The 56,274-nt window shown below is 64.5% G+C and carries 53 protein-coding genes and 1 tRNA gene (2 of these 54 running past the window's edge); 35 read left to right on the forward strand and 19 right to left on the reverse strand.

The features are described from left to right. The 4 genes from galU to GUV69_RS21405 form a co-directional block, all read left to right on the forward strand. Positions 1 to 490, forward strand: partial view of a UTP--glucose-1-phosphate uridylyltransferase GalU gene (gene galU, locus GUV69_RS21390; RefSeq protein WP_164198710.1) — the 3' portion only. Its footprint begins 416 nt before the window's first position; the window shows 490 of its 906 coding nt (coding positions 417–906); its start codon lies off the left edge, out of view; its stop codon occupies positions 488 to 490. A gap of 5 nt (positions 491 to 495) precedes the next feature. Further along, complete coding sequence (locus tag GUV69_RS21395; protein ID WP_164198711.1) at positions 496 to 1,113, forward strand: GNAT family N-acetyltransferase; 618 nt, start codon at positions 496 to 498, stop codon at positions 1,111 to 1,113. A 132-nt stretch (positions 1,114 to 1,245) separates the two neighbouring features. Continuing rightward, entirely contained in the window at positions 1,246 to 2,145 is a 900-nt protein-coding gene (locus GUV69_RS21400; RefSeq protein ID WP_164206855.1) for a hypothetical protein, read from the forward strand. An 82-nt stretch (positions 2,146 to 2,227) separates the two neighbouring features. Next, positions 2,228 to 2,300, forward strand: a tRNA-Ala gene (locus GUV69_RS21405). Positions 2,301 to 2,412: 112 nt separating this feature from the next. On the opposite strand, the gene GUV69_RS21410 is transcribed toward GUV69_RS21405, so the two are convergent. From GUV69_RS21410 to GUV69_RS21420, 3 genes are all read right to left on the reverse strand, one after another. After that, on the reverse strand, positions 2,413 to 3,123 hold the full coding sequence (locus GUV69_RS21410) for a DUF4397 domain-containing protein (protein WP_164198712.1): 711 nt from the start codon (positions 3,121 to 3,123) through the stop codon (positions 2,413 to 2,415). Positions 3,124 to 3,271: 148 nt separating this feature from the next. Next, positions 3,272 to 3,658: an Hpt domain-containing protein gene (locus GUV69_RS21415; RefSeq protein WP_164198713.1), complete on the reverse strand. Its 387-nt coding sequence runs from the start codon at positions 3,656 to 3,658 to the stop codon at positions 3,272 to 3,274. A 214-nt stretch (positions 3,659 to 3,872) separates the two neighbouring features. Then, positions 3,873 to 5,120 (reverse strand): NAD(P)/FAD-dependent oxidoreductase, encoded by a 1,248-nt coding sequence (locus tag GUV69_RS21420; protein ID WP_164198714.1) that lies wholly within the window; start codon positions 5,118 to 5,120, stop codon positions 3,873 to 3,875. Between the two features lie 170 nt (positions 5,121 to 5,290). Between GUV69_RS21420 and GUV69_RS21425 the strand changes: the two genes are divergently transcribed. From GUV69_RS21425 to GUV69_RS21440, 4 genes are all read left to right on the forward strand, one after another. Next, a complete protein-coding gene (locus tag GUV69_RS21425; RefSeq protein ID WP_244292575.1) occupies positions 5,291 to 5,749 on the forward strand; it encodes an Lrp/AsnC family transcriptional regulator in 459 nt (152 codons plus the stop codon). Positions 5,750 to 5,827: 78 nt separating this feature from the next. Further along, positions 5,828 to 6,664, forward strand: coding sequence for an alpha/beta fold hydrolase (locus GUV69_RS21430; protein WP_164198716.1), 837 nt, complete (start codon positions 5,828 to 5,830; stop codon positions 6,662 to 6,664). Positions 6,665 to 6,812: 148 nt separating this feature from the next. Beyond that, positions 6,813 to 7,301 (forward strand): DUF805 domain-containing protein, encoded by a 489-nt coding sequence (locus GUV69_RS21435; RefSeq protein ID WP_191079406.1) that lies wholly within the window; start codon positions 6,813 to 6,815, stop codon positions 7,299 to 7,301. Positions 7,302 to 7,502: 201 nt separating this feature from the next. Beyond that, positions 7,503 to 9,098, forward strand: coding sequence for an ABC-F family ATP-binding cassette domain-containing protein (locus GUV69_RS21440; RefSeq protein WP_164198717.1), 1,596 nt, complete (start codon positions 7,503 to 7,505; stop codon positions 9,096 to 9,098). A 19-nt stretch (positions 9,099 to 9,117) separates the two neighbouring features. On the opposite strand, the gene corA is transcribed toward GUV69_RS21440, so the two are convergent. Genes corA through GUV69_RS21455 form a run of 3 tightly spaced genes read right to left on the reverse strand, consistent with a single transcriptional unit; the run spans position 9,118 to position 11,035 of the window. Then, complete coding sequence (corA, locus tag GUV69_RS21445; RefSeq protein WP_164198718.1) at positions 9,118 to 10,113, reverse strand: magnesium/cobalt transporter CorA; 996 nt, start codon at positions 10,111 to 10,113, stop codon at positions 9,118 to 9,120. A 1-nt stretch (position 10,114) separates the two neighbouring features. Further along, complete coding sequence (locus GUV69_RS21450; protein ID WP_164198719.1) at positions 10,115 to 10,540, reverse strand: DUF1761 domain-containing protein; 426 nt, start codon at positions 10,538 to 10,540, stop codon at positions 10,115 to 10,117. Positions 10,541 to 10,549: 9 nt separating this feature from the next. Beyond that, the gene (locus tag GUV69_RS21455) at positions 10,550 to 11,035 is read right to left on the reverse strand and encodes an Lrp/AsnC family transcriptional regulator (RefSeq protein WP_164198720.1); all 486 of its coding nucleotides are present in this window, start codon (positions 11,033 to 11,035) and stop codon (positions 10,550 to 10,552) included. Between the two features lie 171 nt (positions 11,036 to 11,206). Between GUV69_RS21455 and GUV69_RS21460 the strand changes: the two genes are divergently transcribed. Beyond that, positions 11,207 to 12,451 carry an MFS transporter gene (locus GUV69_RS21460; protein WP_164198721.1) on the forward strand — a complete coding sequence of 415 codons (1,245 nt, stop codon included), beginning with the start codon at positions 11,207 to 11,209 and terminating at the stop codon, positions 12,449 to 12,451. A 24-nt stretch (positions 12,452 to 12,475) separates the two neighbouring features. Here the strand turns inward: GUV69_RS21460 and GUV69_RS21465 are convergent, their stop codons facing one another. Together GUV69_RS21465 and GUV69_RS21470 are read right to left on the reverse strand one after the other, a co-directional pair. Beyond that, positions 12,476 to 12,979, reverse strand: a complete 504-nt coding sequence (locus GUV69_RS21465) for an Lrp/AsnC family transcriptional regulator (protein ID WP_164198722.1) — start codon at positions 12,977 to 12,979, stop codon at positions 12,476 to 12,478. Between the two features lie 167 nt (positions 12,980 to 13,146). Further along, positions 13,147 to 14,403 (reverse strand): MFS transporter, encoded by a 1,257-nt coding sequence (locus tag GUV69_RS21470; RefSeq protein WP_164198723.1) that lies wholly within the window; start codon positions 14,401 to 14,403, stop codon positions 13,147 to 13,149. Positions 14,404 to 14,507: 104 nt separating this feature from the next. Here GUV69_RS21470 and GUV69_RS21475 point away from each other — a divergent pair, with 104 nt between their 5' ends. Both GUV69_RS21475 and GUV69_RS21480 read left to right on the forward strand, forming a co-directional pair. Further along, a complete protein-coding gene (locus tag GUV69_RS21475) occupies positions 14,508 to 15,530 on the forward strand; it encodes a LysR substrate-binding domain-containing protein (RefSeq protein ID WP_164198724.1) in 1,023 nt (340 codons plus the stop codon). 4 nt (positions 15,531 to 15,534) lie between these two features. After that, a complete protein-coding gene (locus tag GUV69_RS21480) occupies positions 15,535 to 16,509 on the forward strand; it encodes an N-acetylglucosamine kinase (RefSeq protein WP_208786560.1) in 975 nt (324 codons plus the stop codon). Positions 16,510 to 16,575: 66 nt separating this feature from the next. On the opposite strand, the gene GUV69_RS21485 is transcribed toward GUV69_RS21480, so the two are convergent. Continuing rightward, complete coding sequence (locus tag GUV69_RS21485; protein WP_164198725.1) at positions 16,576 to 17,604, reverse strand: pirin family protein; 1,029 nt, start codon at positions 17,602 to 17,604, stop codon at positions 16,576 to 16,578. A 262-nt stretch (positions 17,605 to 17,866) separates the two neighbouring features. On the opposite strand from GUV69_RS21485, the gene GUV69_RS21490 reads away from it, so the two are divergent. From GUV69_RS21490 to GUV69_RS21515, 6 genes are all read left to right on the forward strand, one after another. Next, positions 17,867 to 18,955, forward strand: a complete 1,089-nt coding sequence (locus GUV69_RS21490; protein ID WP_164198726.1) for an ABC transporter ATP-binding protein — start codon at positions 17,867 to 17,869, stop codon at positions 18,953 to 18,955. Continuing rightward, on the forward strand, positions 18,955 to 19,665 hold the full coding sequence (locus GUV69_RS21495) for an ABC transporter permease (RefSeq protein ID WP_164198727.1): 711 nt from the start codon (positions 18,955 to 18,957) through the stop codon (positions 19,663 to 19,665). The genes GUV69_RS21490 and GUV69_RS21495 overlap by 1 nt, the downstream gene beginning before the upstream one ends. After that, a complete protein-coding gene (locus GUV69_RS21500; protein ID WP_164198728.1) occupies positions 19,662 to 20,408 on the forward strand; it encodes an ABC transporter permease in 747 nt (248 codons plus the stop codon). Before GUV69_RS21495 ends, GUV69_RS21500 begins: the two co-directional genes overlap by 4 nt. Continuing rightward, complete coding sequence (locus GUV69_RS21505) at positions 20,405 to 21,364, forward strand: ABC transporter substrate-binding protein (protein WP_164198729.1); 960 nt, start codon at positions 20,405 to 20,407, stop codon at positions 21,362 to 21,364. Before GUV69_RS21500 ends, GUV69_RS21505 begins: the two co-directional genes overlap by 4 nt. A 133-nt stretch (positions 21,365 to 21,497) precedes the next feature. Then, positions 21,498 to 22,718 carry a pyridoxal phosphate-dependent aminotransferase gene (locus tag GUV69_RS21510; RefSeq protein ID WP_164198730.1) on the forward strand — a complete coding sequence of 407 codons (1,221 nt, stop codon included), beginning with the start codon at positions 21,498 to 21,500 and terminating at the stop codon, positions 22,716 to 22,718. Positions 22,719 to 22,767: 49 nt separating this feature from the next. After that, positions 22,768 to 23,622: a polyphosphate kinase 2 family protein gene (locus GUV69_RS21515; RefSeq protein WP_164198731.1), complete on the forward strand. Its 855-nt coding sequence runs from the start codon at positions 22,768 to 22,770 to the stop codon at positions 23,620 to 23,622. Between the two features lie 92 nt (positions 23,623 to 23,714). Here the strand turns inward: GUV69_RS21515 and GUV69_RS21520 are convergent, their stop codons facing one another. Together GUV69_RS21520 and xseA are read right to left on the reverse strand one after the other, a co-directional pair. Further along, entirely contained in the window at positions 23,715 to 23,933 is a 219-nt protein-coding gene (locus GUV69_RS21520; RefSeq protein ID WP_164198732.1) for an exodeoxyribonuclease VII small subunit, read from the reverse strand. Next, the gene (gene xseA, locus GUV69_RS21525) at positions 23,914 to 25,239 is read right to left on the reverse strand and encodes an exodeoxyribonuclease VII large subunit (RefSeq protein ID WP_164198733.1); all 1,326 of its coding nucleotides are present in this window, start codon (positions 25,237 to 25,239) and stop codon (positions 23,914 to 23,916) included. The genes GUV69_RS21520 and xseA overlap by 20 nt, the downstream gene beginning before the upstream one ends. Positions 25,240 to 25,459: 220 nt before the next feature. Between xseA and GUV69_RS21530 the strand changes: the two genes are divergently transcribed. Next, positions 25,460 to 26,311, forward strand: coding sequence for a hypothetical protein (locus tag GUV69_RS21530; protein ID WP_164198734.1), 852 nt, complete (start codon positions 25,460 to 25,462; stop codon positions 26,309 to 26,311). A 9-nt stretch (positions 26,312 to 26,320) separates the two neighbouring features. Next, positions 26,321 to 27,400 carry a 4-hydroxy-3-methylbut-2-enyl diphosphate reductase gene (locus GUV69_RS21535; protein ID WP_164198735.1) on the forward strand — a complete coding sequence of 360 codons (1,080 nt, stop codon included), beginning with the start codon at positions 26,321 to 26,323 and terminating at the stop codon, positions 27,398 to 27,400. Positions 27,401 to 27,414: 14 nt separating this feature from the next. Here the strand turns inward: GUV69_RS21535 and GUV69_RS21540 are convergent, their stop codons facing one another. Beyond that, positions 27,415 to 28,647, reverse strand: coding sequence for a DNA recombination protein RmuC (locus tag GUV69_RS21540; protein WP_164198736.1), 1,233 nt, complete (start codon positions 28,645 to 28,647; stop codon positions 27,415 to 27,417). 152 nt (positions 28,648 to 28,799) lie between these two features. On the opposite strand from GUV69_RS21540, the gene ychF reads away from it, so the two are divergent. Together ychF and GUV69_RS21550 are read left to right on the forward strand one after the other, a co-directional pair. Next, positions 28,800 to 29,885 (forward strand): redox-regulated ATPase YchF, encoded by a 1,086-nt coding sequence (gene ychF / locus GUV69_RS21545; protein WP_164198737.1) that lies wholly within the window; start codon positions 28,800 to 28,802, stop codon positions 29,883 to 29,885. A 172-nt stretch (positions 29,886 to 30,057) separates the two neighbouring features. Next, positions 30,058 to 30,711 (forward strand): SDR family NAD(P)-dependent oxidoreductase, encoded by a 654-nt coding sequence (locus GUV69_RS21550; RefSeq protein ID WP_164198738.1) that lies wholly within the window; start codon positions 30,058 to 30,060, stop codon positions 30,709 to 30,711. A 261-nt stretch (positions 30,712 to 30,972) separates the two neighbouring features. Here the strand turns inward: GUV69_RS21550 and GUV69_RS21555 are convergent, their stop codons facing one another. Then, a complete protein-coding gene (locus GUV69_RS21555) occupies positions 30,973 to 32,013 on the reverse strand; it encodes an LLM class flavin-dependent oxidoreductase (RefSeq protein WP_164198739.1) in 1,041 nt (346 codons plus the stop codon). Between the two features lie 176 nt (positions 32,014 to 32,189). Here GUV69_RS21555 and GUV69_RS21560 point away from each other — a divergent pair, with 176 nt between their 5' ends. From GUV69_RS21560 to GUV69_RS21580, 5 genes are all read left to right on the forward strand, one after another. Further along, a complete protein-coding gene (locus GUV69_RS21560; protein WP_164198740.1) occupies positions 32,190 to 33,953 on the forward strand; it encodes an ABC transporter family substrate-binding protein in 1,764 nt (587 codons plus the stop codon). Positions 33,954 to 34,229: 276 nt separating this feature from the next. After that, positions 34,230 to 35,915, forward strand: a complete 1,686-nt coding sequence (locus tag GUV69_RS21565) for a peptide ABC transporter substrate-binding protein (RefSeq protein ID WP_164198741.1) — start codon at positions 34,230 to 34,232, stop codon at positions 35,913 to 35,915. 133 nt (positions 35,916 to 36,048) lie between these two features. Next, complete coding sequence (locus GUV69_RS21570) at positions 36,049 to 36,978, forward strand: ABC transporter permease (protein ID WP_164198742.1); 930 nt, start codon at positions 36,049 to 36,051, stop codon at positions 36,976 to 36,978. Continuing rightward, positions 36,968 to 37,918, forward strand: coding sequence for an ABC transporter permease (locus GUV69_RS21575; protein ID WP_164198743.1), 951 nt, complete (start codon positions 36,968 to 36,970; stop codon positions 37,916 to 37,918). Before GUV69_RS21570 ends, GUV69_RS21575 begins: the two co-directional genes overlap by 11 nt. A gap of 11 nt (positions 37,919 to 37,929) precedes the next feature. Next, a complete protein-coding gene (locus tag GUV69_RS21580; RefSeq protein WP_164198744.1) occupies positions 37,930 to 39,645 on the forward strand; it encodes a dipeptide ABC transporter ATP-binding protein in 1,716 nt (571 codons plus the stop codon). A gap of 73 nt (positions 39,646 to 39,718) precedes the next feature. Here the strand turns inward: GUV69_RS21580 and GUV69_RS21585 are convergent, their stop codons facing one another. After that, positions 39,719 to 40,567, reverse strand: coding sequence for an SGNH/GDSL hydrolase family protein (locus GUV69_RS21585; RefSeq protein WP_164198745.1), 849 nt, complete (start codon positions 40,565 to 40,567; stop codon positions 39,719 to 39,721). A 275-nt stretch (positions 40,568 to 40,842) separates the two neighbouring features. Between GUV69_RS21585 and typA the strand changes: the two genes are divergently transcribed. Then, positions 40,843 to 42,771 (forward strand): translational GTPase TypA, encoded by a 1,929-nt coding sequence (gene typA, locus GUV69_RS21590; protein WP_164198746.1) that lies wholly within the window; start codon positions 40,843 to 40,845, stop codon positions 42,769 to 42,771. A gap of 1,054 nt (positions 42,772 to 43,825) precedes the next feature. Here typA and GUV69_RS21595 read toward each other — a convergent pair. Continuing rightward, the gene (locus tag GUV69_RS21595; protein ID WP_244292576.1) at positions 43,826 to 44,068 is read right to left on the reverse strand and encodes a putative acetyltransferase; all 243 of its coding nucleotides are present in this window, start codon (positions 44,066 to 44,068) and stop codon (positions 43,826 to 43,828) included. A gap of 135 nt (positions 44,069 to 44,203) precedes the next feature. Here GUV69_RS21595 and fdxA point away from each other — a divergent pair, with 135 nt between their 5' ends. The 3 genes from fdxA (at position 44,204) to GUV69_RS21610 (ending at position 47,196) form a co-directional block, all read left to right on the forward strand. After that, entirely contained in the window at positions 44,204 to 44,530 is a 327-nt protein-coding gene (gene fdxA, locus GUV69_RS21600) for a ferredoxin (protein WP_013601705.1), read from the forward strand. 13 nt (positions 44,531 to 44,543) lie between these two features. Then, positions 44,544 to 45,680, forward strand: coding sequence for a succinyldiaminopimelate transaminase (gene dapC, locus GUV69_RS21605; RefSeq protein WP_280113730.1), 1,137 nt, complete (start codon positions 44,544 to 44,546; stop codon positions 45,678 to 45,680). Positions 45,681 to 45,909: 229 nt separating this feature from the next. Then, entirely contained in the window at positions 45,910 to 47,196 is a 1,287-nt protein-coding gene (locus tag GUV69_RS21610) for a citrate synthase (protein ID WP_164198747.1), read from the forward strand. A gap of 67 nt (positions 47,197 to 47,263) precedes the next feature. Here the strand turns inward: GUV69_RS21610 and galE are convergent, their stop codons facing one another. Then, positions 47,264 to 48,277, reverse strand: a complete 1,014-nt coding sequence (galE, locus tag GUV69_RS21615) for a UDP-glucose 4-epimerase GalE (RefSeq protein ID WP_164198748.1) — start codon at positions 48,275 to 48,277, stop codon at positions 47,264 to 47,266. A gap of 65 nt (positions 48,278 to 48,342) precedes the next feature. On the opposite strand from galE, the gene GUV69_RS21620 reads away from it, so the two are divergent. Together GUV69_RS21620 and GUV69_RS21625 are read left to right on the forward strand one after the other, a co-directional pair. Further along, the gene (locus GUV69_RS21620; protein ID WP_164198749.1) at positions 48,343 to 48,954 is read left to right on the forward strand and encodes a TetR/AcrR family transcriptional regulator; all 612 of its coding nucleotides are present in this window, start codon (positions 48,343 to 48,345) and stop codon (positions 48,952 to 48,954) included. 93 nt (positions 48,955 to 49,047) lie between these two features. Then, the gene (locus tag GUV69_RS21625) at positions 49,048 to 49,659 is read left to right on the forward strand and encodes a hypothetical protein (RefSeq protein WP_164198750.1); all 612 of its coding nucleotides are present in this window, start codon (positions 49,048 to 49,050) and stop codon (positions 49,657 to 49,659) included. A 40-nt stretch (positions 49,660 to 49,699) separates the two neighbouring features. On the opposite strand, the gene GUV69_RS21630 is transcribed toward GUV69_RS21625, so the two are convergent. Together GUV69_RS21630 and dapD are read right to left on the reverse strand one after the other, a co-directional pair. Next, complete coding sequence (locus GUV69_RS21630) at positions 49,700 to 50,524, reverse strand: transglycosylase SLT domain-containing protein (RefSeq protein WP_431197121.1); 825 nt, start codon at positions 50,522 to 50,524, stop codon at positions 49,700 to 49,702. A 40-nt stretch (positions 50,525 to 50,564) separates the two neighbouring features. Then, positions 50,565 to 51,593: a 2,3,4,5-tetrahydropyridine-2,6-dicarboxylate N-succinyltransferase gene (dapD, locus tag GUV69_RS21635; protein WP_164198752.1), complete on the reverse strand. Its 1,029-nt coding sequence runs from the start codon at positions 51,591 to 51,593 to the stop codon at positions 50,565 to 50,567. Positions 51,594 to 51,644: 51 nt separating this feature from the next. On the opposite strand from dapD, the gene dapE reads away from it, so the two are divergent. From dapE to GUV69_RS21650, 3 genes are all read left to right on the forward strand, one after another. Then, on the forward strand, positions 51,645 to 52,781 hold the full coding sequence (gene dapE, locus GUV69_RS21640; protein ID WP_164198753.1) for a succinyl-diaminopimelate desuccinylase: 1,137 nt from the start codon (positions 51,645 to 51,647) through the stop codon (positions 52,779 to 52,781). Positions 52,782 to 53,099: 318 nt separating this feature from the next. Further along, positions 53,100 to 54,377, forward strand: a complete 1,278-nt coding sequence (locus GUV69_RS21645; protein ID WP_164198754.1) for an Nramp family divalent metal transporter — start codon at positions 53,100 to 53,102, stop codon at positions 54,375 to 54,377. 31 nt (positions 54,378 to 54,408) lie between these two features. Next, positions 54,409 to 55,452, forward strand: a complete 1,044-nt coding sequence (locus GUV69_RS21650; protein WP_164198755.1) for an L-idonate 5-dehydrogenase — start codon at positions 54,409 to 54,411, stop codon at positions 55,450 to 55,452. 75 nt (positions 55,453 to 55,527) lie between these two features. Here the strand turns inward: GUV69_RS21650 and GUV69_RS21655 are convergent, their stop codons facing one another. Further along, positions 55,528 to 56,274, reverse strand: partial view of an amino acid ABC transporter permease gene (locus GUV69_RS21655; RefSeq protein WP_164198756.1) — the 3' portion only. 111 nt of this gene lie beyond the right edge of the window; 747 of the gene's 858 nt are visible here — the last part of the coding sequence; the start codon falls outside the window, past its right edge; the stop codon is at positions 55,528 to 55,530.

Here is a 56,274-nt window from a genome sequence, read left to right on the forward strand (position 1 = left end):
CGATGCCCGGGACGAACTCCTCAGCACCATGATTGAAGTCCAGGCCAAGACTGGCGGATCCGTGGTGGCCCTCATTGAGGTTGAGCCCTCCCAGATCAGTGCATACGGCTGCGCGGACGTTCAGGCCATCGACGGCGAAGGGTTCGTCAGGATCAACAAGCTCGTCGAAAAGCCTGACGCGGATGAGGCACCCTCCAACCTCGCAGTCATTGGCCGCTACGTTCTCCACCCTGAAGTTTTCGAGGTGCTTGAGCGGACCGGTCCAGGCCGCGGCGGTGAAATCCAGCTGACCGACGCGCTGCAGGAACTGGCAGCCGGAAGCGGTGAAGGCTACGGCGTTTATGGAGTGGTCTTCCGCGGCCGCCGTTACGATACGGGCGACAAACTCAGCTACCTTAAAGCCTGCGTCCAGCTTGCCATTGACAGCGACGACCTCGGCCCGGGCCTGCGCGACTGGCTCCCGAGCTTCACTGCCGGCCTCACTAAATAGCTGCCGTGCGTTCCGGACCCGTCTGGCCCACAACCCTGGAATGCGGTGACCTGGTCCTGCGTCCCATCAGGTACCGGGACAAGAGGGAATGGACAGAGGTCCGGTCACGCAACCGGGACTGGCTGGCACCATGGGAAGCTTCCAACCCGGCTCCCGGCGGGGTGCTTCCGGATTACCGGCAAATGGTTCGGTCCCTAAAAATTCAGGCCGCCCAGGGCACCGCCTTGCCGTTTCTTATCACCGAACGCACGCCGCGCTCGGCGTCACCGGTCATCGTGGGCCAGCTGACTGTCTCATCGATTGTGTGGGGCTCCGCCATGATGGCAACGCTGGGGTATTGGGTTGACCAGGCCCGGGCAGGTCATGGCATTGCGCCCACAGCCGTGGCCCTGGCCACGGATCACTGCTTCCAGGCGCTGGGCCTGCACCGGATGGAGATCAACATCCGGCCTGAGAATGGTCCCAGCCTGCGGGTGGTTGAAAAGCTGGGTTTCCGCGACGAAGGCTACCGGCCGCGCTTCCTTCATATCAATGGGGAATGGGCTGATCACAGGTCTTTTGCCCTGACGGCGGAAGAAGTGCCGGAGGGGTTGCTGAACCGGTGGCTTGCAGCCCGGTCCTGACCTGCAAGGGCCCTTCCCGAGTCATAAATCCATTGATTTGCCACGTTGCCCGCGACACACCGAGGCTAATGCCGCAGCGGCCGGTCGAATGCTCATACGGTTTTGATTGTGGACATCCCCCTCAGCAGCTCAGTGATCCTTGTGGTTGCCGTCGTGCTCTGGATCGTATGGGTAGCGCCGTACGTCCTGCGAAACCGCCGGCACCAGGCCCAGGCCGCCGGCGAGTATTTCGCGGACGTCCCAGCTGTTGAATCATCGGACCCGAGAGCCGGGACGGTCATGAACATCACCGCCCAGCAGGAGAAAGCCATGGATATCAGGAAGAGCCCAGGAACCGCAGCCGAAACAGCCGGCCGTGCGACGACAGGCGGGTTCCGGATCCGATATGGCCGAACTGGCATCGCCCTCGTTGGAGTTGTCGCACTGCTGACTGCCTTTGTGTCGGGCGTTCTGCTGCTCTTCGGACTTGGGGCGGCATGGCTGCCCGTCACCGGGCTGGCCATTACTGTTTTTGCCGTGGCGTTGCTGCGTTTCCTGGCTGTGCGTGACCGCAAGGCCAAAATGAACGCCGCCTTCCGCGCCGCGATGAGCGCTCCCGTGCGCCGCCAGTCTCCTGTCACGCCGGCCGTGGCCACGCCACAGCCGGCCGCCCGGCCGGAAAGCCGGCTCTTCGACGCTGAAGCGCACCAGCCCAAGCCAAAACCCCTGACCGCCATGGAACTCCGGGAAGCGGCTTTGGCTGTCGCTGTTGCGGCGGGGGACACCAGCGCTGCAGCCGCCGAAAAGCCTGCTGAAACTACGTGGGAACCTGTTGACGTGCCGAAGCCCGTCTACGTCGAGGCCGCGAAGGCCGAGCGTCCGGCGCCCCGGCCGCTTGACCTGCCTGAAGCGCCGAAGGCCACGGGCAAGCCGTCCCTGAAGCAGGGCGCACCGGCAACCGCACCGGCTGCCGCACCTGCCGACAAGCCCCTGACGAAGGCGCAGAGCGCCCTCAGCAACCTCGACGACGTCCTGCAGCGCCGTCGCGCCTGATTCTCAATTGGTAATGGGCAGGGAATATTTGTAGCCTAAGTTCAACCGGCCCTGCCGTTCCTTCCGGGACTCAGGCTGTTCCGGGGCTATAGCTCAGTTGGTAGAGCGCTTCGTTCGCATCGAAGAGGTCAGGAGTTCGAATCTCCTTAGCTCCACAAAGTCCTTGCGTCACCCCGGGGTGGCGCACAAACAGCGGGGCCACCCGGAGGTGTCCCCGCTGTAAATGCCGGCGAGTGCCGGCGCATTGAGTTGCTGCGTACGCCGTTGTCAGTGGCGGCCACGCTTTTGCTTCTCGGAGTCAACAACTTGGACAGCGGTGGCCAGGGTGCCATCTGCCAGACTTCCCCAGGCGTACACGATCGTGTTTTTGCCGCCCTCAACCGTGAAGTCGGCCGGCCCGATGACCGGGGCGGTGGTCCCCGCTGCGGCGACGGAAGCTGAAACTGTTCCGGCCTTCAGCTTCAGGGTGGCCTCGTCAGGATTGCTGAGCCCCTCAATTACTGCCGTATCACCGGCGAGGACGTCGACTGCCGGGGCTGCGGCTATGTGCCTGACCGTCAGCTTGCCTTTGTTGTCGTTGCGGGGAGCCCTAGTGTCGTTAGTGAAGAGCGTGGCTGTGGGGGCGCCGTCAGCGTCGAGGTGGGCTGCCGCGGTGTAGTTCTTGCCCTCATCGAGTTCAACGGTGACCGGTCCGATCGCCGGGTTGTCGGCGCTGGTGGCGTCCGAGGCGGTGATGGCGATCTCGTACTCACCGGCTTCGAGTTCCAGCGGACCGGCCAGGTCCCCGGGCTTGAAGTTGTCGAGTGTGAGGTTGCCGTCCACCCAGACATCCACGATCAGGCCGGGCACACCGTGGAGGACCGAGAGCTTGGCGGGGTCATCGCCGTGGTGGTGCCAGCCGCCGGCCTGGGCTGGAGCAGCGAAGGCCAGTGCGGCCGCGAGCGACAGTGCTCCGGCGGCGTAGGTTGTTTTGCGCATTTCAAACTCCTCATAGGGACGCCCGGGGGACGGGCTGTGCTTGTGCTGACACCTGTACTACCGGCGGAGCGCCCCTTGTGGATGCACGTCGTGAAGTCTTTTTTGGCGGAACATTGTTGGCCCGCCAACCAGAAGATCTTGCCGCGGTTTATGACAGGTACTTCAGCAGCAGGTCTGTGGTCTGGCGGCTGCATCGCGTGATCCGGGGGAGATGGTCCGCCGCAAGCCGGGGCAGCAGCCTCTCCGGTTCAGCGTGGCGGGTGTCGAGCCGGATGGAACGCTCCAGCCCCGCCGCAAGGTCCGCCAGGCGTTCGGCCCCGACCATCTGGCTGGAGGTTTTGAGGCTGAGCACAGCATCCAGGGCGCCGCTCAGGTCCCCGGTAGTCAGGGCAAGCCGGAGTTTCTGGAGCCGGGTTGGCAGGAGAGCGATGAAATTGTGGATGAACACCTTCCACACTCCGCCATCGTCATCGAGCCCCTCCCGCAGCCTGTCCAAAACCGCGGGGTCCAGCAGTGGCAAGGCATTGCCGCCCATAATCCATCCCGAGAATCGTTTTCACCGTCAACGTCCCCCAGGACTTTTTATTGACGATACGAGGCAGGGCGGGTGAGCGCACGAGTAGCCGGTACTCGAATTTCCCGCAGCCACGCCTCCGGCTCATTGCACAGCCGGAGGTGTGGCTGCCGGGCTTGGTCCGGCGTCCCGGCACAGTGCCGGAGGCGGGGCAACGGACATTCCGGGCTGACAGTTACCGGAGCGGGTCGAAGGGGCGGATCTGCTCAGGAATGTGGCCGGTGGCGATCTGCTCGGCCAGCAGCTTGCCGGTGGCCGGACCAAGCACGATGCCCCACATTCCGTGACCGCCGGCAACGTAAACACCGGGGGAGCGGGTGGCGCCGACAACCGGCAGCCCGTCGGGAGTGACGGGGCGCGCGCCCACCCAAATGTCCTCCAGGTTCTCCAGGTCCATGTTGGTGAACAGCGGCCGGACCGAAGCCAGGATGGCATCGATGCGTCCCGTCTGCAGTGGCTCGTCCGGGCCGCGGAACTCCATGGTGCCGGCAATCCGAAGCCGCCCCTGATATGGCGTGCACGCTACGCGGCGGGCGGGGAAATAGATGGGGAACTCGGCGGGATGGTCGGTCGCGACGCTGAAGGAATAGCCACGTCCGGCCTGGATCATGGTCTTCACTCCGAGCGGTTTGGCCAGCGCCGGAAGCCAGGCACCGGTGGCCAGCACCACGACGTCGGCGTTAACCGGTTCCTGCCCGTAACTCTCCACGGAAATCCCGTTCGGGCCGTGACGCAGTGATCGTACGTCCATTCCGCTCAGGATCCTTCCACCCCGGGCCCGCACGGCATCTGCCAGCGCCTGAACGAATGGCCCGGGTTCGATGAAGCGCTGTTCGTCCATCTCGTAGACCGTTGAGACGCCGGCCGAGAGCTGGGGCACCTTGACTTGCGGGTTGTCCAGCCGTGTAAGGGGTACCCTCTGGCCGGCTTTCTCCACCTGCTGGATCTCGTGGATGAACGGCCCGCTTTCTTTTTCTCCCTCGAATCCGATGATGAAGGGTCCCTTGCGGGTCCATGCGTCCACGCCGCTGGAAGTCAGTTCATCGAACGCGTCCAAGGCCATCCGGTCGATCGGCGTCAGGGCTGCCATGGCCTTCCTCCAGGCCTTAGCAGTGGCATGGAGGCCGAAGCGGGCCAGGAATGCCCACAACTTCGGATCCAGCCGGGCCGGGATGTGCAGCGGGGCAGTGGCATCGAGCAGCGCCTTCGGGGCATAGGACCACAGTGTCGGATCCGCGAGCGGCATGGCCATGCCCGGCGTGAGCCAGCCGGCGTTGCCCCACGAAGCGCCGGCGCCGACGCCGGAGCGATCCAGGACTGTCACCTCGATGCCGCGTTCCTGCAGATGCCAGGCCGTAGCCAGGCCAACCATTCCAGCACCGGCAACGACGGCGGTGCGCGGCGACTGTGCGCGTGAATACATTCGACTCTCCCTCACCATGACTTATGCCACCTGGCATTGGCACCAGTGTGAAGAATATTAAAACGAAGCTCAATTGATTCGGCGATGATTCTAAGGAATGGTTGCTTATGCCAATTGATTCAAATACTGGCGGAGTTTTGACTCGTGGTCCGAATAACGCTCGGCCTTCCGTGCTGGACGAAACGGACCACCTCATCGTCCAGATGCTGCAGGCCGACGCGCGGACGCCGAACAACGCCGTTGCCGCGGCAGCCGGCATCGCCCCCTCCACATGCCACGGCCGCATCCGCTCCCTTCAGGAGCGGGGCGTCATCCGTGGGTTCCATGCGGACGTGGATCCGGCGGCGGTAGGGCGCGGACTTCAGGCCCTGATCGCCATCCGGCTGCAGGCCCACGCGCGGGCCAACCTGACCAGGTTCGAAAACTACCTGGCCGGACTCCCCGCGGTGGAGAGCATCTTCTTCGTCACCGGGGACCGGGACTTCCTCATCCATGTCGCCGTCGCGGATTCAGCCGCGCTCCGTACACTGGTGGCCGACAACCTCAGCCTCAGGCCGGAAGTGGCCGGCACGAATACCACCGTGATCTTTGAATACTTGCGACGCGCCGACAGTTCCCTCACTGCTTGAGAGCATGGAGTAGCTGGCCGCTGCACCACGTGCAGTGTCAGGATTGAAGCCCACGCGCAGGCCAAAGGAGGCCCGGACATGACCGACCTGACAGCAGCGGCACCCGAAACCGGCTACGCCCGGGTCAACGGGCTCCAGATGTACTACGAGCTGCACGGCGAGGGCGGTACCCCGCTGTTGCTCCTGCACGGCGGGCTCTTCGACATCGGGCAGCAGTTCGGCTCTCTCATCCCGAGCCTTTCGGAGGGTCGGCGGGTCATCGCCACGGACTTCCAAGGGCACGGACGCACCAACGACATCGATCGGCCGCTGGGAACTCACCACCTGGCGTCCGATGTCATTGGGCTTCTTGGGCACCTTGGTGTCGACAACGTGGACGTGTTCGGCTTCAGCATCGGCGGTGCGGTCGCTCTGGACCTGGCGATCAACCACCCGGAACTCGTGCGGAAGCTCATCGTGTCGTCCGTGTCGTTCCGGCCGGAGGGGGAGCGCGGCGGAAATGCTGAAGCGGTGGCGGAGATGACGGTGGATATGATCGCGGGCACACCGATGGAAGGACGCTATCTCGCCGTGTCGCCGCACCCCGATCGCGGGCACCTGCAGGGCCTGCTCGACAAACTCGCCCGCTACGGGGCGGGTGAAAGCGGATGGAGCGACGACGAGATCCGCGGGATCGCCGCACCGACGCTCATTACCGTGGGTGACTGTGACATGGTCAGGCTCGACCACGCAGTAAAGTTTCTCCAACTGCGCGGTGGAGACGTGAACGGCGACTTCGAGGGTGTGCCCGCATCGCAGCTGGCAGTTTTCCCGGGCACAACGCACTTCTTCGGGCTTGCGCGGACCGGCCTCGTACGCGACGTCGTCATCACGTTCCTGGATGCGCCCCCGCCCACCGGCTGGGCCGATCGGTGACGCGTGCCGGTCCGAAGTTCCGCCGCCCGGAACCAAGCCTTGCGGTCTTAGGAAAGAATTCAGCCACAGTTTATCCATCGGATGGAGTTTTGACGCTGCCGCAGCATAGGATGGGCCCGTCTCATACATCAAATTAACTGGGGGAACCTTGAGCTATCCGCAATACCCGCAACAGCAGACGCCGCCGCAGACCATGCCAGCCGGCGAGCCGCCTCTCTGGGCACCGCACTACGGTGCATCGTTCCCGGTAGCCGCCAAGCGCTTCTTCACGAAGTACGCTACGTTCTCAGGCCGGGCGAGCAGAAGCGAATACTGGTGGTGGACCCTGGCCGCAGTCGCCGTCAGCATCGTCCTGAACATCATCATCGGATTGGGCACAACCACTTCGAGCCTCAGCAGCACCCCGGACTTCGGCCCGGCTGCCATCTTCGGATACGTACTGCTGGGAATCTGGGGCCTGGCCACGCTGGTTCCCTCACTGGCGCTGTCAGTGCGCAGGCTGCACGACGGAAACTTCAGTGGCTGGCTGCTCCTGCTTCTGCTGATCCCCTTCCTGGGTGCGATTGCCGTCCTGGTTTTCATGATTCTGCCGTCCAACCCGGCCGGACAGCGGTTCGACCGGCCCGCCGGCTACTAAGGGCACTGCCGGTCCAGCCATTGCTGGCACCATTAAGCAACGCCAAAGGGCCCGTCATATGACGGGCCCTTTGTGCTGCGCGCTGAGGGCCGATGGCAGGAACGTGCGGTCGGGCCAGGGCGGGCACCGGTTTCATGAGAGAGTGGATGCGGCCGAATCGCTGGCCTGCCGCCACTAACAAGACTGGATTGGACAGCACCGATGAGTTTGATCCGGCTGAATGACGTCAACGTCAGCTTCGACAACACCCAGGTACTCCGCGAAGCCTTCTTCAAACTTGAGGCCGGAGACAGGGTGGGGCTGATCGGGAAGAACGGATCCGGCAAGTCCACCATCCTCAAGCTGATCCAGGGCCAGGTTGCCCCCGATGCCGGAACGGTCGCCGTCGAGCTCGGAACCAGGACAGCCTACTTTTCCCAGTTCTCGGAGCTCAACGGCGAATCCACCATCCTGGAGGTCCTGGACGGACTATTCGCCCACGTCAAGCAGATCGAAGCCGAGCTGGCCCATATTGACGCAACCATCGCCGCTGACTCCTCCGACGCCGCCCGCCTGGATGAGCTGATCCACCGCCAGTCAGAGCTCTTTGAGGCCATGGACCGGCTCGATGGCTGGGACTACGCCCGCAGCATCGACAAAGTCCTGACTACCCTGGGATTCAGCGACCACCACCGCACCTGCGCCATCGACGAACTGTCCGGCGGCTGGCGCAACCGGGCCGCCCTGGCAAAGATCCTGCTCGAAGCCCCGGACGTGCTGCTGCTGGATGAACCCACGAACTACCTGGACGTGGCCGGCGTCGAATGGCTGGAAGGGTGGTTCCGGACGTTTAAGGGTGCCGCGATCATCGTCTCGCATGACCGGAAGTTCCTGGACTCCGTTGTCACCCGGATCATCGAGGTGGAGAACTTCCACCTGCATGAGTACCCGGGGAATTTTGCCGAGTACGTGGTGGCCAAGCAGTTCCGGCTCAAGAGCCTTGAGAGCCAGTTTGTGCATGAGTCCGAACTGCTTGCCTTCGAGGCAGAGGGCATTTCCGACCGCCGCGAGGCAGCCAAGGCAGCCGGCAAGGGACTGGCAAACCAGCTTGCCAGGATCAAGAAGAGCAGGACGCCCCGGCCCGTTGACCAGATCATCACGGAGATCTATGGAGGCCTCTACGTCAAAGACGTCCTGTGCCGCGTGGAATCACTGAGTAAGGCCTACGGCGGCAGGACACTGTTCAGCGGCCTCAGTTTCGAAATCGGGCGGGGCCACCGGATCGCCGTCATCGGGGCCAACGGCAGCGGCAAGACCACACTGCTCCGCGCGCTGACGGGCGAGGAACCGGCAGACTCGGGCACCGTGGCATGGGCCAAAGGGGCGGGAATGGTCTCCTACAACCAGGTCCTGGCCGAACTGGACGACGCCGATACAGTCACCCATGCGGTCAACGCGATGCCGGACAGCCTGGCCCTGACGGCGACGAAAAAGTCCGTCAACAGGTTCCTGGCGATGTTCCAGTTCTCCGAAGCAGACCTCAAGCAGCGGATCGGCAACCTTTCGGGTGGCCAGCGTGCCCGGGTGGCCATGGCCCAGTGCTTGCTTTCAGGCGCCTCCGTGCTCCTGCTTGATGAGCCCACCAACCACCTCGACCTCTCCAGCACCCAGGTTATGGAGCGCGCACTGCTGCATTTCCCGGGCGCGGTGGTGGTGGTCAGTCACGACCGCTTCTTCACGGACAAGATTGCCAACCGCCGGCTTGTCTTCAGTGCTGCCGAGTCGGGGCACGGCGCCGTCGCCCTGCAGGCCAGCTGACTCCTGGAGTCCAGCCGGGTCAGAGCCAGCCCTTCTTCTTGAAGATGATGTACATCAGGGCGGCGGTACCTGCCATCAGGCCGATGGCGAAGGGGTAGCCGGCAGTCCAGTGGAGTTCGGGCATGTGTTCGAAATTCATACCATATATCCCCGCCACAATGGACGGCGCGAAGAAGATCGCCGCCCAGGACGAGATCTTCTTGACCTGTTCGTTTTGTTCAGCGCCGGCCTCGTTCTGGCGGTTGGCAGTCAGCGTCCCGTCCAGTGTGAGGGCGTTCTGAAGCAGGTCGCGGAAGGAGTCGGCACGGGAAATGACCCGGGCCACGTGGTCCTCCACGTCCCGCAGGCTGTGTTGCAGCTCGGAATTCACCCCATACTTTTCGAAGCCGCGCTTAAGTTGGTGCATCATCTCCGGCAGGGGATGGATGGCGCGCTGGAACTGGATGACTTCACGCGCAAGTTCATAGATCCGGCGTGAGACTGTGCTGTCGCCGCTGAACAGTTGGTCTTCAATCTCGTCGATATCGTTTTCCAGCCCGGCAACAACCGGCGCGTAGTCATCCACCACCATGTCCAGCAGGGCATACAGGACGGCTTCGGGACCGTGCCGGAGCAGGTCCGGGCGGTCTTCCAGACGGCGCCGCACCCGGGCCACCCCTGCCGTTTCGGCATGGCGGATGGTGACGACATAGTTCTTGCCGGTGAAGATGTGCAGCTCCCCGAACTCCACGGTTTCGGTCGCATCCAGGTACCGGGCCGGACGGAGAACGGTGAACAGGTGGTCCGGATAGCGCTCCAGCTTGGGGCGCTGGTGCGCTGAAATGGCGTCCTCCACCGCGAGGTCATGCAGTCCGAATTCGGCGGCGACCGCTGCCATCTCCGTCGCCGTGGGCCTGTATAGCCCGATCCATGCCATCCCGCCATGGTGGGCGAGCACCTCGAAGGTCTGTTCGAGATTCTCCGGTTCAGCACTGCGGACGCCATCCACGTATACGGCGTTATCGATGATGGTCACGTCAGGACATGGCTCCGATAATGGCACCGGCCACCGTCATGGCGAGCACGTCGTGCCCGGAATCAATAAACGTAACGGCCGCTGGCCTTCCGGCGAACCCGTTGTGGATGACATGGCCGCCGGCGCGGAACACCAGTGCCAGCACCAGGGCGAAAAAGCCGCCTGCCACGGCAGTGTCCAGTCCGAGCTTGCTGATCAGGACAGCAAGCAGGACTGCGGTCAGCGCGGCGGCCACCATCATGGGAACCCAGATTCCCGGGCCGCCCTCGATGTTCTTGAGGTCCTCTTCAGTCTTGCCAATGGCTGCCATCCACCGTTTACCAAGGACTGCAGGCATGTACCAGACAAAGCCGATGAGCATGGTCGAAACGAAGGCTAAAAGTACGGCGAGCCAGTTGATCTGTGAGATGTGTGAGAGCCAATCCATCCTCGAATCCTAGCCTTTGCCCGGTACAGCCTGAGCGAGGCGGCTGATGAGCGGCTCGGTCCGGTAGGGAATGTGCGTGTGGAGCGCCAGCACCGTCTCGGTCCGGATAACACCCTTGATGCGGAGGATCTGGCGGAGCGCGGACTGCAGGTTATGCGTGTCGGTGGCCACCACCCGGCACCAGACGTCGCCCCTGCCGGAAATCTCGTGAACCTCCAAAACCTGCGGCAGCAGGCGGAGGGCCGCCACCACTCCGTCCAGCTCCCGGTGGGTCACCTCGATGGTGACGAACGCGACGACGTCGTAGCCCACCGCCGCGAGATCCACCTCGCGTCCGCCGCTGTGGAGTAAGCCGGCGCGGAGCAGGCGCCTGACGCGCGACTGCGCTGTGTTGCGGGCTATGCCCAGCGCCTCGGCGATCTCACCGATCTGTATGCGGGGATCGCGGATGAGTCCCAGCAGGATCTTCAGATCAGTGGAGTCCAGACTATTCAAATTGTTGCTTTCGGCTAGCAGTGCTCTAACTTCTTGACTGTTTTGCTCAATTCTTTCATAAGGAACAGCTCCATCCAGCAGGATTGGCCCAGAATTTGGTTATCCCTATTTACCCCCGGAGCGGCGTCCCACAAGGAGTTTCCCGTTCCGGCAGATGCCAAGGCAGAGCGAATGACAGTCTTCAGTGAACTCCGCATGCGCCCGGTTACCGCCGGTCGCCGGGGCTGGAACGCATCCACCACCGCACGGCTGGTGATGGCCGGCGCCGTCATCTCCCTGCTGCTGGTGGGTGCAAACCTGGCCACACCCCTCTATCCGCTGCTCCAGGCAAACCTGGGACTCTCACCGCTCGGGGTTACGGCGGCGTTTGCCAGCTATGTCCTGGCACTGGTGGCCACGCTGATGCTGGCCGGCCACTGGTCGGACCATATCGGCAGGCGGGCCGCCCTTATCCTGGCCGTCCTCGCAGGCCTGGCAGGAGGCTGGGTGTTCTCACAGGCGGAGACCCTCCTGGCGCTATCGGCCGGCCGGGCGATGCAGGGTGTAGCAGTCGCCCTGGCCACCGGCGCCAGTGCTGCCGCGCTGCGGGAGCTGCTGCCGTCCCGCCCGGAATGGGCGTCCCGTTTTACGCTGCTGGCGACGGCAGGCGGCGTGGCGGCAGGCCCCGTCATCGGCGGCCTGCTTTCCCTGCTGCCGGGACCCACCACCGCGCCGTACTACGTTCACTCGGTGGTGCTGGCCGGAATGCTTGTGCCGCTGTTCCTGTTGAACGCCCGGCCTGCCATCAGGCCACCTGCCGGACCGCGGCCCATCCTGGTCCTGGCTCCACGCCGGCCATCGGTGTCCACTGAGGCCCGGGGCGCGTTCTGGCTTGCAGCCGGTGTCGGCTTCCTGAGCTTCTCCGTATTTGGTTTCTGCCTGTCGCTGGCACCCGGCTACTTTGCCCAGATCGTGGATACGGGCTCGCGTCCGGTGATCGGCGCCCTGGCAGGGATGACGCTCGGGGCTTCGGCGCTGAGCCAGCTGATGGCGGTGCGGGGCCGCTTCGTGGTTCCGGCCGGTCTGGCGGTCCTGGGTATCTCCGTCCTGCTGCTGGCGGCAGCAGCGTCGTGGCACAGCCTGCCGCTGCTGGTGGCGGCCAGCGTCTGTGCCGGCCTGGGGCAGGGTGTCGCCTTTCGCACTGTTTTCAACGACGTGGCGGCCAAGGTGGAGGTTTCGCACCATGCGCAGGTCATCAGCACGGTCTACGTCATCACGTACCTGGGCAGCGCGGTACCGGTCATCGGGCTGGGATGGGCAACCTCAGCGTTCGGGCTGCAGGCAGCGGTGTTGGGCTTTGTCCTGGTGTGCTGTGCAGCGGCGCTGACGCTCGCCGCCCTCACCTTCAGGACCGCGCGGCGCCAGCGGACTGCCTAGCGGAGTTCTGCCCGGGTGCGGCTCCTACTCCGGCAGCGGGCCGTGGTTGCCCTGGATGTGCTCGAAGACGAGGGTGGTTTCGGTGTGGCCCACCACGGGGTCGGTGGCGAGGTTGTCGAGCACCCAGTCCCTCAGGTCCTCGGTGCTTCCGACGGCGATATGCAGCAGGTAGTCCACGGAACCTGATGTGTGGAACGTGGAGAGAACCGCTGGCAGGTGCGGCACGCGTGCGGTAAAACGATCGATCTGGTCCCGGTCGTGGGCCCGGAGCCGGACAGCCACGAGGGCCTGGACCGACCTGCCGATTGCCGAGAGGCTGAGCTTGGCTTCAAAGCCCTGCACGATGCCGCGCTCGGACAGGGCGCGGGTCCGCATCAGCGCGGTGGACGGGGCGATGCCCACCAGTTCAGCGAGCTGTTTGTTAGAGATCCTGGCATCGTCCACCAGGGCGGCCAGAAGCCGCTCATCAATGGCGTCCAGCGGTTCGAAGTGGCTGCCCGGCCGGATGTTTTTGGGGTTGGTGCTCATGGGATCTCCTCACGTGTCCTTGAGTTCATCCTAGACGCCTGATTCCGTCCCATCACCTCCGCTCGAGCCGTTTGGCCGAATAATCGCCACGGGCAGGGCCGGTTTCCTGGCGGATTGTTCTGCGGGTGAGCATTTCGTGACCAGCCGCGGCTCTGCACCGGAGTTCGTCAGAGCGGGGCGGGCGTCTCACTTTTCCTGGAGGGATGTACGACGGCGACTGTCACCGCCGTGATGCCTGCCAGGGCCACGATGGCCAGGCCGAGTGCCGTCCAGCCCCAGGCCTGGAAAACAAGGCCGCCGGCCCAGCCGATGACACTTGAGCCCAGGTAGTACGCAAGGTTGTACAGGGATGCCGCCTGGGCGCGGCCGGTTGTGGCAATGCTCCCGGTCCAGCCTGACCCGATGCTGTGGGCGGCAAAGAACCCACCGGTGAAGATCACCAGGCCTGCCAGGATCAGGGCGAGCAACTGCGTGAGCGTCAGGGCCAGACCCGCCGCCATCAGGATGAGACCCGCCAGCAGGACGGTCCGCCGGCCAAAGCGTGCCGTCAGGCCGCCCGCCCACCGCGAGGTAAGGGTTCCCGACAGGTAGGCGAGGAAGATGAGGCTGATCAGGGTTGCCGGCAGCAGAAAGGGTTCGGCGGACAGACGGAAGCCCAGGTAGTTATAGACAGCCACAAAGCCGCCCATCATCAGGAATGCCTGGATGTAGAGGGCCAAGAGCCGGGGGTTGCGCAGGTGGCCGCCGAGCGTGGCGAAGGCGCCGCGGAGCCCGGCAGCTTTTGTGGCGGTGAACCCTCTGGCCTTGGGAATCAGGATCAGGAAAAGTACGGCAGATACCGTTGCCAGCAGGGACACTGCCAGGGCGGCCGTCCGCCAGCCCCACAGCTCACCTGCCGGGCCTGCCACGAGCCTGCCGGCTAATCCGCCCAGGGTGGTGCCGGCAACGTAGCTGCCGGCCGCCATGGCAGCATGCGCGCGGTTCACTTCCTCGTTCAGGTAGGCGATGGCGATCGCCGGGATTCCGCCCAGGGCCATTCCCTCCAGCAGCCGGAGGGCGAGCAGCATGCCGAAACTGGGGGCCAGCGGGACCACGAGTCCCAGAACTGTTGCTGCCGATATGCCCCAGGTCATGGCTTTGACCCGGCCTATCCTGTCCGCAAGGAAGGACCAGGGAATGACGGTGACTGCCAGGCCTACTGTGGCGAGCGAGATGGTCAGCGCTGCCTCTGCCGCCGTGATGTGGAGATCGGTGGCAATGAGTGGCAGGACCGCCTGGGTGGAGTACAACTGGGCGAACGTCGCTACCCCCGCGAAGGCCAGCCCGGCCAGGATCTTGCCGTAGGCGGCGGAGCCTTTGGGGTGGCCTTCCCAGCTGTTCCGGTGGACCGCGTTGGAACCCGGGGCGGCGGCATTAAGTGGCATACCTCAAGGGTAGGCAGTTCCAATCCATGCTTCCAATGCATACTTTAGGTACAATTGATAGCAAATACGGAACGTTTTGCATTGAGCGCCGGAAGGGTGGACGCATGCTTACCGATCATCAGCGGTTAGCCAGGCTCCTGCCGTTGCTGCCCATCCTTGCCGAGCTGGGCCGCACGCAGCACGTCACAGAAACGGCCGAACTGCTCGGAGTACCCCAGTCCACGGTGAGCAGGGCGCTGTCCAGGGCAAGCGCCGTCGTCGGAACTGAATTGCTCATCCGGGACGGACGGGGCGTGCGCCTTACTGCAGCCGCCCGGACCCTGCTGCCTTACATCGACTCGGCCCTGACGGAATTCCAGGCCGGGCTGGACCTCGTCCGGCACGAATCGGACGTCGTGCGGGGGAAGGTCTCCGTGTCCTTTCAGCACACCTTCGGCGAGGCCACCCTGCCGCTGCTCATCAGCGCCTTCCGCAGCCGCCATCCGGAAGCGGGCTTCACCCTCCGGCAGGGGTCCCGCGATGCCTGCCTCGCGGAACTTGCGTCGGGACAGTCGGACCTTGTGCTGACGGCCCCTGTGTCTGCGGCCAGCGGCACCATAGCCTCCGCGGCACTGTACCGGGAGCCGCTCCGCCTGGTGGTGCACCATGGCCACCCCCTGGCAGGCCGGAAAAAGGCGGGGCTCCAGGACATCCGCCGGGATCCCTTCGTGGCGCTGGAGCCGGGATACGGCATGCGGTCGCTGACCGACGCGCTGTTCCGTGAAGCCGGATTCCGCCCCAGGATCGCTTTCGAAAGCCAGGACACCCACACCGCCCGCGGCCTCGTTTCCGCGGGGCTTGGCGTCAGCATCCTGCCACCCGGCGGCAACGGGCCGGGGCGTCATGTCAGCCCCGAGACGGGAAATCTTGGCTGGGTTGAGGTTGCCTTGGAATCGGGCCTGGCGTACCGCGAAATCGGGCTCGGGTGGCGCCGCCGGAAGCCAGGTCCGGATGCGGAACCTGATCCCGTGAGGCATTTCCGGGAGCTGGTCCTGCAGGAAGGGCCCGGGCTGCTGGCAGGCCTGGTGGCAGCGCGCTCGCAGGTTGCCGGGCGCGTGGGACACGGCGACGGCCTTTCAGTAGGCTGAGGACGTGACTGATACCGAGCACTCCCAGGCCTCATCTTCCGGAATCCAGCCCGACGACGGCGGCGGGGCCAAACCAGTTTCCCCCTCCGTGGCGGGCATCATCATCGGCCTGGACATCGGCGGCACCAAGACGCGCGGCGTCCGGTTCGAGGATGGCGTGGCCGTGGCGGACCAGTCAGCCGGCAGCGCCAACGTCCAGAACGTCACCCCCGAGCAGGCGGCGTTGAACCTCGCCGACCTGTTCGCCCGGATCGGCGGCGGCAGCGTGTCGCAGGTGTATGCGGGAGCGGGGGGCATCGATACCGACGACGACGCTGCCGCCCTCGCTGCGCTGATCGAGCCTCATGTGCCGGGCGCAAAAGTCACGGTGGTCCATGATTCGAGGCTGCTGCTCGCGGCCGGCGGCGCCAGCACCGGTGTTGCCGTGATTGCCGGGACGGGTTCTGCGGCCTGGGGCCGGAATGGTGCAGGGGAGGAGGCCCGGGCCGGAGGCTGGGGCTACCTGCTCGGTGATGAGGGGAGCGGATACTGGCTGGGCCGTGAGGCGGTCAGGCACAGCCTGCGCCGTATGAACCAGGGGCTCCCGGTCGATCAGCTCACGGCCGTTCTGCTTGCAGCCTGCGGAGTTGACCACCCCAACAGGCTGATCGCACTCTTCCACTCCCCGGAGACCGGCCGCCGGTTCTGGGCCCAGCAGGCCCGCCTGGTGGTGGATGCAGCCGCTGCAGGGCACGAAGCCAGCCAGGTGCTGCTCGACCAGGCCGGCAAGGATCTCGCGGATCTCGCCGCGCAGGCACTCCGGAAACTGGGAATCGAGGGCCCGGTCATCCTGGGCAGCGGGCTGGGCATGAATGTGGTCCCGCTGCAGGATGCCTTCCGGAAGTACCTCGCGGCTGCCGGCATCACCGACGTCAGCGTCCTCGACAGGGATCCGGTGTTCGGCGTCCTGCAACTGGTCAAGGATCCGTCCGGCGAGTGATGGATCCGCCCGGTTCGTGAAGGGCCTGTCCGGTTCCTAAGGTGCCTGTCCGGTTCTGCGGTCCTGTCAGGGACCGGGTGACCGCCGCCTCGGGGCGAGCCTGACTGCCGGCATCGGGGGAGCCGGGATACGGCCCGCTTCGGCGCCTGCATCAGGTCCGTGTCCTTCGACCAGCCCGTAGCGGGCCCCCCGGGCCTCATCGTCGGCCAGCGCCGCCTGCGCTTCCCAATCCTCGCGGGCCTGCTCCACCTCATCATGGGTGCGGCCCACGAAGTTCCACCACATCAGCAGTTCCTCCTGGAACGGCTCGCCGCCGATGAGGAGGAACCGTGTGCCCGGCAGGGCGTCCAGGACGAGCGCCGACCGTCCCGCGCCCAGGTAGCCCAGCGGACCTGGCGGAACGTCCTGCCCGTCCAGCGTCAGCCCGCCGTCGAGCACCAGGACGGCATGTTCGAAGTCCGCGTCCAGGGGCAGGTCCACCCGGCCCTCGCAGGAAACCTCGGCCCCCACGATAGGGGAATACATGGTGGCCGGTGATACGGCACCCGCGAATTCGCCCACCATCACGGTGGCAGTGAAGCCCGGCCCTGTTGCCGTCGGCAGATCCCGGTGCTGCTCGAACGCGGGCTCCCGGTGGCGTTCACCGTCAGGCAGCGCAACCCAGAGCTGAAGTCCCCTCTGCAGCGGCAGCAGCCCGCCGTCGTCGGGATCCGGCAGGACCGCAAACTCGGAGTGCGAAACGCCGCGCCCGGCGGTCATGATGTTCAGTTCCCCGGGCCGGACCACCACGTCGCTGCCCACGCTGTCCCGGTGCCGGATGGTCCCCGCGAGCGGCCAGGTGACCGTCTGCAGTCCGGTGTGCGGGTGGGGGAGTACTGACATGGCGGTGCGGTCCGGGCCGAAACTGTCCAGGAAGCACCACGCACCTATAGTGGGCAGGCCGCGCTGCGGGAGGGTGCGCTGGACATTCATGGCCCGTACACCGCCCAGCGGAACTTCACGCTCGGGCCACAGTTGAAGACAAGGGCCTGACGTCCCGTCAGCTGCGGCGGGCGGACATAGTTCCTCTGCTGGTGCCACTTCCAAGTTCGTCACCCTCCCACTCTAGGACCGGTTCGGGTGAGGTGTCAGCGCCGGAGCCGCGCCAGCCCATGCAGGTCGGCGCCGGGACCCATCCCGGGAGGGCCCGGCCACGAATGGTTACAGTAGGGATTCGCTTGCCCGGAATGGCGGCCGATTCTGGTTACGCTGGGAACTGATTGCGCTACGGTAATTATCAGCGAGCTTACGACCCCCCCCATCTGCACCGTCCGATGCCGTCCAACAGAACAGGTACGTCCGGGAATGGACCCCAGCCATGATTGAGTTCCAGAGCGTTACCAAGCAGTATCAGGGCGGGCATCCTGCCGTGGACCAGCTCACCATGTCAATCGACAAAGGGTCGATCACCGTTTTTGTGGGGCCCTCGGGCTGCGGCAAAACCACGTCGCTCCGGATGATCAACCGTATGGTCGAGCCGACGTCCGGGGTCATTACCGTGGACGGACGGGACGTCACCACCGTTCCTGCCGCCGAGCTTCGCCGGTCCATGGGCTACGTCATGCAGTCCTCGGGACTGATGCCGCACCGCTCCGTGCTGGACAACATCGCCACGGTGCCCCGGCTCAACGGTGTCTCCAAGGCGGAGGCCCGCAAGCGTGCAACGGAACTTCTCGACGTCGTCGGGCTGGCTTCAGCGCTCGGCAAGCGGTACCCGTCCCAGCTCTCCGGCGGCCAGCAGCAGCGCGTCGGCGTGGCACGGGCGCTCGCAGCTGACCCTCCCATCCTGCTGATGGACGAACCCTTCAGCGCCGTGGATCCGGTGGTGCGCGACGAGCTGCAGCAGGAACTCTTGCGGCTGCAGCAGGACCTCGCCAAGACCATCGTCTTCGTGACACACGATATCGACGAAGCAACCATTCTGGGCGACAAGGTGGCGGTGTTCGCCGTCGGCGGCAAGCTGGCCCAGTACGCCACACCCGAGGAAATCCTGCGCGCACCGGCCAATGACTTCGTGGCCTCCTTCGTCGGGCGGGACCGCGGCTTCCGTCACCTCGGGTTTACCGCGTCCGACGCCGTAGCAATCCACCCGGTGCCGACACTTGTGTCCCGTGCCGGGCAGTTCGACGGCGATCCCGACGCTGTGTCGGACTGGCAGCTTGTGGTGGATGCGGACATGCGGCCGCTGGGCTGGGCACGGCCCGGAACCGACACCGACCTGATCCCCGGTGGATCTCTTTTCCACCCCGGTGACTCCCTGCGGCGGGCCCTTGATTCAGCGTTGTCGTCTCCTTCCGGCCAAGGCGTAGCAGTGGATGGGGAAGGCCGGGTCCTGGGCGCCATCCGCGCACAGGAAGTCCTGGCCGTCGTTGAAGCGGCCCGCCAGGTCAGGCAGGCTGCGCTCTGATGGAGTGGTTCCTGGCAAACAGCGGCATGGTCCTGGAACGGGCCGGGCAGCATATTGTGCTTGCACTGGTGCCCATGGTCCTGGGGCTGCTGATCTCCATTCCGCTGGCCCAGTTTGCACGGGTCCATCCGGTGCTGCGGTCAGTGGTGGTCACGGCCAGTTCGTTGCTGTACACCATCCCGTCGCTGGCGCTGTTCATCATCCTGCCTTCCATCCTTGCCACTCGGATCCTGGATCCCCTCAATGTCATTGTTGCGCTGACCATCTACGCGGTGGCGCTGCTGGTGCGCGCCGCCCTTGATGCCTTCGACTCTGTTGAAGAGGACCTCCGGCAGGCCGCGACCGCCATGGGTTACAAACCCTGGCTCCGCTTTGTCCAGATCGACCTGCCGCTGTCCCTCCCGGTGATGTTTGCCGGGCTCCGAGTCGTCTCCGTCAGCAATATCTCCCTGGTGAGCGTTGCTGCGCTCCTGGGCGTTGGCAACCTGGGGATGCTGTTTACTGACGGCCTGCAGCGGAACTTCGTGACCGAAGTGGTGGTGGGGATTGTGGCCATCCTGCTGCTGGCGCTGCTGATGGATGCGGTGCTGGTCCTGCTTGAGCGGCTGCTGACACCGTGGACCCGCGCCGCGAAAGCGGCAGGCCCGTCCGTGCCCGTCAGCGCACGTTATGTTGCCGATGCCAACGTGCACGCGGGGGCCGGCTCATGAGCAACGTTTTCACGGAAACCCTCGGCTGGCTTGCCGATCCCGGCCACTGGACCGGCAGTTCCGGCATTCCGGTCCGGTTGCTGGAGCACCTCCAGTACAGCGGGCTGGTCCTGGTGATAGCGGCAGCCATCGCGGTTCCCGTGGGCCTCTATATTGGGCACACCGGGCGCGGCCGCGTGGTAGCCGTTGCTGTGGCGGGCGCGCTCCGCGCACTGCCGACTCTGGGGCTGCTGGTTCTTTTCGCCCTCCTTGCCGGGACCAGCCTGTGGCCGCCGGTCTGGGCACTGGTGATCCTTACAGTGCCGCCGCTCCTCGCAGGAACATACGCAGGTATCGCCAGCGTCGACAGGGCCGTGGTGGACGCGGCCCGGGCCATGGGCATGACGGAGCTGCAGATACTTTTCCGCGTCGAGCTGCCCAACGGCCTGCAGGTCATGTTCGGCGGTCTCCGGACTGCCGTGCTTCAAGTTATCGCCACAGTATCCGTGGTGGCATACCTGCCCCTGGGCGGGCTGGGCCGCTACCTGTTTGACGGGCTGGTCCTGCAGGACTTCCCGCGCATGCTGGCCGGGTCCTTGCTTATCGCCGGGCTGGCCATCGTTATTGACCTGATCCTGGCTGCGGTGCAAAGAACAGTTCTTTCCCCGGGCCTCAAAACCGATCCCCGCGGTGGCCGGACGGCCACCGCTGATCTCCCAGCTGCCGCGCCCGCGCCAGCTGCTGTTCAAGGAGGCACTCCATGAAAGACAACATCCGGACCACGCTGACCCGCCGGGGACTGGCAGGCCTGGCCGCCGGCGTCGGCCTTGCCGTGGCACTGACAGCATGCGGCGGCGGCGATCCGCTGGCCACCCCCAGCACCAGCGCCACAAGCGGCGGCACCGGGGGCGGCTCGCTGATTGTCGGCTCTGCTGACTTCCCTGAAAGCCAGATCGTGGCGGAAATCTACGCCGGTGCCCTGGGCGCCGCAGGCATCACCGCCACCACCAAACCCAATATCGGGGCCCGGGAAATCTACTTCAAGGCTGTCCAGGACGGGTCGGTCGACCTGGTCCCGGACTACTCCGGCAACCTGCTGTCGCACGTTGATCCGGAGGCTGCCGAGGTCTCGGCCGAGGACATTTACAAGGCGCTGCCGGAAAAGCTGCCTGCGGGACTGGCCGTCCTGGAGGCATCCAAGGCAGAGTCCAAGGACGCCATGGTGGTCACCAAGGCCACAGCGGAGAAATACCAGCTGAAGTCCATCGAGGACCTTGCCAAGGTCTGCAAGGACCTGACCATGGCGGCGCCGGCGACGTTCGAAACGCGGGCTTATGGCTTCCCGGGGCTCAAAGCCAACTATGGCTGTGAACTGAAGGCCCTGAAGCCGTTCAGCGACGGCGGCGGCAACCTGACCCTGCAGGCCCTGCTGACCGATGATGTCCAGGTTGCGGACATCTACACCACCACGCCGTCCATCGCCGACAACGACCTGGTGGTGCTGGAAGATCCAAAGAACAACTTCAAGGCCCAGCAGGTCCTGCCGCTGTACAACACGGCAAAAATGACCGACAAGGCCAAGGAAGCCCTCAATGCAGTATCGAAGATCCTGACCACCGAGGACCTGGTGAATCTCAACCGTGCGGTCAGCGGCAGCCAGAAGCAAAACCCCAAGGACGCTGCTGCCACCTGGCTGAAGGATAAGGGCATCGTCAAATAGCGTCGGGCCTTTTCAGTGATTACGACGGCGGCTGCCGGACCCACAAAGTCCGGCAGCCGCCGTCGTCCGGTGGCTGCTGTTCTGTGTCCGAGGTCTCAACGGAAGTACATCCTTCCTGTGGCATATTTGATGGATGGCAGAATTCAAGCAGTCCACTAAGCTTCGCAACGTCCTTTATGACATCCGTGGACCGATTCTTCAGGCCGCCCAGCAAATGGAGGCGGAGGGTCACCGGATCCTCAAACTGAACATCGGAAACCCTGCACCGTTTGGATTCGAAGCCCCGGACGCCATCCTGGTGGACATGATCCGCCACCTGCCGCACGCCCAGGGTTACAGCGACTCGCGCGGAATATTCTCCGCCCGCACGGCCGTCTCGCAGTACTACCAGACCCGCGGGATCCAGAACATCCACGTGGACGATATCTACCTGGGCAACGGCGTCAGTGAACTCATCACCATGTCCCTGATGGCGCTGCTCGACGTCGGAGACGAAGTGCTGATCCCGACGCCGGACTACCCGCTGTGGACCGCCTCCGTTGCCCTCGCAGGCGGCAAGCCCGTCCACTACCTTTGCGATGAGGAGTCAGGCTGGCAGCCGGACCTCGAGGACATGGAAGCAAAGATCACACCCCGCACCAAGGGCATTGTGGTGATCAACCCCAACAACCCCACCGGTGCTGTTTACCCGGCGGAGACGCTGAAAAAGATCGTGGCGCTCGCCGAAAAGCACGGCCTGGTGATCTTCGCGGACGAGATCTACGAGAAGATCCTCTACGAGGACGCCGTACACATCAACCTGGCCGGACTCACTGGCGACGACGTCCTCTGCCTTACGTTCAGCGGACTCTCGAAGGCATACCGCGTCTGCGGCTACCGTGCGGGCTGGATGGCCATCTCAGGGCCGAAAAAGGATGCTGCAGACTACCTGGAGGGCATCAGCCTGCTCGCCAATATGCGCCTGTGCGCAAACGTCCCGGCCCAGCACGCCATCCAGACTGCGCTCGGCGGCTACCAGAGCATCAACGACCTGATCCTGCCCGGCGGACGGCTGCTGGAACAGCGCAACAAGGCCTACGACATGCTCAACGCCATCCCCGGCGTCAGCACACAGCAGGCGCGGGGCGCCATGTACCTCTTCCCGAAGCTCGATCCCGAGGTCTTCCACATCCGCGACGACGAGAAGTTCGTCCTGGACCTGCTGCGTGAGCAGAAAATCCTGGTCTCCCACGGCCGGGCCTTCAACTGGGTCCGCCCCGACCATTTCCGGATGGTCACCCTGCCCTTGGTAAAGGACCTTGAGGAGGCCATCAACCGCATGGGGGACTTCCTGAGCAGGTACAAAGGGAACTAGCCTGTGGTGACGCGCCTGTTGGCGCGGACACTGCGGACAAAGGAATCCCATGGCCGGCCTGGTTGAGTTCAAAGAGCATCCGTCCTTGACGCTGAAGGCCGGGGGTGGCTTTGTCCTGGCAGATGTTGACCCGGATGACACCCCGGGCTTCGCGGGCAACAAAGTTGACGGGCAGGCACTCCTGGCGGACCTGGACGACAAACTGGCCCAGTTTCAGGAGCAACTGTTCGCCGAGTCCAGGTTCGGCGGTACGAAGCGGATCCTGCTGATCCTGCAGGCGATGGACACTGCAGGCAAGGGCGGCATCGTCAATCACGTTATGGCCGCCATGGATCCGCAGGGGGTCCAGTTCAAGGCTTTCAAGGCGCCCACGGAGGAGGAAAAGTCCTACGACTTCCTTTGGCGGATCGAGAAGGAAGTTCCGGCCGCCGGCATGGTTGGCGTTTTTGACCGGTCCCACTACGAAGACGTCCTCATCCACCGTGTCCACGGCTGGGCTTCTCCGGAAGAGCTGAAGCGCCGGTACGTGGCCATCAACGAATTTGAGGCCCGGCTGACGGACTCCGGCACCAAGATCGTCAAAGTGATGCTCAACATCAGCAAGGACGAACAGAAAGCCCGGCTTACCGCCCGCCTGGATGACCCGGCCAAGCACTGGAAGTACAGCCGCGGTGACCTGACCGAACGGGCGTTTTGGGACGACTACATGGCCGCCTACCAGGCCGCCATCGATAACACGAACACCGAGGCGGCCCCTTGGCACGTGATCCCGGCCAACAAGAAGTGGTTCGCTCGCATCGCAGTCCAGCAGCTTCTGCTCGCCGCCTTTGAGGACCTTCACCTCCAGTGGCCCAAAGCGGACTTCGACGTCGGCGTGGAGCGCGAGCTCGTCCAGAGGTCCTGACCGGTCATCCGGGCTGCGGTGCAGGTCTAGCAGGACGCAAGGCCTAGCGGGACTCCGGGCCCGGCAGGGAAGCGGGCCCGGCGGGGAGCAGGTTACAGCGGCTGGTCGCGGGCTGCGGCGAGGCGTTTCCGGGCACCCTCCAGCCATTCCTCGCACCGCTTGGCCAGCGCTTCCCCGCGTTCCCACAGCGCCAGGGATTCTTCGAGGCTGGCACCGCCGGCCTCGAGTTTGCCCACTACCTGGACCAGCTGCTCGCGGGCTTCCTCATAGCTGAGGGCTTCGATTTCGGGGTCAGGCTTCGACTCGGGCATGTGCTTCTCCTTGTGTGAGTTCGCCGGTGGATGTTGCCCCGAACCGGCCGTGGGCCACCTGGACTGACAGGGCGGTTCCGGCAGGGGCCTCTGAAGGCTCGCGGACCACGGCATGGCCTGCAGGTTCTGTGGGCCGGGCCGGCCGGCCATCCGCGAGTTCCACCACGGCGTAGCCGCGGTCCAGGGTTTTTTGCGGTGACAGGGCGCGCACCTGGGCCTGCAGGTGGACCAGCTGGTCAGCAGCCCGCACCACCGTTGAGCTGACGGCCGCGGAGGAGCGCCTCAGGAGACGCTCAATTTCCTCAGCCCGTACCGTCACCATACCTTCCGGGCTGGCCAGGACAGGCCGCGAATGGAGTGAGGCCAGCCGGTCCGTCTCCCGGTCCACCAACCTGCCGATGCAGCGGCGCAGGTGTTCCCGGGCCTGACGGACATTCGACAGTTCCTCGGCTACGTCAGGCACAATCCTCTTGGCAGCATCGGTGGGCGTGGACGCGCGGAGGTCGGCAACGTCGTCGAGCAGTGGCCTGTCTGCTTCGTGCCCAATGGCACTGACGACAGGCGTGGCGGCAGCCGCCACGGCCCTGACCAGTTCTTCGCTGTTGAACGGCAGCAGGTCCTCCAGGGCGCCGCCGCCCCGGGCGATGACGATGACGTCCACGTCCGGGCGGCCGTCCAGCTCCCGGAGGGCGCGGACGATCTGGGATACGGCTGTGTTCCCTTGGACGGCGACCTCCCGGATCTCGAACTCGACGGCGGGCCAGCGGAGGGCAGCATTTTGAAGGACGTCCTTTTTGGCGTCCGAGTCCCGTCCTGTGATGAGACCGATCCGATGGGGGAGGAGCGGCAACGGCTTCTTCCGCGAGTCGGCAAAAAGCCCTTCCGCGGCGAGAGCCTGCCGGAGCCGTTCGATCCGTGCCAGAAGGTCGCCGAGGCCAACGGGCCTGATGTCCCTGACCTGCATGTTGAGGCGGCCGGTCTTCAGCCAGAACTCCGGCTTGAGCAGGGCAACGACGCGGGAACCGCGCTCCAGCGGCATGTTCTGGCGGTCAAGGACTTTCGTCCAGACGGATGCAGGCAGGGAAACCTCGGCGTCCACGTCCCGGAGCGTCAGGTAGGCGTTGCCGCCACGGCGGTTCATCTCAATGACCTGGCCCTCCACCCAGGCCGCCGGTGCGCGGTCGATGTGGACCTTGAGCTTTTGGGACAGCAGCTGCAACGGCCAGGGATTGTCGGGCGTCGTTTCAGCGGCGGTGGCAGGCAGCGTGGTGGCAGCAGTGCCTGGCAGGGCAGCCTGTTCAGACATGCGCGCTGCCCCCGAAAACTGTGGCTGGCAGCATGGTGGTCCTTTGTTTGGAAGGTGCAGAGGCAAACGTTCAGATAGGGCTGGATGGCGGCTTTCATTCAAGTGAATGGCGGCGGTCATTCAACCTTATCCATAACCTGTACCACCCGGGGCTGACATCCGTTGTCCGGTAACCAGCCCTATGATGGCTTTGCCGACGCCAACCAGTGAGGACCTTTTTTTGCGCACCTTTGTCTCTGCCCTGGCCGCCGTCCTGGGTCTCCTGCTTTCCGCCGTGGCCATTCCGGCGATCTGGGCTGACCGCAATATTGTCCAGGAGGACGGCTTCGTGGCGCTTGCCGCACCGCTGGGGCAGGACGCCGGGTTCCAGCAGCGGCTTGCGGTGGCCACGGTGGGCACCATCGACACCGGTGGCATCCCCGACGCCCTGGCCGGCCTGGTGAGGCCGGTGCTGGAGGCCGCCGCCGGTAAGCTGACAGGCCTGCCCGGGTACCCGGCGGCATGGGAGGAGACGCTCCGTAAGAGCCACCGGCTTAGTTTTGCCGATCCGGCGTCGCTGCCTCCTGAAGCGGATACGTCCTCGTCCCTGACCCTGGACGTGGCACCCCTCGTGGCCTTGGCGACGGAAGAGCTCTCAGGCCAAACGGGACTCCCGCTGGATCCGCCGGAGCAGACGCTGATCAATGTCGGGCAGTCGGACCAGCGCCAGCTGATCGAGCGAGTGACAGCGTACGCTCCGCTGGGGTACCCGCTCGCCGTAGGGGCAGGCATCGCCTTTGCGCTGGCGCTCGTGGCCGCGCGCCGTCGGTGGGCAGTGCTGGTCAGCGTTGGCTTTGGTGCCTTGCTGCTGGCCGCAGTCTGGACCCTAAGCTCCAGCATGGCGCGCGATGCCGTGCTGGGAACAGCAAGCGGAAACGGGATTGCGGACATGTTCAAGGAAGCATTCGTGGCGGCGGCTTCCACCAGCTTCGGATCCTGGATCACGGGCACCCTCGTTGTTGGCGGGTTGCTCCTGGTGGCGGGCTTTGTGACCAGGGTCGCCTCGCCGGGACAGCGACACCCAAACCGGTAGCATGGAGGCATGACTTCCTCTGCAGTTTCCCTTTCGATGCCAACTGTCCCGCGAAGGCGGCGCTCACCTGAGGAAGTACTCGCAGCATCCCCGGTGTCCGGCCCCAAGCGGGTCCTCCTCGCTGCTCCGCGCGGCTACTGCGCAGGCGTGGACAGAGCTGTGATCGCCGTGGAAAAGGCATTGGAACACTATGGCCCGCCCGTCTATGTCCGCAAGCAGATCGTGCATAACGTCCACGTGGTCAGCTCGCTCGAGGCGCAGGGCGCCATCTTTGTGGACGAGACGGATGAGGTACCGGAAGGCGCCCTGGTCATCTTCTCCGCCCACGGTGTATCGCCCGCAGTTGTCCAGTCCGCCGAGGATCGTGGCCTGCGCACCATCGATGCCACCTGCCCCCTGGTGACCAAGGTCCACAAGGAAGCGGTCAGGTTCGCCAAGGACGACTTCGACATCCTGCTGATCGGACACGACGGTCACGAGGAAGTTGAAGGAACCGCCGGCGAGGCGCCGGAACACATCCAGATCATCAACGGCCCCCACGAAGTGGACAAGGTGACCGTCAGGGATCCGGAAAAGGTCATCTGGCTGTCCCAGACAACGCTGAGCGTGGACGAGACCATGGAAACCGTCCGGCTGCTGAAGGAGCGTTTCCCGACGCTCCAGGATCCGCCCAGCGACGACATCTGCTATGCCACCACCAACCGCCAGGTGGCCATCAAGAAGATCTCGCCGCAGGCCGACCTGGTCATTGTTGTGGGCTCAGCCAATTCCTCGAACTCGGTCCGGCTTGTCGAAGTTGCCTTGGAGTACGGTGCCAAGGCGTCCTACCGCGTGGACTTCGCCAACGAAGTGGACGAGGCCTGGTTTGAGGGCGTCGCCACTGTGGGTGTCACATCCGGAGCCTCCGTTCCCGAAGTCCTGGTCACCGACGTCCTGCGCCTGCTGGCCGATTACGGCTATGGTTCGGTGGAAGAAGTTGTGACCGCCGAAGAGGACCTCCTGTTCTCGTTGCCCAAGGAACTCCGGGCAACGCTGAAGGAGGCCGGCGATGTCAGCCGCGCCCTCGGCGGGCGCCGGTCCCGCGACTGACAGGCCGCCCCCCGTCAGGCGGCCTCGTTGTCCTGCTGCAGTTCGGGGGCAGCCAGCGAACGCGGCGTCACCTCGAGCGCTGCGGGGGTCAGCAGTCCTGACTCCTCCATGGCGTTGAGCTTGCGGGCAGTGGGCAGGATCCGTGCCTCGAGCGTGCCCACCATGGAGTTATAGCGGTCCACCGAGGACTTCAGCGACGAACCCAGCTTCCCCACGTTCTCGCCCAGGGTCCCCATGCGTTCGTACAGCTGGCGGGCGAGGTCAAACAGTTCGCGTGCGCTGTCCGTCAGCACATCCTGGCGCCACGTGAAAGCGACCGATTTCAGCACAGCCAACAGCGTGCTTGGCGAGGCCAGCACCACGTTCCGTGAAAGCGCATGGTCCAGGAGCGTCGCATCTGCCATCAGCGCCGCAGCCAGGATGGATTCCGCGGGCAGGAAGCAGATCACCAGCTCGGGGGAGTTGCCGGGAATGTCCCAGTACTTCTTGTTGCTGAGCGCGTCCACGTGGGCACGCAGGGCCTTCGAGTGGGCTGCGAGCAGCGCCTGCCGGGAAACGTTGCTCCTGGCAGCACCCTGACCGTTGAGGCTGGCGTGGTCCGGGCCTGAGGCTGAGCCGAGTTCCTGGGCTTCGAGATAGGAGGACAGGGGAACCTTCGCGTCAACCACCAGCTGCTTCCCGCCCGGCAGCTGGACCACGAGGTCGGGCCGGATGGTTGAGTCGCCGCCGGCACTGTGGACCTGCTCCAGGAAATCGACGTGCTTCAGCATTCCGGACGCTTCGACCACGCGGCGCAGCTGTACCTCGCCCCACTGGCCGCGGGCGCTGTTGGACCGCAGAGCGGATTCAAGGGCATGGGTTGACCGGATCAGCTGGGCATCGGACTGCCGGGCCTCCTGCAGCTGCTGTGCCAGCTGGCCGTACTGCTCGAGGCGGTCGCGCTCCAGCAGCGCCACCTGCTGCTGTACCGCAGTCAGCTTCTCCGCAACCGGAGCGAGGGCACGCAGCACGCTGCCGTCCTGGCTGCGTGACTCACCCAGCTCCCGGTTCTGCGCGCTGAGAAGCCGGCGCTCGGCGTCGGCCGCTGCGAACTGTGCGTTCACCTCCGAAAGGCGGGCAGAGACGGCGTCGAAATCCTCTTCCAACGCATTGCTGCGCCTGCGAAGGATCAGGTAGGTGGCGGCGGCACCGGCGAGGGCGCCAAGCAGCAGCATGAACAGGGCAAGAATCAGGGCAAAAGCATCCATAGCCTCACTGTGGCATGGCCCTCTGACATTTTACGGAAGCGACATATCCGCCGGGTGTTCCGGCGCCCGCCGCAGCCTCCGCTTGGGCATCCGCACACTGCTGGCGGACCTGTTGGGGCCCGGATGCCGCATAACCGGTAGAATCAATGTCCGTGGCTCTTACTATTGGCATCGTCGGACTGCCCAACGTCGGCAAATCAACTCTCTTCAACGCACTGACCCGCAACCAGGTCCTGGCGGCGAACTATCCGTTCGCTACCATCGAACCCAATGTCGGCGTCGTGAACCTGCCGGATCCCCGGCTCCAGAAGCTCGCGGAGATCTTCGGCTCCCAGCGCCTGTTGCCCGCACCGGTGTCCTTCGTGGACATCGCCGGCATCGTGAAGGGCGCGTCCGAAGGCGAGGGCCTGGGCAACAAGTTCCTCGCCAACATCCGCGAGGCCGAGGCCATAGCCCAGGTGGTCCGCGTGTTCGATGACCCCGATGTCATCCACGTGGACGGCAAGGTGGATCCCCGCTCGGACATGGAGACCATCAACACCGAGCTGATCCTGGCTGACCTCCAGACCATCGAAAACGCCATTCCCCGGATCGAAAAAGAAGTCAAGATCAAGAAACGGGAAGCCGCCGAGCTGGCAGCCATCAAGGCAGCCCAGGCGGTCCTGGAACGCGGCGACACCATTTTCTCCTCGATCAAGAGCGACAAGCTGGAGATGGAGCACCTCAAGGAGCTCAGCCTCCTGACCGCCAAGCCGTTCATCTACGTCTTCAACGCTGACGAAGGCATCCTGGGCAGCCCGGAGAAGCAGGACGAACTGCGGGCACTGGTCGCCCCGGCGGACGCTATCTTCCTCGACGCAAAGCTTGAGTCCGACCTCGTGGAGCTGGATGAGGAAGAGGCCCGCGAGATGCTGGAAATGAACGGCCAGGATGAGTCCGGCCTCGACCAGCTGGCCCGCGTGGGCTTCCACACGCTGGGCCTGCAGACCTACCTCACGGCAGGTCCCAAGGAAACCCGTGCCTGGACCATCCACCAGGGCGACACCGCACCGCAGGCCGCCGGCGTGATCCACTCCGACTTCCAGCGCGGTTTCATCAAGGCCGAAGTGGTTTCCTTCAATGACCTCATCGAGGCCGGCTCCATGGCTGAAGCCAAGTCCCGGGGCAAGGTCCGGATTGAAGGCAAGGAATATGTGATGGCCGACGGCGATGTGGTGGAGTTTAGATTTAATGTATAGCTTCTGACCTGTTGATCTCTTTGGCGCAGGGCAAGAAGTGCGCAAGGACAGGTTACGGACGGCTTGAGGTTTTCGATGCGGAGAACTCCGGGCAGAGGAGTACCGCATCCGTCCAGCCTCTGGAAACCGAGCCGCGCGGGGTTGCCTGCAGCGCGTGACCTAGGATCTACCCATGATGACTCTTCAGGGTGCGGTTGTTCTGGTGGTCGGCGCCACTGGCGGACTCGGTTCGCGCATCGCCGCTCAACTGGAGAGCGCCGGCGCTATCGTCGCCCGTTCGTCAAAGTCTGCTGGGTACGATCTGCGCGAACCCTCCGTGATCCGGGAAGTCCTGGAAGCCACAAATGCGCAGCACGGACGCCTCGACGGGCTGGTCGTGGCGTCCGGGGTCGTCGCCTTCGGCGCCGCATCTGATCTCGAACCCGCCACGGTGGACGAACTCTTCGCTGTGAACACGATCAGTCCGATCCAGCTCATTACCCAGAGCCAGCCCTACCTCGCGGCCTCGGCACGTGAGGGTCGGGAGCCTTTTGTGGTCACACTGAGCGGCGTTGTTGCCGAGGCACCCGTGGCTGGTCTGGCGGCCTACTCGGCGTCGAAGGCTGGGCTTGCGTCCTTCGTCGTCGCAGCGGCGCGGGAGTATCGCCGCGCGGGCATCCGAATCCTGGACGCCCGCCCAGGTCACACTGGTACCGCGCTCTCCGAGCATCCGATCGCCGGGTCAGCGCCGCGATTCGGAGCGGGGCTGGATCCGGACGTGGTTGCAGCGCGGATTATCACCGCGATCGTCGATGGCGAGAAGGATCTACCCAGCACGGCCTTCTAGGCTCGGCCAAGGTCCTGTCATTGAGCGCTAACGAAGCTAATGGATCCCGAAGTGGGTTCATTGCGGACGGCAGGGGAGTCGAAGCCACCTTGCCCTGCGTCGGAACCGACTCGAAGCGGCTGGCGGATCTGAGCCCGGCAGTGAGGAACTGGTCACGGAGTAACTGCAGAGGTTGTTCCGTGGCGGAACGTGGTGGAGCTCCGCTTCAACGTCAAGTCCCGTCTTCTAAAATCGCGTCTCGGCTCGGCCGGGGCGCGGTTTTCAACCCGCCGGGGTCCACCCCAGGGCAGGGCCCAATGTGGTGGCGATGTCGCTGAGGATCTGGACGTAGTCATCGTGGTCGAAGCTGAAGGGCAGCGCGAACGCTACTTCGTCGACCTCCTGGAACCCTGCGTGTGCGTAGAGCAGTTCTGCGATCTGCTCGCTGGTGCCGATGAGATCAGGGGCGAAGAGCATCCTTTTGGGCCCCTGCGGCGCGCGGGTGCGGGGCGTGCGCTCATCGACGTATCGCTGGTACTTTTCCCGCTGTGTCGCTGACGCCGAATCAGTGGGGATCACCACCAGGCCCTGAGAGACCCGGGCTCCTCCGTTCCCTTGTGCTGAGGCGGCCGCAGCTGCACGGTAGGCGCGGATCTGGGACTGCTGGATGGCGGCAAACGCCGGTTCCTGATTGGCTTCCGGAAAGATCACACTGCTGGAGAGCAGATTGAATCCGTTCGCCCCTGCCCAAATAGCCGATTTATAGCTCGCTGCCCCGTACCAGAGCCGATCGCGCAGGCCGGGGGAATGCGGCTCGACGCGGTTGGAGAATTCTTCGACGACACCTTGCTTTCCGGAAAACTCCCGGACCCGTTCCCCGGCAATTAAACGGGCCAGCCGATCCACCCGTGCGTAGCTGAAGTCCTCCAGCTCTGCGGAGTCCGGGTACAACTCGTGCTTGACCGCGTCATAGTGCATAGGTTCGCCCACGCTCAGCCCCGGATTGATGCGTCCGCCGGCAAGCAGATCCACAGTGGCCAGATCCTCCGCGAGCCGCAATGGGTTTTCCCAGCCCATCGGGGTCACGGCTGTTCCAAGCTCTATCCGGGACGTGCGCTGGCTGGCTGCGGCCATAACCGCAACGGGGGAGGAGATTCCGAACTGCAGGTGGCGGTGGCGCAGCCAGGCGCTGTCGAATCCGAGCCGCTCGCCCAGTTCGATGACCTGCAGCGTCGACTCGTGCCCCGCGGCCGGATCCGCCGGATCAAACAGGCCAATGGTGAGGAATCCAAGCTTGCGTAACGGCTGTGAAGAGTGGGGCATTGGCTTCCCTCAGGGATCGGCGAACGGATGATCCTCATGATATGCGGGGCCGGAGCCTGCTCCTTGGAAGCATCCCGGAACCACTAGAATTCAAGGAAAACAAGGAGATTCAACGTCGTGCGCGTATTTGGGGTAGGTTCCGCCGGTCTGGTTCCGGAAATGGCAAAGGAGACGGCATGCCGCTGAGGCGACTGATTCAGCTCATCACCGGGGCGGCTGCGGCGGCCCTGGTCATCTCAGGATGCTCCGGCGGCGGCGGAGCGGCGCCGGTTGCAGTCGGGGAAACCAAGCGCGGTGGGAGCGCAACGGTGGCCGAGGTGAACGCCTTCACCTCCTTCAACCCGTTCAGTGCCGCCGGCAACACGGACATCAACACAAAGATCGGCCACATCACCCATTCGGGGTTCTACTACGTGGACAACACCGAACAGGTGATCCGCAATGAGAAGTTCGGCCGTATCGAAAAGGTTTCCGACAGGCCGCTGAAGGTTAAATACACCGTTAACGAGGGTGTGAAATGGTCTGACGGCGAAGCAATCGACACAGGGGACCTCCTCCTCGCCTGGGCTGCCGGTTCAGGCTACTTCGACGACGCCGACGCCCGGGCGGGCACCGGCACAAAGTATTTCTCCGCCGCTTCTGACACGTCCGGCCTCGCCGCGACCGGCCTCCCGGAGACCGGAAGTGACGGCCGTTCCATCACCCTCGAGTACGCCGCCCCGTACGCGGACTGGGAAGTGGCGTTCGACGTCGGACTCCCGGCCCACGTGGTGGCCACCAAAAGCGGCCTCAACGACGAAGATGACCTCATTGAGCTGATTCAGGATTCGCCGCGCGGCGACGCCGACGAACCTGCAGTCAACGCCCCGCTGAAGCGCGTCAGCGATTTCTGGAACTCCGGCTTCGACACGAAGACCCTGCCTCAGGACCCGGCCATGTATCTCTCCAGCGGCCCGTACATTGTCAGGGACATCGTGCCGGACACCTCGATCAGGATGGTCCGGAACAGGGACTACGTCTGGGGAGCCGAGCCATACCTTGACGAGGTCACTGTCCAGTTCACCGGGGACGTCCCGGCAGCAGCCGCAGCGCTAAGCGCAGGCCGGGCGGACATCATTGCCCCGCAGCCGTCCGCCGCTGCCGAGGGCCTCTTCGAGCAACTGGCCACCCAGGGCAATACTGTGGAGCAGTACAGCCAGTCAGGATACGACCATCTCGATCTGAAGTTCTCCGGCCCGTTCGCTGACAAGGCCGTTCGCGAAGCCTTCCTTAAGACAGTTCCACGGCAGGAGATCGCAGAAGACGCGGTGGGGGAACCGGCAACGGACGTGAAACCGTTGGACTCGCACGTCTTCCTGCCGTCGCATCCCAAGTACGCGGAGACGGTGAAAGACAACGGTTCCGCGAAATATGCAGAAGTGGATATCCAGGGGGCCCGGTCTCAGCTGCGCGGTGCTGCCCCTACCATCCGGGTCCTGTACAACAGGGACAATCCGAACCGTGCGCGGGCCTTTTCGCTTATCCGGGACTCGGCGCGCCTTGCGGGCTTCACCGTAGAAGACGCGGGTCTTGGCAATGCGGACTGGGCGGCGGCGCTCAGCGCCGGGTCCTACGATGCTGCCATCCTCGGCTGGGTCGGCCCCAGCGTCGGCGTCAGCCGCGTCCCGCAGATCTTCAAAACCGGCGGCGGCAGCAACTTCAACGCGTTTTCCGACGCCGAGGCTGACAATGCCATGGAGCAGCTGGCCGGCACGCCGGACCTGGCAAAACAGGACGAACTGATGGCTGACATCGACAAACGGGTGTGGGAGAGCGCCTACGGCCTGCCGCTTTACCAGACCACAGGAGCGGTCGCGTTCAGCCCCCGCGTCGCCGGAATCAAGCCCAGTTCAGGTCCTCTCGGTGTGTGGTGGAATGTGTGGGAGTGGCGCCTTAAATAGGGCTTTGACAGGCCGGGGAAACGCCCATGAAACATGGCCGGAAGCTCGATTTCGCCGTGCTCCTACTAGCGAGTAGCATGTGACTTGCGCAACTTCCGGGTTCAGGCTAGTTACTGACGATTAACTGATTACGGTTTGGCAACGGTGTACCAGTATTTGGACTTTGTGCGGCTAGGCTACTCGTATATGCGCTGCGTCACAGTCTGAACCTGTGACGGGCGTACCGGGGGGCAAACGACTTCCCCGGAACTTCTCCCACAACTCATAGGAGGCGGAATGCGTTTCACGCGCACTTCCAAAGCACTCGGCATGGTGGCGATCGCTGCCCTTGCCCTGACCGGCTGCGGCGCTGGAGGCGGCAGCAATGACGGTGCCAGCGAATCAGCAGGTGACCCCAATAAGGTCATCACCGCGTACAGCAACGAACCGCAGCACCCGTTGCTGCCGGCCAACACCAATGAGGTGTACGGCGGCCGCGTTGTTGAACTCCTGTTCGAGGGCCTGACCAGCTACGACCCCAGCGGCAAGTCGGTCAACGCGCTGGCTGAGTCCATCGAATCCCCCGATGGCCAGAACTACACCATCAAGGTCAAGAGCGGGACCAAGTTCACCAACGGTGAGGAAGTCACCGCCAAGAGCTTCGTGGACGCCTGGAACTTTGCTGCACTCAGCACCAACGCACAGGGCAACAGCAGCTTCTTCGATTCGGTCGAAGGCTACGCCGATGTCAGCGCCACCACTAAGAGCACCGGTGCCGACGGCAAGGAAGTTGAGACCCCCGCGCCCACCGCCCAGACCCTGTCCGGCCTGGTGCTGAAGGACGACACAACCATCGAGGTCAAGCTGAGCCAGCCGGAGGCCGACTGGCCCCTGCGCCTGGGTTACTCCGCCTTTATGCCGCTGCCCTCCGCAGCACTGGCGGATCCCAAGGCTTACGGCGAAAACCCCGTGGGCAACGGCCCGTACAAGATGGCCAAAGAAGGCGCATGGCAGCACGACAGCCAGATCGAACTGGTCAAGAACGCTGATTACAAGGGCACCCGCGAGGCCAAGAACGGCGGCGTGACCTTCAAGTTCTACACCGATCCTGCCCCGGCTTACACGGACATCCAGGCCAACAACCTTGACGTCACGGATGTGCTGCCCACCAACGCGCTGCAGACCTACACCACGGACTTTCCGGATAACCACCTGAACAAGCCGTACGCAGGCAACTCCACGCTGAACATCCCGTCCTACCTGCCGGAGTTCACCGGTGAAGCCGGCAAGCTGCGCCGCCAGGCCATCTCCATGGCGATCAACCGCGACGAGATCACCAAGGTCATCTTCAACGGCACCCGCATCCCGGCCAAGGACTTCACCTCCCCGGCTGTGGATGGCTACAACGACAACGTTGAAGGCTCCGAGGTCCTGAAGTTCGATGCTGCCAAGGCCAAGGAAGCATGGGCCAAGGCAGACGCCATCAGCCCGTGGCCGGCCGACAAGACCCTTCAGCTGGCGTACAACACCGATGGCGGCAACAAAGAATGGATCGACGCCGTTGCCAACAACCTGAAGAACAACCTGGGTATCAAGGCTGAGGGCCAGGCATTCGCCAAGTTCGCCGAAATCCTCAACCTGCGCACTGCCAAGACCCTCCCCGGCTTCACCCGTGCAGGCTGGCAGGCCGACTACCCCTCGCTGTACAACTTCCTGGGCCCGCTCCTGAAGACCGGCGCCAGCGCCAACTACGAGGAATACTCGAACCCCGAGTTCGACAAGCTCCTCAACGAAGGCCTGGCCGCCAAGTCCACGGACGACGCCAACGCCAAGTTCACCGAGGCACAGGAAATCCTGTTCCAGGATCTCCCCAACCTGCCGCTCTGGTACTCCGCACGGCAGGCGGTCTGGAGCCAGAACGTCACCAACGTGGACTCCGGCTGGAACGGTGTTCTGCAGTACTACAACATCACCGCCAAGTAGTCCTCTGAACCCGTCCAACTCAAAAAGCTAATGGGGGTCCGGCCTATGGGCCGGGCCCCCATAGCATTGACACCGGCAGGAAGCTGTTCGCAATGATTCCGTTCCATCACCTATCCGCCGCCGAGGACCTGCTGTGATCCAGTACATCCTCCGTCGCCTGTTGCAGGTCATCCCCGTGTTCCTGGGGACCACGCTGCTCGTCTACTTCATGGTCTTTGCCCTTCCCGGCGACCCCGTCCGCGCGCTCTTCGGCGACCGGCCTCCCAGCGAAGCCGTTATTGCGGCGATACGCCAGCAATATAACCTCGACCAGCCTTTCTACATCCAGTACGCGCTGTTCCTGAAGAACCTCTTCACTTTCAATCTGGGCGTCGACTTCACCGGCCAGCCCATCGCTGCGACCCTTGGCCGGATCTTTCCCGTGACAGCCATGCTGGCGGTGGAAGCCCTCATCATCCAGGCCGTCTTCGGAATCGCCTTCGGCCTGGTTGCCGGCCTCCGTAAGGGCAAGATCTTCGATGCCACTGTGCTGGTGGCCTCGCTCGTGGTTATCGCCATCCCCACATTCGTCCTTGGTTTTGTCCTGCAGCTGTTGGTGGGCGTCCAGCTGGGCTGGGCCAAGCCGACCGTCGGGGCGAACGCAGACTGGGGAAACCTGATCCTCCCGGCCACGGTGCTGGGGCTGGTTTCCTTCGCCTACGTCCTCCGCCTGACCCGCGCTTCCGTCATCGAAAACATGAATGCCGACTACGTCCGGACAGCCACAGCCAAAGGCCTGTCCCGTCCGCGTGTGGTGATCACCCACATTCTGCGCAACTCGATGATTCCGGTTGTCACGTACCTGGGAGCCAACCTCGGCGGACTGATGGGCGGCGCGATCGTCACGGAGTTCATCTTCAATGTGCCCGGTGTTGGCCAGAAGCTCTACCAGGCCATCATCCGCAGCGAAGGCCCCACCATCGTGGCAATTGTGAGTGTCCTGGTACTCGTTTTTGTGATCGCCAACCTGTTGGTCGATCTGCTCTATGCCTGGCTTGACCCGAGGATCCGCTATGAAAAGTAACCGCGCAATCGAACATTTTGTCGCCCCGGTAGAGGAAACCCCGCTCCTGGCGACCGATGCTGTCAAGACGGACGAAGCACCGCTGAGCCTGTGGGCCGACGCGTGGCGGAAGCTCCGCCGTCGTCCGCTGTTTATCATTTCCTCCATCATGATCGTCCTGTTGATCATCGTGGCGGCATTCCCGGGCCTGTTCACGCAGGTGGAGCCCAACAACGGCTGCCAGCTGGCCAATTCCAACGGCGCACCGTCTGCGGGCCACCCGCTGGGATTCACCTTCCAGGGCTGTGACATCTACTCCCGCATGATCCACGGAACCCAGGCGTCCATCACGGTTGGCGTCCTGTCCGTCCTGTGTGTGCTGATCATTGGTGTGACCCTTGGTGCACTGGCCGGATTCTACGGCGGCTGGGTTGACGCCGTGATTGCCCGCCTTGGTGATATCTTCTTCGCCCTCCCGCTCATTCTTGGTGCGCTGGTCATCACGCAGCTCCCGATCTTCCGGGAAAACCGTGGCGTCCTGACGGTTGTGATGGTGATCGTTGTGCTCGGCTGGCCGCAAATGGCCCGCATCACCCGCGGCGCAGTGATCGAAGTACGGAACGCGGATTTCGTGATGGCAGCCCGTTCGCTGGGTGTCTCATCGATCGGATCCCTGGTCCGGCACGTCCTGCCCAACGCACTGGCACCCATCATCGTCCTGGCCACCATGGAGCTCGGTGTGTTCATCGTGGCCGAAGCCACCCTGTCCTTCCTGGGGATCGGGCTGCCCGGCAGCATCATGTCCTGGGGAAATGACATTGCCGCGGCCCAGACCTCGATCCGCACCAACCCGACGATCCTGCTCTACCCTGCTGCCGCCCTGTCCGTTACAGTCTTGAGCTTCATCATGCTGGGGGATGCCCTGCGCGATGCTCTTGACCCGAAGAGCCGACAGCGATGAAGGATGCATACATGACAACGTCTGACGTCAGTTTCAACGAGGCAGGAGCACCTGCCGACCGGCCATTGCTTGAGATCAGGGACCTCGCCATCACCTTTGACACCAGCGGCGGTGAGGTCAAGGCGGTGCGCAACGCACACCTCACCATCATGCCAGGCGAAACGGTGGCAATTGTGGGTGAGTCCGGTTCGGGCAAATCCACAACAGCCCTGGCGGCCATCGGCCTCCTTCCCGGCAATGGCCGGGTATCCGGCGGGCAGATCCTGCTCGACGGCGAAGACATCTCCAATGCCTCCGAGAAGCGGATGATCGAGCTTCGCGGCAACACCATCGGCATGGTCCCGCAGGATCCGATGTCCAACCTGAACCCCGTGTGGAAAATCGGATATCAGGTCAAGGAAACGCTGAGGGCCAACGGCCAGCCCAGCGGTCCCGAGGACATTGCCAAGGTGCTGGCTCAGGCCGGCCTGCCGGATGCCCACCGTCGCGCCAAGCAGTATCCCCACGAGTTCTCCGGCGGCATGCGTCAGCGCGCCCTGATCGCCATCGGCCTGTCCTGCCAGCCGAGGCTGCTCATCGCCGACGAGCCCACATCCGCACTGGACGTGACGGTGCAGCGGCAGATCCTCGATCACCTGGAGAGCATGACCGCCGAACTGGGAACATCCGTTCTCCTGATCACGCACGATCTTGGCCTCGCGGCCGAACGTGCCGACAAGGTGGTGGTGATGTACCGCGGCCAGGTGGTTGAGGCGGGACCGTCACTGGAACTCCTGCGCAACCCGCGCCACCCGTACACCCAGCGGTTGGTGTCCTCGGCGCCGTCCCTGGCTTCCCGCCGCATCCAGGTGGCGAAGGACCTCGGCATCGAAACGGACGAGCTCCTTGCCCCCACTGAAGCCGTCGTGGAGAAAGACCTGCCGGACGAGGTCCTGCAGATCCAGGACCTGACAAAGGTCTTCAAACTCCGGTCCGGAGTGGGACGGGCAACGGATTTCACTGCCGTGGACAAGGTCTCCTTCAGCGTCAAGCGGGGAACCACCACGGCGATTGTGGGGGAGTCCGGTTCGGGCAAGTCCACGGTTGCCCAGATGGTGCTGAACCTTCTGCCTCCCACATCCGGCAAGATCATTTTCGACGGCGTGGACACGTCCACGCTGAACAGGAAAGAGATCTTCGCCTTCCGGCGCCGTGTACAGCCGATTTTCCAGGATCCGTACGGCTCGCTGGACCCGATGTACAACATCTTCCGGACCATCGAAGAGCCCCTGCGCACCCATAAGGTGGGAAACAAGGCGAGCCGGGAGAAGAAGGTCCGGGAACTGCTCGACCAGGTGGCGCTGCCGCAATCCACAATGCGGCGGTATCCCAATGAACTTTCCGGCGGCCAGCGCCAGCGCGTCGCCATTGCGCGGGCCCTGGCACTGGACCCGGAAGTGATCATCTGCGACGAAGCCGTTTCTGCCCTTGACGTGCTGGTCCAGGCCCAGGTGCTGAACCTGCTTGCGGACCTGCAGTCGAACCTTGGCCTTACCTATCTCTTTATTACCCACGACCTGGCGGTGGTCCGGCAGATCGCGGACCATGTCTGTGTCATGGAAAAGGGAAAGCTGGTTGAGACCGGTTCCACGGATGACGTTTTTGATTCCCCGCAGCAGGACTACACCAAGGCACTGCTCAACGCTATTCCCGGTGCCCGCCTGATGCTGCCGCCCGAGGTGGCCTGACAGGACCGGGTTCTGGCACCGGTTAAACAGAGGATGGAGCCAAACCCTGCGGGGTTCCGGCTCCATCCTCCATTTAAGGAACCGGCACGAGCTGCAATTGCCGAAGCCGGGACCCGAGCAGTTCGCCCAGGGTTTTGCGGCCGGCGGAGTCCATGTGGACGGAGTCTGCCAGGTTCCTGGCGAGATTGTATGTAGTCAGCCAGTCGCCGACGCCGACGAACGGGATGCCTTGCCTGGCGGCGACGGTACCAATCAGTGCATCCACCTGGGTCCTGCGCCCGCCGCCATGGCTGGCTCCCCGCGCCAGTGTTCCGATCATGGCGAACCTCGCGCCCGGATACCGCTCCTTCAGCACGCCGATCAGGCGCTCGGCGTTGGCCACGATCTGTGCGTCCGTCGCCCCGCGGGCGGCATCGTTGCCGCCGCCCTGGATGACAATCAGCGCAGGTGTCCCGTAGGGCAGCTTCCAGTCACCCCGGAGGAGCGCATCAAGATAATTCCCGGTCTTGCCGTTGTCGGCCACATACCCGGTTCCGCCGAGCCCGCAGAAGTGGACTTTGTAGCCCACGGAGGCAAGGCCGAGCCGGGGCCACCCGTCAGCGGGTTCGGATTGGGAATCACCGATCAGGAGGGCGGTATGGCGCATGTCCGGCACGATCACTTCGTCCCGGCCGCTGGCCGGGTTCCGAAAAACAGAACCTGCCGCCAGGAGCTCCGGATCCGTCCCCGGAGATATGGACCGCCCTGGCGCGCCACCGGCCGCCCCGGGCCCGGCCACAACAGCCGGCGCCCCGGCCCCGGGCGCGGCAGCCTGGATGGTGGACGACGCTGGTGGCGCAGGTGGCTGCCCGCAGCCGGTGAGGAGGACGCCTGCGGCGATTCCCGATGCGACTAAGCAGGACAGAGCCGAGGCTTTTCGCATCAGTAGTTCTCCGGGCTTGAAGTGTCACAGCCATGATGCTGCATCAGCCCAGGAAAATCCAGTGACTTTGATCACAGGAAATCGGTGTCGCAGCCGGTACGCCACGTCGGTCCGACGCAACGTCCGACCGGATGGCTGTACGATTTTTAGGCGCTTTTAGATGGCAGCGATTAGACTAATGGAAGGCGCCCTGTGTTAATGGGCCAATCCGTCGTGGACTCCGGTTGGACATGCGGCGATACGTACAGCTTACCCACTGAATCGAGCAATAACGCATGTCTGAAACCACCACCAACACTGCGGTAGCCACTGCATCGCGCAGTGACCTGCGCAACGTCGCGATCGTGGCCCACGTTGACCACGGCAAGACCACCCTGGTCGACGCCATGCTCAAGCAGACCAACTCCTTTGCCGAACACAACCACCTCGAAGACCGTGTGATGGACTCCGGTGACCTGGAGCGCGAAAAGGGCATCACCATCCTGGCCAAGAACACCACGGTGGCCTACAACGGACCGTCCTCCAACGGCGAGACAATCACCATCAACGTCATCGACACCCCCGGCCACGCCGACTTCGGTGGCGAGGTGGAGCGCGGCCTGTCCATGGTTGACGGCGTTGTGCTGCTCGTTGATGCTTCGGAGGGCCCGCTGCCCCAGACCCGCTTCGTGCTGCGCAAGGCCCTGGCCGCGCACCTGCCGGTCATCCTCCTGGTGAACAAGACGGACCGTCCCGATGCGCGCATCGAGGAAGTTGTCCACGAGTCCATGGACCTGCTCCTGGGCCTCGCCTCGGACCTTGCTGACGAAGTTCCGGACCTTGACCTGGACAAGATCCTCGAAGTTCCCGTCGTTTACGCCGCCGCCAAGGTGGGCCGCGCGTCCCTGGACCAGCCCGCCGACGGCTCCGCTCCGGAAAACGAGGACCTTGAGCCGCTGTTCAAGACCATCATCGAGCACATCCCGGCCCCGACGTACAACCCGAACGGCGTGCTGCAGGCACACGTGACGAACCTTGACGCCTCGCCGTTCCTGGGCCGTCTCGCCCTGCTGCGCATCTACAACGGCACCCTGCGCAAGGGCCAGACCGTTGCCTGGGCCCGCGCCAATGGCGAGCTCAAGAACGTCAAGATCACCGAACTGCTGGCCACCAAGGCCCTGGACCGCGTTCCGGCCGAGTCCGCCGGTCCCGGCGAGATCGTCGCCGTCGCCGGCATCGAGGAAATCACCATCGGTGAGACCCTCACCGACGTCGACAACCCGCAGCCGCTGCCGCTGATCACCGTGGACGATCCCGCGATCTCCATGACCATCGGTATCAACACCTCCCCGCTGGCCGGCAAGGTCAAGGGCGCCAAGGTCACGGCCCGCCAGGTGAAGGACCGCCTGGACAAGGAACTGATCGGTAACGTCTCCCTCAAAGTCCTGCCCACCGAGCGTCCTGACGCCTGGGAGGTCCAGGGCCGTGGTGAGCTCGCGCTGGCCATCCTCGTGGAGCAGATGCGCCGCGAAGGCTTCGAACTGACCGTCGGCAAGCCCCAGGTGGTCACCAAGACCATCGACGGCAAGATCCACGAGCCGATGGAGCACATGACCATCGACGTGCCCGAAGAGTACCTCGGCGCTGTCACCCAGCTGATGGCAGCCCGCAAGGGCCGCATGACCAACATGGCCAACCATGGCACTGGCTGGTGCCGGATGGAATTCATCGTCCCGGCCCGTGGCCTGATCGGTTTCCGCACCAAGTTCCTCACGGACACCCGCGGCGCCGGTATCGCGGCATCCATCGCCGAGGGCTACGAGCCCTGGGCCGGCCCGATCGAATACCGTACCAACGGTTCGATGATCGCGGACCGTGCCGGTGTGGTGACGCCGTTCGCCATGATCAACCTGCAGGAACGTGGCTCGTTCTTCGTCAAGCCCACCTCCGAGGTCTACGAGGGCATGATCGTCGGCGAGAACTCCCGTGCTGACGACATGGACGTGAACATCACCAAGGAAAAGAAGCTCACCAACATGCGTGCCGCTTCCTCGGACACCTTCGAGAACCTGACGCCGCCGCGCGACCTGACCCTCGAAGAATCCCTCGAGTTCGCCCGCGAAGACGAGTGCGTCGAGGTGACCCCGGAGTCCATCCGTATCCGCAAGCTCATCCTGGACACCAACGAGCGTGCAAAGGCCAACCGCGCCCGCGCCAAGGTCTAACCGCCCGGAGTTTCCCAAGAATGCCACCGGCACCTCGCCGGTGGCATTCTTGCGTTCCGGCTGCGCGCTGAAGCCTGGTTCCGATGCGCAGGAACGCTCCCGGCGCGCTCATGCCGGGCGTCGTGGCACTCACGGGTTGCCCACATAGCAGCCCCCATTGCTGCGTCCGGGCCTTGGCGGACGGCAGTATGCAACCATGCGAACCCTTACCGATGCGCTGGCTGCCCTGGGTGGCGTCGCCAGTTCCAGTTCATTGCGGCAGGCCGGAGTCTCCCGCCGGAACATTGAAGCCGGCGTGCTCGATGCGTCGGTCCAACGGGTGGCCCGGGGCGTTTATGCGCTGCCCGACGCAGCGCCCTGGCGCATCCACGCCGGGCGCCATTACGCCGTCCCAGGCTGCGTCACGGCTGCAGCGGAAGCGGGGTTGTGGGTTGTCCGGGCTCCCCACATGCCGCATCTGGCCGCACGGCACGGCAGGCCCCTAGCTGGATGCGTGGTCCATCGAAGCAACATTCCGTTGACGTCCCTGGATATTGTGTGCCAAACGCTCCGCTGCCTGCCGCCGCTTGAGGCCTTGACCATCGCGGAATCTGCGGTGAAGAAGGGGCTGGTTCAACTTCCGGCCCTCAGGGAACGGTTTCCGGCGCTACGTGAAAAGAGCATTCTGGGCCTGGTGGCAAGGATCCGGCCTCAATCCGGGTCCATAATCGAGACGATGGCCCGGTATCTGTTGGAAGAAGCGGGGCTCACGGTCGAGCTGCAGGTCAACATTCCGGGGATGGGCCACCTGGACCTTCTCGTTGATGGGCTGCTGGGTATTGAGACGGACGGATATGCCCACCACAGCACGCGGTCAGCGTACAGGGAGGACAGGCGGCGATGGAACGTTACCGTTGTCCGTGGTTTCCCCACGCTCAGGGTGACCTTCGAGATGCTGGTCAGCCAGCCGGGGAGTTCGTGCGGATGGTGCATCAGGCCCTTGCAACGTACCGCTCTGCGCGTTGACACCCCCGCTCCGTGTGCCCGGGAGGTCCCTGCGCAGCGACCGGCGCCGCTACTGCGCAGACGGGCGGCGCCGCTTGGGGGCGGGCGGGACTTCCTTCGCGGCGACCACGAGGTCCAGGGGGATCACGACGTCGGCCTTCCGCGTCCTGACTGTGCACTCGCCGTCGTCCGTGGCCACCAGATGGCCCACAGCGTCTGTCAGCCCGCCGTCGATCCGGTAGCGGACCACAACCCGGGTTCCGGGCGTGGCGGCGGCCAGGAATTCGCGGGGCGTAGGCTGGGCGGGACTCACCAGTTCATACTAAGGCGGCCCGCTAGGTTCGCGGGAACGGGCTGGGGGATAATAAGCTCAGAAGTCAACAGTCCGGATTATGTGCCGGATTCAAGTGCCGGCGGTCGCCGGAAACAACGTGGAGAGGCAAGGGACGTGACGTACGTAATCGCGCAGCCGTGTGTAGATGTCAAGGACAAGGCATGTATTGAGGAGTGCCCGGTCGACTGCATCTACGAGGGTGAGCGTTCGCTGTACATCCACCCCGATGAGTGCGTCGACTGTGGTGCCTGCGAGCCTGTGTGCCCGGTTGAGGCCATCTACTACGAAGATGACACTCCCGAGGAATGGGCCGATTACTACAAGGCCAACGTCGAATTCTTCGATGACCTGGGCTCACCCGGCGGCGCCGCGAAGATTGGCAACACGGGCAAGGACCACCCGATGATTGCCGCCCTGCCGCCGCAGAACCAAGACCACTGAGCCGGGCAACCCGGTGACCTCTTTTGGCCTGAGCCTGCCCGATTATCCGTGGGAGGCCATGGCCCCGTACCTCGCCAAGGCTTCCGAGTATCCTGGCGGGGCGGTCAACCTCTCCATCGGCACGCCTGTGGACCCTACGCCGGCCCTGATCCAGGAGGCCCTCAAAGCCGCCGCTGACGCGCCCGGATACCCTACGGTGCACGGTACGGCCGGGCTGCGGGAAGCCATTGCGGCGTGGTTCGACCGCCGCCGTGGTGTCCCCGGCCTGGACCCGAAGAACGTGATGCCGACAGTTGGTTCCAAGGAACTGGTGGCGTGGCTGCCGCTCCTGCTCGGACTTAAGCCGGGCGACGTTGTGGTCCGCCCCAAGGTGGCGTACCCCACCTATGACATCGGGGCAACGCTGGCCGGTGCCACGTCCGTGGCCACTGACCACCTGGACGAGCTCGACGCCGACACCCGCGCCAGGGTGCGCCTCATCTGGGTCAACTCCCCGGGGAACCCCACCGGAAGCGTACGCGACGTTGAGTCGCTCAAGACGCTGGTGGCGCAGGCACGCGAACTCGGCGCGGTGGTGGCATCGGATGAGTGCTACGCCGAGCTCGGCTGGGGTGCCTGGGACGTGCAGCGCGGAGGCGATCCGGTTCCCAGCGTCCTGGATCCCCGTGTTGCCGGCGACTCCCAAGAAGGCCTGCTGGCGGTTTATTCGCTCAGCAAGCAGTCCAACGTTGCGGGCTACCGTGCAGCCTTCGTTGCCGGCGACCCCGCCATCATGGCCAACCTCGTGAACAGCCGCAAGCACGCCGGCATGATTGTGCCGTACCCTGTCCAGGAAGCCATGCGCGTTGCGCTGGGCGACGACACCCATGTCCTGGCCCAGAAGGACCTTTACAGGGGACGGCGTGAACGACTGGTGCCCGCGCTGCAGCGCTTCGGTCTGGAAATCAAGGATTCCGACGCCGGACTCTACCTCTGGTGCACCGCCGGGGAAGGCACGTGGGAAACCGTGGCCCGGTTGGCGGACCTTGGCATTGTGGTGGGACCGGGCGTCTTTTATGGCGAAACCGGCAACGGTTACGTGCGCGTCGCCCTCACCGGAACCGACGAGCGGATTGACGCGGCAGTGGCCCGGCTGGCCGCAGCGCCGTAACAATCGTGTGACTCGTACCACAAACGCCCTGTTTTGTGGGGACTTCGACGGCCGCCGATTAGTGACACCTGCCATGGGGACGGTACTTTTTAAGTGACTATCAATGGTGGCTTTCTACAAGAAGGCAGCCCGTGCGTTGGAATCCTGAAGGAACAGGACCCGTGCGCGGCTCACCGGATGTTGGATCAAGCTTTCGACAGAGGCCCAGACGCCTCATGAAGGGGACTCCATGACTGAGACCAACAACAGCGCAACCCTGCACCATGCAGGGGGCGAGCTCAAGCTCCCGCGCATCCAGGTTGTTGAAGGAAACGAAGGCTACGACGTTTCCAAGCTCCTGAAGCAGACGGGCGCAGTCACCTTTGACCCCGGCTTCATGAACACCGCAGCAACCACCTCTGCGATCACCTACATCGACGGCGATGCGGGCATCCTGCGCTACCGCGGGTATCCCATCGAGCAGTTGGCGCAGCACTCCAGCTTCCTCGAAGTTTCCTACCTCCTGATCTACGGCAACCTGCCCAGCCCCACGGAGCTGGAAGAGTTCGACCAGAAGATCCGCCGCCACACCCTGCTGCACGAGGAGCTCAAGGGCTTCTTCAGCGGCTTCCCGCGCGACGCCCACCCGATGCCTGTGCTGTCGTCGGCCGTGTCGGCCCTGTCCACGTTCTACCAGGACTCCCTGGACCCGTTCAACGCCGAGCAGGTGGAAGTTTCCACCATCCGCCTCATGGCCAAGATGCCGGTCATCGCTGCCTATGCGCACAAGAAGTCCATCGGCCAGCCGATGCTGTACCCGGACAACTCCCACAACCTCGTGGAAAACTTCATGCGCCTCAGCTTCGGCCTGCCGGCAGAGCAGTACGAGGTGGACCCGGTAATTGCCAAGGCCCTGGACCTGCTGCTGATCCTTCACGCGGACCACGAGCAGAACTGCTCCACCTCCACGGTGCGCCTGGTGGGCTCCTCCAACGCGAACCTCTTCGCCTCGGTCTCCGCCGGCATCAACGCCCTCTTCGGCCCCGCCCACGGCGGCGCCAACGAAGCGGTCCTCAAGATGCTCCGCCAGATCCAGGCCGACGGCACCAAGCCCGAGGATTACATGGAGAAGGTCAAGAACAAGGAAGACGGCGTCCGTCTCATGGGCTTCGGACACCGCGTCTACAAGAACTACGATCCGCGCGCCAAGATCGTCAAGGCCACGGCCCACGAGATCCTCAGCAAGCTCGGCGGCAACGACGAACTCCTGGAGATCGCCCTGCGCCTGGAAGAGAAGGCGCTGAACGATGACTACTTCATCCAGCGCAAGCTCTACCCGAACGTGGACTTCTACACCGGCTTGATCTACAAGGCCATGGGCTTCCCGGAGAAGATGTTCACCGTGCTGTTTGCCATCGGCCGCCTGCCGGGCTGGATCGCCCAGTGGCGTGAAATGATCAGCGATCCCAACACCAAGATCGGCCGCCCGCGCCAGCTCTACATCGGCGAGCCGGAGCGCGACTACCCGGTCCGCTGACCTGATCTGATTGACTCGACGGCGGCCGGTCACCTTCTTCGCGAAGGTGGCCGGCCGCTGTCGTGCTTCAGGCGTTGTAGCCCTGGGGGTTGTTTTTCTGCCAGCGCCAGTGGTCCTCGCACATTTCGTCAACGGTCTTGGTGGTGGACCAGCTGAGGTCTGCCAGGGCCGACGTGGCGTCCGCCCAGAAGGCCGGGAGGTCACCGGCGCGGCGTTCGGTGATCTCGTAGGGGATGGGCTGTCCCACGGCCTTCTCGAAGGACCGCAGGACCTCCAGGACGGAGGAGCCCTTGCCGGACCCAAGGTTCCACCGGAAGACGCCGGTGCGGTCCGCGACGTGGTTCAGTGCGGCGACGTGGCCTTCGGCGAGGTCGACGACGTGGATGTAGTCGCGCAGGCACGTTCCGTCAGGAGTGTCGTAGTCGCCGCCGAACACCATCAGCTTTTCGCGGCGCCCAACGGCCACCTGCGCGATGAACGGCACCAGGTTGTTGGGGATGCCCTGGGGATCCTCGCCGATGCGGCCGGACGGGTGAGCGCCCACGGGATTGAAGTAGCGCAGCAGGGCGATGTGCCAGCGGCTGTCCGCGGCGCCCAGGTCCGCAAGGATGTCCTCGATCTGTTCCTTGGTGCGGCCGTACGGGTTGTTGGCGCCGATTTCCATTTTCTCCACATAGGGGACGGGGTTGTGCTCGCCGTAGACGGTGGCGGAGGAGCTGAAGACGATGGAACGAACGTCATGGCGGTCCATGACCCGGATCAGGATCAGCGTGCCCACGAGGTTGTTGTAGTAGTACTTGAGCGGTTCGCGCACGGACTCGCCCACGGCTTTGAGGCCGGCGAAGTGGATGACGGCGTCGATCGACTGACCGGCGAACACTTTTTCCACCGCGGCCTCGTCCACGAGGTCCACGTTGTGGAAGTCGGCGGTCTTGCCGCTGAGCTCGGCAACACGCCGCAGCGATTCTTCGCTGGAGTTCACCAGATTGTCGATCACCACAACGTCGTGACCGGCTTCCTGCAGGGACAAAACAGTGTGCGAGCCGATGTACCCGGTGCCACCTGTGACCAGAATTTTCATGCCTCCCACGCTATCCCAATTCCGCCGATGGATAGATTCCAGCACGGGTGTGCTAAATAATAAGGGTGCCCAAAATTGTTGATGCCGTAGCCCGCCGTGCCGAGATTGTTGATGCTGTCTTCCGGATCATTGCCGTGGACGGGCTGGAACGGGCGTCCCTGCGCGAGGTGGCCGATGAGGCCGGGCTGGCCGTCGGTTCCGTCCGGCACTATTTTGCCGGCAGTGACGAGCTGCTCAGGTTCTCCTTCGCCGCCGTGGTGGACCGGATCCTGGCACGGCTCACCGCAGCCCTGCCGGACATGGCGGCGAGCGAAACGGGATCGGACGCCCGGCACAACGCTGTTTTAACTCTCCTGGGTGAATTCCTGCCGCTGGACGAAGAGCGCGCCGTGGACGCGTGTGTCTGGATGGCCTTCAAGAACGCCGCCAGGATCCGGCCCTTCCTCGCGGCCGAAGCCGACCGCAGCCACCGCGAGGTGGCCGCCGTCGTCGGACAGGTTATTACGGCTCTGGTGAGGGACGACGGCGACGGGCAGCAGTCGCTGACGATCGAAGCAGAGCGGCTGCTGGCAACGCTGGACGGACTCTGCATGCACGCACTTCTGCAGCCCGAATGGATGACCGCGCAGATGTGCCATGATGTGCTGGACCGGCACCTCAGGAGCCTTGCCGCCTGACATTACCGTCCGCTGGCAACGGGAATAGACTGGGAGCCGGGGGAGCGGACCGGCCAACCAAGCCGGTCCAGGCAGGCCACAGGAGGAGATGGAATGCACAACACAGGTGGTTCCGGCTGGCAGATCACCACGGACACGTCCGGACCCCTGATGATCGCGCTGTTCGTCCGCGACGCGGCAGGTCTCGACGGCGCGGGCCACCCAGCACTTTCGCATGCGGCGCCCAAAGTCCGCCACGCCGACCATTCGCACCTCACCGCCGACGTCGGCGGAGTCAGCGCACTGAAAACGGAATGGGAGGCCTGGTGGGAACAGCTGCTCAAGGCGCATCCCCAGACGTCACCGGAACTGTCCCCGCCGGACTTTGAAGCCTTCGGCAATTCCCCGGCCCTCCAGCGCGTCCTGCAGGCGCACTTCGGTTCCGCCCTGACGTGGGCACGGGAGCGCCGCAGCGAATACGCGCGGCTGGAGGCTGAACGCATCGCGAGCGGCTCGGACCAGCTGCTGGGCGACATGGTGGACGACCGGCTGATGGAGATTGGCCGGGAGGCACGGGACTTTAACCTGACCATCATTGAGCTGCCGCTGAATGAACAGCGGGCGTGGTACCTGGAGCCGGACAAGATCATCATGAGCCACAACCTGATGTCCCAGCCGGAGCTCTTCCGCAGCTACGTCCAGCCGGTGGTGGAAATCCTCGCCTGAGGAGGCTGTGGGCAACGCGCCGGGCAGCGGGTCAGCTGGTTCAGTCCCCGGTGCCCGCAGGCGCCAGTGTAATCCGGACCTGGCCTTCCGGCGCGTCCGACGCCTGCCACCCACCCTGATCCTCCCGGAGCCAGCTCCGGCCGGCAACGTCCACCTGCGTCACGGCCAGATCCTTGGCGTTGGCAACGGCCCAGTGCGCCACGGACCAGGCCTGGCTGCCGCCGGCCTCAACAACCAGCGAGTCGCCGTCCGGGAAAGTCCCCAGCGCTCCGTAGGCCTGGGCCAGTTCCGCTCCGACGCTGCCGGGCTGGCCCGCTTCCTGCGGTGCACGCAGTGTGCACTCCATCGCTTCCGGCGTTTGGCCGGACAGTGCGGAAGCGAACGCGCGGCCCATCACCTCGTGCTGGGCGTAGGCGGTGGGGAACGCCGAGCGCTGGACGCGCTGGGCGGCGTCGGTGATCTCCAAAGTCTCATAGCCGGGAATCTTGACCAGGGCATCGTAAAAGGCGTTGGCGGCGTAGTACGGATCCATGACCTGTTCCGTGGTTCCCCACCCCTGCGACGGGCGCTGCTGGAACAGGCCGCGGGAATCCGGCCCGGCCAGGTCTCCGTGGTCTATGTTGCGCAGCTTGGATTCCTGCATGGCCGTCGCCAGGGCGATGCTGGCGGCCCGCGGCGGAAGCCCGCGCTGAACGGCCACCGCCGTGATCAGCGACGCGTTAGCCGCCTGGTCCGTTGCGAGTTCCGCGTGCTGCGTCCCGACGTCGGCTGTGCAGCGCCCCGTCACGAGGGTTTCGGAGCGCTGCACAAACGCCATCACCGTATAGACGGCGCCGGCCAGCAGAGCCAGGGTAAGCAGGAGCACGGTGGCGCGCCGGAAACCACGTCCACGTGCTGCCAACGGGTTAGTTGGCGTGGAGGGCGTCGTTGAGTTCCACGGTCTGGCCCTTGCGGGGCAGGGCTTCGACGGCTCCCGTGGTGGAGTTGCGGCGGAAGAGGAGGTTGGGCACACCGGACAGTTCTGCTGCCTTGACGATTTTGGTGGTGTCCTCGCCTACTTCGTCCTTGGGGCCGGGAACCCGCACGCGCGTGCCGGCGGTGACGTAAAGGCCGGCCTCCACCACGGAGTCGTCCCCGATGCTGATGCCGACGCCGGAGTTGGCGCCGAGCAGGACCCGCTCACCCACGGCGATGCGCTCCTTGCCGCCTCCGGACAGGGTGCCCATGATGGAGGCGCCGCCGCCCACATCGCTGCCGTCGCCGGTGACGACGCCGGCGGAGATGCGGCCTTCCACCATGGAGGTGCCCAGGGTGCCGGCGTTGAAGTTCACAAAACCTTCGTGCATCACGGTGGTGCCTTCGGCGAGGTGGGCACCCAGGCGGACGCGGTCGGCGTCGGCAATCCGGACGCCGGAGGGCACAACGTAGTCCACCATGCGGGGGAACTTGTCGATCCCGTAGACAGTGACGGCGCCGCGGCGGCGCAGCCTGGCGCGCGTCAGTTCGAAGCCTTCAACAGCGGCAGGGCCGAAGTTGGTCCAGACCACGTTGGGGAGCTGGCCGAAGATGCCGTCCAGGTTAATGGTGTTGGGCCGGGCCAGGCGGTGCGAGAGGAGGTGCAGGCGAAGGTAGGCGTCGGCGGTGTCTGCCGGGGCCTCGTCGAGGTTGATCTGGACGAAGACCACCTTCTGCTCGGTGCCGCGGTCCGCGTCGGCGCCCTCTTCGGCAAGCTGGAGGAGCGTCGCGTCCGCGTTCTCCACGGCCCGCAGGCTTTCGGCCGCGATGCCCAGTGCCGGCGCCGGGAACCAGACGTCCAGGACGGTGGCTTCTCCGCCGGCAGCGGCGATGGTGGCCAGGCCGAAGCCGTAGGCGGAGCGGTCTTCGGAGGTTGCGTTCTGGTCTTCGGGCACGGCGGAAGTAGCGGTCTCAGTCATGCCCTCCAGTCTAGCGAGAGCCGGGGGCAGGGTTCGAACTAGACTGGCAACGTGACTGCCGAGACCGCCCCTGAACCAACCGCCGCGACGTTGAACCTGCGCCAGGACGTTGCCATGCTGACCGCCGCGCTGATGGACATCAACAGTGTGTCCGGGAATGAGACGGAGCTGGCGGACGCCGTTGACGCCGCCCTTCGGGCCATTCCGCAGCTCCGGGTGGTCCGCGACGGCGACTCAATCATCGCGCGCACCGAGCTGGGGCGGGCGGAACGAGTCATCCTTGCCGGGCACCTGGACACGGTCCCGCTGCCCGCAACGGAAGGCGCACGCGGCACCGTACCTTCCACCTGGGCGTCCGGCACGCCGGGGGAGGGTGTCCTCTATGGGCGCGGCGCCACGGACATGAAGGGCGGCGTCGCAGTCCAGCTCGCGCTGGCGGCCACAATGTTCGACGACGGCGCGTCGCCGGTGCGGGACGTCACCTTCGTGTTTTACGACCATGAGGAAGTGGAGGCCGTGAAGAGCGGGCTGGGCCGCCTGGTCCGCAGCCACGGCCACCTGCTGGACGGCGACTTCGCCATTCTCCTGGAACCGACGCACGGCACCGTTGAAGGCGGCTGCAACGGCACCAGCCGCTTCGAAGCCACCACCGTGGGGGAGGCCGCACATTCCGCCCGGGCGTGGATGGGCAGCAACGCCATCCACGCCGCCGCACCCATCCTGGCCAGGCTGGCGGCCTACGAACCCCGGACCGTCAACGTGGACGGCCTCGATTACCGGGAGAGCCTCAACGCGGTGAAGATCAATGGAGGCACGGCCGGCAACGTCATACCGGACCGCTGCGTGGTGGAGATCAACTACCGTTTCGCGCCGGATAAGTCCCCGGACCAGGCCGAAGCCCACGTCCGGGAACTGCTCGAAGGCTTTGATGTCGTCCGCACGGATGCTGCGGCCGGCGCGCGCCCGGGACTCAACCACCCCGCGGCGGCGTCATTCGTGGCCGCCGTGGGAGCCGAGCCCAAACCGAAATACGGCTGGACCGACGTCGCGCGGTTCAGCGAACTGGGAATCCCGGCGGTGAACTTCGGCCCCGGTGATCCGCTGCTGGCGCACAAGGACGAGGAACACGTCGACGCCGAAGCCATCCGGGAGTGCCTGCGGGCCCTGCGGAGCTGGCTCGCCGCCTGACCCGGGGGCCCTCCGGGCACGGCAATCTCAACACTTGTGGCAATCGGTTGTCAAAGTTGCCAAAGATCCTATTACACTAGCGAAGGCTTAAGGGCGCCTCATAGACGAGGTGCCCACCTCCGGCACTTCTCTGCTGCGGTGAGCCGTCCACTTCCGGCTGGTGCAGCCAGCTCGTTTCATAGGACCCGTATGTCAATAACAACGTCCGGCCCGGCCCACGCCACCAGCGAGATCGCCGATCCGTACGCGCTGGATCCATAGGATATCCAGGAGCCTCCCACAACATGGCGGGGCCGCTTCAAATTCCTCGGACCCGGAATGATCACATCGGCTGCTGTGGTGGGCTCCGGTGAACTCCTCACGGCAACCGCGCTTGGAGCCCAGGCCGGCTTCATGCTGCTGTGGCTGGTCCTCATCTCCACGTTCATCAAGGTCTGGGTTCAGATTGAGTTGGGCCGCCGGTCCATCTCCACTGGCAAGGTGGCCGTGACCGGCTACAACGAGGTGCCGCCCAAGATCGCCAAGCGCGGCTGGATGGCTTGGCTGGTGCTGCTGATGTTCGTTCAGTTCCTTACCAGCCAGGCAGGCGTGATCAGTGCTTCGGCCTTCGCGTTCTCCTCGCTGCTGCCCATCGGAGGCGAGCCCTACTCGTTCCTCTCCATCGGATGCTGGGTGGCCATCCTGGTGGTGATCGCAATCGCGATCCACCTGACCAACAGGTACACCGTCGTCGAGGGCGTCTCAACCTTGCTGGTGTTCCTCGTTACTGCCTTTGCAGTGGTTATGCTGTTCTCCCTGCAGGGCACCGAATTCAGCTGGAACATGGCCGACCTGGGCGACGGCATGCGTTTCCAGATCGCCTTGGGTTCGATGGGTATTGCGCTGTCCATGTTCGGCCTCACCGGCGTGGGTGCCGGAGAAATCACCGCCTACACATACTGGTGCGTTGAAAAGGGCTACGCCGCCTGGTCGGGCAAGAATGACGGGTCCGAGGCGTGGGCCAACCGTGCCCGTGGCTGGATTGCCGTGATGAAGCTCGACGCCTGGGTTTCCTGGGTTGTCTACACGGTCTCCACTGCTGCCTTCTACATGCTCGGGGCGGCTGTCCTGCACCCGCAGGGCATCGTGCCCAAGGGCGATGCTGTCATGAGCACCATTGCCAGTATTTTCTCCAGTACTGTGGGCCAGTGGGGCGCCGTGGTGTTCCTGGTCGGCGCCGGCATCGCACTGTTCAAAACCATTGTTGCCAATGTGCCGAGCCTTGGGCGTCAGGTTGGCAACACCCTGGCTGTGTTCGGTGCCTTTGACTGGAGCAACCAGAAACAGCGTGACCGCTGGATGCGCGTGATCATGATCGTGCTGCCCGTTGTGTGGGGACTCTTCGGAACTGTTGTTTCCTCGCCCCTTGCCCTTGTGGTCCTCGCAGGTATCCTCAACGCCGTGTTCCTGATGGGCGTCGCGGCGGCCACGATCTACCTCTCCCGCGTCCAAACCGATCCCCGGGTGAAGGACGGAAAGCCGTTCACTGTCATGCTCATCCTCAGCGCAGCGGCCATCTTCTTCGTCGGCGTTATGGGCCTGGTCAACATATTCTGATTCGCCGGCAGGCGCAGGGAGGACAACAGGCATGCAGGCAGTTGTAGTGCACGGCAAGGACGACCTACGGGTCGAAGAAATCGCGGAGCCCGATTGCGGACCCGGCGAGGTGCTCATTGCGATGGAATGGGGCGGCATTTGTGGCTCCGATATCGCGTATTGGAGGCACGGCGCCTCAGGCACTGCGGTTCTGCGCGACCCGCTAGTGCTGGGCCATGAGGTAGCCGGCAGGATCGCCGCCATCGGAACAGAAGCGGCGTCGGAACTGGCCCGCCAGGGGATCGGGATCGGCGCACCGGTAACGGTGCATCCGGCAACCTTGGTGGGCGACCACCAGGTGCCGGCCGAAACCGCCCACCGAAGCAACCTCTGGCCCGAGGTACGCTACCTTGGCTCCGCCGCGTTCGCGCCGCACGAGCAGGGCGGATTCAGTCGCTACCGCGCCGTTCGCCCCGGGCAACTGCGCGTAGTTCCGGACGGCGTCAGCCTCAAGCAGGCAGCCCTCGCCGAGCCGTTTGGTGTAGCACTGCACGCCCTGGCGCGTGCCGGTGACGTGACCGGCAGGACAGTGTTGGTCAACGGGTGCGGACCTATCGGTGCCCTGGCCGTTGCGGCGGCCAAAGCTGGCGGTGCTGCCCACGTGGTGGCCTCGGACCTGTCCGCCGCTGCGCTGGGGATCGCCCGCCGGATGGGTGCCGACGCCACAGTGAACCCGGCCGATGGCGGTGTCCTCCCGGCCGACGTCGACGTCGCCATCGAGGCCTCCGGAGCACCACGCGCGCTGGGCGGCGTCATCGCTGCCGTCCGGCGCGGCGGCGTTCTGGTCCAGGTGGGTAACCTCCCTGCGGGCGAGGTCAACGCTGCCCTGGGCAATATCGTGACGCGGGAGATTGACTACCGGGGATCGTACCGGTTTGTCGACGAAATCTCCGCTGCCCTGGAGCTCATGGCCGGTGGTGTGGATGTCTCCCCACTGATGACACATGAGGTATCGCTCGTGGACGCGCTGGCTGGCTTTGAGATCGCTGCGGACCGGACTTCCGGATCCTCGAAGGTCATGATCCGCCTCGGCTGACGCCGGGCCTGCGGGGAAACCACAAGGGGTCCGCAGCCTTGCGGCTGCGGACCCCTTGTTGTGTGTTGGATAGTGCTACTTGGGTTCCCGGACTTCCGGCAGCTCCGGGGCAACGACGGCGGTTGGAGCCTTGGCAACACCGCCGGCAGCCTTCGTGGAGCCGCGGCGTTCGATCCAGACCGCGATCCGTGAAACACAGATGTTGATCGCAATGTAGATCGCGGCGGCGACGAAGAAGATGGGGAACAGGAACGCGTTCCCCAGGAAGTCCGCCATCACCTGGACCGCGCGAAGCAGCTCACCGTAGGCCACGATGTAACCCAGCGAGGTGTCCTTCAGGAGAACCACCAGCTGGGCAACCAGTGACGGCATCATCCGGCGCACAGCCTGCGGCAGTTCGATCAGCATCCGGGACTGGAAGCTGGTCAGGCCGATGGTCAGGCCGGCTTCACGTTGTCCCTTCGGCAGTGACTGGATGCCCGCGCGGATGATTTCCGCGAAGATGGCCGCGTTGTAAAGGACCAGCCCGGCGATCACCGCGACGAACGAGCTGGTGCCGAACACCAGCAGGACAAAGAGCATCATGAGGACAACCGGCATGCCGCGCAGGAACTCGAGGACCACCCGGGTGGGGATCCGGATCCAGGCCACAAGGGAGATGCGCAGGAGGCAGAGCATCAGGCCGAGCGGAAAGGCAATCACTGCAGCAATGGCGGCGGCGCTGAGGGTTGCCCCGATGCCGTTTCCGAGCAGCATCCAGACATCGCCCCGGGTGAAGATGGCCCAGCGGCGGCCTTCGAAGATGCCCTGCTGGGCAAGGGT

The sequence above is a fragment of the [Micrococcus luteus] ATCC 49442 genome (genome assembly GCF_010367585.1).
Classification (GTDB): domain Bacteria; phylum Actinomycetota; class Actinomycetes; order Actinomycetales; family Micrococcaceae; genus Arthrobacter; species Arthrobacter luteus_A.

Bases quoted from the DNA above. Each gene is read 5' to 3' on its own strand.
- GUV69_RS21410 (WP_164198712.1), bottom strand. From the start codon at position 3,123: ATGCGCAAAACAACCTACGCCGCCGGAGCACTGTCGCTCGCGGCCGCA.
- GUV69_RS21415 (WP_164198713.1), bottom strand. From the start codon at position 3,658: ATGGGCGGCAATGCCTTGCCACTGCTGGACCCCGCGGTTTTGGACAGG.
- GUV69_RS21420 (WP_164198714.1), bottom strand. From the start codon at position 5,120: ATGTATTCACGCGCACAGTCGCCGCGCACCGCCGTCGTTGCCGGTGCT.
- GUV69_RS21430 (WP_164198716.1), top strand. From the start codon at position 5,828: ATGACCGACCTGACAGCAGCGGCACCCGAAACCGGCTACGCCCGGGTC.
- GUV69_RS21440 (WP_164198717.1), top strand. From the start codon at position 7,503: ATGAGTTTGATCCGGCTGAATGACGTCAACGTCAGCTTCGACAACACC.
- GUV69_RS21450 (WP_164198719.1), bottom strand. From the start codon at position 10,540: ATGGATTGGCTCTCACACATCTCACAGATCAACTGGCTCGCCGTACTT.
- GUV69_RS21460 (WP_164198721.1), top strand. From the start codon at position 11,207: ATGACAGTCTTCAGTGAACTCCGCATGCGCCCGGTTACCGCCGGTCGC.
- GUV69_RS21465 (WP_164198722.1), bottom strand. From the start codon at position 12,979: ATGAGCACCAACCCCAAAAACATCCGGCCGGGCAGCCACTTCGAACCG.
- GUV69_RS21470 (WP_164198723.1), bottom strand. From the start codon at position 14,403: ATGCCACTTAATGCCGCCGCCCCGGGTTCCAACGCGGTCCACCGGAAC.
- GUV69_RS21475 (WP_164198724.1), top strand. From the start codon at position 14,508: ATGCTTACCGATCATCAGCGGTTAGCCAGGCTCCTGCCGTTGCTGCCC.
- GUV69_RS21490 (WP_164198726.1), top strand. From the start codon at position 17,867: ATGATTGAGTTCCAGAGCGTTACCAAGCAGTATCAGGGCGGGCATCCT.
- GUV69_RS21495 (WP_164198727.1), top strand. From the start codon at position 18,955: ATGGAGTGGTTCCTGGCAAACAGCGGCATGGTCCTGGAACGGGCCGGG.
- GUV69_RS21500 (WP_164198728.1), top strand. From the start codon at position 19,662: ATGAGCAACGTTTTCACGGAAACCCTCGGCTGGCTTGCCGATCCCGGC.
- GUV69_RS21505 (WP_164198729.1), top strand. From the start codon at position 20,405: ATGAAAGACAACATCCGGACCACGCTGACCCGCCGGGGACTGGCAGGC.
- GUV69_RS21510 (WP_164198730.1), top strand. From the start codon at position 21,498: ATGGCAGAATTCAAGCAGTCCACTAAGCTTCGCAACGTCCTTTATGAC.
- GUV69_RS21515 (WP_164198731.1), top strand. From the start codon at position 22,768: ATGGCCGGCCTGGTTGAGTTCAAAGAGCATCCGTCCTTGACGCTGAAG.
- GUV69_RS21520 (WP_164198732.1), bottom strand. From the start codon at position 23,933: ATGCCCGAGTCGAAGCCTGACCCCGAAATCGAAGCCCTCAGCTATGAG.
- xseA (WP_164198733.1), bottom strand. From the start codon at position 25,239: ATGTCTGAACAGGCTGCCCTGCCAGGCACTGCTGCCACCACGCTGCCT.
- GUV69_RS21535 (WP_164198735.1), top strand. From the start codon at position 26,321: ATGACTTCCTCTGCAGTTTCCCTTTCGATGCCAACTGTCCCGCGAAGG.
- GUV69_RS21540 (WP_164198736.1), bottom strand. From the start codon at position 28,647: ATGGATGCTTTTGCCCTGATTCTTGCCCTGTTCATGCTGCTGCTTGGC.
- GUV69_RS21550 (WP_164198738.1), top strand. From the start codon at position 30,058: ATGATGACTCTTCAGGGTGCGGTTGTTCTGGTGGTCGGCGCCACTGGC.
- GUV69_RS21555 (WP_164198739.1), bottom strand. From the start codon at position 32,013: ATGCCCCACTCTTCACAGCCGTTACGCAAGCTTGGATTCCTCACCATT.
- GUV69_RS21560 (WP_164198740.1), top strand. From the start codon at position 32,190: ATGCCGCTGAGGCGACTGATTCAGCTCATCACCGGGGCGGCTGCGGCG.
- GUV69_RS21565 (WP_164198741.1), top strand. From the start codon at position 34,230: ATGCGTTTCACGCGCACTTCCAAAGCACTCGGCATGGTGGCGATCGCT.
- GUV69_RS21575 (WP_164198743.1), top strand. From the start codon at position 36,968: ATGAAAAGTAACCGCGCAATCGAACATTTTGTCGCCCCGGTAGAGGAA.
- GUV69_RS21580 (WP_164198744.1), top strand. From the start codon at position 37,930: ATGACAACGTCTGACGTCAGTTTCAACGAGGCAGGAGCACCTGCCGAC.
- GUV69_RS21585 (WP_164198745.1), bottom strand. From the start codon at position 40,567: ATGCGAAAAGCCTCGGCTCTGTCCTGCTTAGTCGCATCGGGAATCGCC.
- typA (WP_164198746.1), top strand. From the start codon at position 40,843: ATGTCTGAAACCACCACCAACACTGCGGTAGCCACTGCATCGCGCAGT.
- GUV69_RS21610 (WP_164198747.1), top strand. From the start codon at position 45,910: ATGACTGAGACCAACAACAGCGCAACCCTGCACCATGCAGGGGGCGAG.
- galE (WP_164198748.1), bottom strand. From the start codon at position 48,277: ATGAAAATTCTGGTCACAGGTGGCACCGGGTACATCGGCTCGCACACT.
- GUV69_RS21625 (WP_164198750.1), top strand. From the start codon at position 49,048: ATGCACAACACAGGTGGTTCCGGCTGGCAGATCACCACGGACACGTCC.
- dapD (WP_164198752.1), bottom strand. From the start codon at position 51,593: ATGACTGAGACCGCTACTTCCGCCGTGCCCGAAGACCAGAACGCAACC.
- GUV69_RS21645 (WP_164198754.1), top strand. From the start codon at position 53,100: ATGATCACATCGGCTGCTGTGGTGGGCTCCGGTGAACTCCTCACGGCA.
- GUV69_RS21650 (WP_164198755.1), top strand. From the start codon at position 54,409: ATGCAGGCAGTTGTAGTGCACGGCAAGGACGACCTACGGGTCGAAGAA.